Origin of the sequence: Haloflavibacter putidus (assembly GCF_006546625.1) — a bacterium.
In the GTDB taxonomy this organism is placed as follows: domain Bacteria; phylum Bacteroidota; class Bacteroidia; order Flavobacteriales; family Flavobacteriaceae; genus Mesonia; species Mesonia putida.
The window spans coordinates 57,672-115,342 of sequence record NZ_VIAR01000004.1; the positions used below are offsets into that span (position 1 = coordinate 57,672).

General features: G+C 36.2%; 48 protein-coding genes and 1 other RNA gene (2 of these 49 cut by a window edge). 31 read left to right on the forward strand and 18 right to left on the reverse strand.

Features of this window, described 5'->3' with window-relative positions:
- Positions 1–361 carry the 5' end (the start) of a fumarylacetoacetase gene (gene fahA / locus FKR84_RS05295; RefSeq protein WP_141421258.1) on the reverse strand. The gene continues 923 nt to the left of window position 1, outside the view, so the window shows 361 of its 1,284 coding nt (coding positions 1–361); its start codon is at positions 359–361; its stop codon lies beyond the left edge, outside the window.
- Between the two features lie 113 nt (positions 362–474).
- Here fahA and FKR84_RS05300 point away from each other — a divergent pair, with 113 nt between their 5' ends.
- Both FKR84_RS05300 and FKR84_RS05305 read left to right on the forward strand, forming a co-directional pair.
- Positions 475–1,749, forward strand: a complete 1,275-nt coding sequence (locus FKR84_RS05300) for a serine hydroxymethyltransferase (protein WP_141421259.1) — start codon at positions 475–477, stop codon at positions 1,747–1,749.
- A 14-nt stretch (positions 1,750–1,763) separates the two neighbouring features.
- The gene (locus FKR84_RS05305; RefSeq protein WP_233357674.1) at positions 1,764–2,171 is read left to right on the forward strand and encodes a DUF2059 domain-containing protein; all 408 of its coding nucleotides are present in this window, start codon (positions 1,764–1,766) and stop codon (positions 2,169–2,171) included.
- 63 nt (positions 2,172–2,234) lie between these two features.
- Here FKR84_RS05305 and FKR84_RS05310 read toward each other — a convergent pair whose 3' ends face one another.
- Both FKR84_RS05310 and FKR84_RS05315 read right to left on the reverse strand, forming a co-directional pair.
- The gene (locus tag FKR84_RS05310) at positions 2,235–3,773 is read right to left on the reverse strand and encodes a hypothetical protein (protein WP_141421261.1); all 1,539 of its coding nucleotides are present in this window, start codon (positions 3,771–3,773) and stop codon (positions 2,235–2,237) included.
- 4 nt (positions 3,774–3,777) lie between these two features.
- Complete coding sequence (locus FKR84_RS05315) at positions 3,778–4,842, reverse strand: glutaminyl-peptide cyclotransferase (protein ID WP_141421262.1); 1,065 nt, start codon at positions 4,840–4,842, stop codon at positions 3,778–3,780.
- Between the two features lie 86 nt (positions 4,843–4,928).
- Here FKR84_RS05315 and ffs point away from each other — a divergent pair.
- From ffs to fsa, 3 genes are all read left to right on the forward strand, one after another.
- Positions 4,929–5,027, forward strand: an RNA gene (ffs, locus tag FKR84_RS05320) — signal recognition particle sRNA small type.
- Between the two features lie 88 nt (positions 5,028–5,115).
- A complete protein-coding gene (locus FKR84_RS05325; protein WP_141421263.1) occupies positions 5,116–5,922 on the forward strand; it encodes an SDR family oxidoreductase in 807 nt (268 codons plus the stop codon).
- A gap of 34 nt (positions 5,923–5,956) precedes the next feature.
- Entirely contained in the window at positions 5,957–6,613 is a 657-nt protein-coding gene (gene fsa / locus FKR84_RS05330; protein WP_141421264.1) for a fructose-6-phosphate aldolase, read from the forward strand.
- 115 nt (positions 6,614–6,728) lie between these two features.
- Here fsa and FKR84_RS05335 read toward each other — a convergent pair whose 3' ends face one another.
- The gene (locus FKR84_RS05335; protein ID WP_141421265.1) at positions 6,729–8,144 is read right to left on the reverse strand and encodes a hypothetical protein; all 1,416 of its coding nucleotides are present in this window, start codon (positions 8,142–8,144) and stop codon (positions 6,729–6,731) included.
- Positions 8,145–8,286: 142 nt separating this feature from the next.
- Between FKR84_RS05335 and FKR84_RS05340 the strand changes: the two genes are divergently transcribed.
- Positions 8,287–9,912 carry an ABC-F family ATP-binding cassette domain-containing protein gene (locus FKR84_RS05340; protein ID WP_141421266.1) on the forward strand — a complete coding sequence of 542 codons (1,626 nt, stop codon included), beginning with the start codon at positions 8,287–8,289 and terminating at the stop codon, positions 9,910–9,912.
- A 248-nt stretch (positions 9,913–10,160) separates the two neighbouring features.
- Here FKR84_RS05340 and FKR84_RS05345 read toward each other — a convergent pair whose 3' ends face one another.
- Positions 10,161–10,850, reverse strand: coding sequence for a hypothetical protein (locus tag FKR84_RS05345; protein ID WP_141421267.1), 690 nt, complete (start codon positions 10,848–10,850; stop codon positions 10,161–10,163).
- A gap of 187 nt (positions 10,851–11,037) precedes the next feature.
- Here FKR84_RS05345 and FKR84_RS05350 point away from each other — a divergent pair, with 187 nt between their 5' ends.
- Together FKR84_RS05350 and FKR84_RS05355 are read left to right on the forward strand one after the other, a co-directional pair.
- Positions 11,038–12,357, forward strand: coding sequence for an MFS transporter (locus FKR84_RS05350; RefSeq protein WP_141421268.1), 1,320 nt, complete (start codon positions 11,038–11,040; stop codon positions 12,355–12,357).
- A 58-nt stretch (positions 12,358–12,415) separates the two neighbouring features.
- Positions 12,416–13,747 carry a DUF6252 family protein gene (locus FKR84_RS05355; protein WP_141421269.1) on the forward strand — a complete coding sequence of 444 codons (1,332 nt, stop codon included), beginning with the start codon at positions 12,416–12,418 and terminating at the stop codon, positions 13,745–13,747.
- Between the two features lie 235 nt (positions 13,748–13,982).
- On the opposite strand, the gene FKR84_RS05360 is transcribed toward FKR84_RS05355, so the two are convergent.
- The 4 genes from FKR84_RS05360 to FKR84_RS05375 are packed head-to-tail and all read right to left on the reverse strand — an operon-like array spanning position 13,983 to position 18,166.
- Positions 13,983–14,207 carry a DUF6095 family protein gene (locus tag FKR84_RS05360; RefSeq protein ID WP_141421270.1) on the reverse strand — a complete coding sequence of 75 codons (225 nt, stop codon included), beginning with the start codon at positions 14,205–14,207 and terminating at the stop codon, positions 13,983–13,985.
- Positions 14,191–15,018 carry an N-acetylmuramic acid 6-phosphate etherase gene (gene murQ, locus FKR84_RS05365; protein WP_141421428.1) on the reverse strand — a complete coding sequence of 276 codons (828 nt, stop codon included), beginning with the start codon at positions 15,016–15,018 and terminating at the stop codon, positions 14,191–14,193. Before murQ ends, FKR84_RS05360 begins: the two co-directional genes overlap by 17 nt.
- 1 nt (position 15,019) lies before the next feature.
- Positions 15,020–15,823 carry a DUF4249 family protein gene (locus FKR84_RS05370; protein ID WP_141421271.1) on the reverse strand — a complete coding sequence of 268 codons (804 nt, stop codon included), beginning with the start codon at positions 15,821–15,823 and terminating at the stop codon, positions 15,020–15,022.
- 3 nt (positions 15,824–15,826) lie between these two features.
- Positions 15,827–18,166, reverse strand: coding sequence for a TonB-dependent receptor (locus FKR84_RS05375; RefSeq protein ID WP_141421272.1), 2,340 nt, complete (start codon positions 18,164–18,166; stop codon positions 15,827–15,829).
- Positions 18,167–18,519: 353 nt separating this feature from the next.
- Here FKR84_RS05375 and FKR84_RS05380 point away from each other — a divergent pair, with 353 nt between their 5' ends.
- Positions 18,520–19,203, forward strand: coding sequence for a histidinol dehydrogenase (locus FKR84_RS05380; protein ID WP_141421273.1), 684 nt, complete (start codon positions 18,520–18,522; stop codon positions 19,201–19,203).
- Positions 19,204–19,206: 3 nt separating this feature from the next.
- Here the strand turns inward: FKR84_RS05380 and FKR84_RS05385 are convergent, their stop codons facing one another.
- The 3 genes from FKR84_RS05385 to dnaA all read right to left on the reverse strand — a co-directional run bounded on the left by FKR84_RS05385 (position 19,207) and on the right by dnaA (position 21,897).
- Positions 19,207–19,938 carry an SAM-dependent methyltransferase gene (locus FKR84_RS05385; protein ID WP_141421274.1) on the reverse strand — a complete coding sequence of 244 codons (732 nt, stop codon included), beginning with the start codon at positions 19,936–19,938 and terminating at the stop codon, positions 19,207–19,209.
- 64 nt (positions 19,939–20,002) lie between these two features.
- Positions 20,003–20,467 carry a low molecular weight protein-tyrosine-phosphatase gene (locus FKR84_RS05390; protein WP_141421275.1) on the reverse strand — a complete coding sequence of 155 codons (465 nt, stop codon included), beginning with the start codon at positions 20,465–20,467 and terminating at the stop codon, positions 20,003–20,005.
- Between the two features lie 2 nt (positions 20,468–20,469).
- Positions 20,470–21,897 carry a chromosomal replication initiator protein DnaA gene (gene dnaA / locus FKR84_RS05395; RefSeq protein WP_141421276.1) on the reverse strand — a complete coding sequence of 476 codons (1,428 nt, stop codon included), beginning with the start codon at positions 21,895–21,897 and terminating at the stop codon, positions 20,470–20,472.
- Between the two features lie 213 nt (positions 21,898–22,110).
- Between dnaA and FKR84_RS05400 the strand changes: the two genes are divergently transcribed.
- Positions 22,111–22,509 carry an acyl-CoA thioesterase gene (locus tag FKR84_RS05400; RefSeq protein ID WP_141421277.1) on the forward strand — a complete coding sequence of 133 codons (399 nt, stop codon included), beginning with the start codon at positions 22,111–22,113 and terminating at the stop codon, positions 22,507–22,509.
- Between the two features lie 96 nt (positions 22,510–22,605).
- On the opposite strand, the gene FKR84_RS05405 is transcribed toward FKR84_RS05400, so the two are convergent.
- Genes FKR84_RS05405 through ribD form a run of 4 tightly spaced genes read right to left on the reverse strand, consistent with a single transcriptional unit; the run spans position 22,606 to position 25,736 of the window.
- Entirely contained in the window at positions 22,606–23,217 is a 612-nt protein-coding gene (locus FKR84_RS05405) for an IMPACT family protein (protein ID WP_233357683.1), read from the reverse strand.
- Positions 23,217–24,086 (reverse strand): EamA family transporter, encoded by an 870-nt coding sequence (locus tag FKR84_RS05410; protein WP_141421279.1) that lies wholly within the window; start codon positions 24,084–24,086, stop codon positions 23,217–23,219. The genes FKR84_RS05405 and FKR84_RS05410 overlap by 1 nt, the downstream gene beginning before the upstream one ends.
- Positions 24,083–24,691, reverse strand: a complete 609-nt coding sequence (locus tag FKR84_RS05415) for an HAD family hydrolase (RefSeq protein ID WP_141421280.1) — start codon at positions 24,689–24,691, stop codon at positions 24,083–24,085. The genes FKR84_RS05410 and FKR84_RS05415 overlap by 4 nt, the downstream gene beginning before the upstream one ends.
- Positions 24,669–25,736 (reverse strand): bifunctional diaminohydroxyphosphoribosylaminopyrimidine deaminase/5-amino-6-(5-phosphoribosylamino)uracil reductase RibD, encoded by a 1,068-nt coding sequence (ribD, locus tag FKR84_RS05420; RefSeq protein WP_141421281.1) that lies wholly within the window; start codon positions 25,734–25,736, stop codon positions 24,669–24,671. The genes FKR84_RS05415 and ribD overlap by 23 nt, the downstream gene beginning before the upstream one ends.
- Positions 25,737–25,763: 27 nt before the next feature.
- Here ribD and FKR84_RS05425 point away from each other — a divergent pair, with 27 nt between their 5' ends.
- From FKR84_RS05425 to FKR84_RS05460, 8 genes are all read left to right on the forward strand, one after another.
- Entirely contained in the window at positions 25,764–26,255 is a 492-nt protein-coding gene (locus FKR84_RS05425) for a GNAT family N-acetyltransferase (RefSeq protein ID WP_141421282.1), read from the forward strand.
- Positions 26,256–26,257: 2 nt separating this feature from the next.
- A complete protein-coding gene (gene prmC, locus FKR84_RS05430; protein ID WP_141421283.1) occupies positions 26,258–27,100 on the forward strand; it encodes a peptide chain release factor N(5)-glutamine methyltransferase in 843 nt (280 codons plus the stop codon).
- Positions 27,101–27,111: 11 nt separating this feature from the next.
- Complete coding sequence (locus FKR84_RS05435) at positions 27,112–27,720, forward strand: LOG family protein (protein ID WP_141421284.1); 609 nt, start codon at positions 27,112–27,114, stop codon at positions 27,718–27,720.
- On the forward strand, positions 27,720–28,391 hold the full coding sequence (locus FKR84_RS05440; protein ID WP_141421285.1) for a VOC family protein: 672 nt from the start codon (positions 27,720–27,722) through the stop codon (positions 28,389–28,391). Before FKR84_RS05435 ends, FKR84_RS05440 begins: the two co-directional genes overlap by 1 nt.
- A 9-nt stretch (positions 28,392–28,400) precedes the next feature.
- Positions 28,401–30,392, forward strand: a complete 1,992-nt coding sequence (gene ligA, locus FKR84_RS05445; protein WP_141421286.1) for an NAD-dependent DNA ligase LigA — start codon at positions 28,401–28,403, stop codon at positions 30,390–30,392.
- A 227-nt stretch (positions 30,393–30,619) separates the two neighbouring features.
- Positions 30,620–30,874 (forward strand): hypothetical protein, encoded by a 255-nt coding sequence (locus tag FKR84_RS05450; RefSeq protein ID WP_141421287.1) that lies wholly within the window; start codon positions 30,620–30,622, stop codon positions 30,872–30,874.
- Positions 30,875–30,891: 17 nt separating this feature from the next.
- Positions 30,892–31,257, forward strand: coding sequence for a hypothetical protein (locus FKR84_RS05455; protein WP_141421288.1), 366 nt, complete (start codon positions 30,892–30,894; stop codon positions 31,255–31,257).
- Between the two features lie 127 nt (positions 31,258–31,384).
- Positions 31,385–33,163 carry a T9SS type A sorting domain-containing protein gene (locus FKR84_RS05460; protein WP_141421289.1) on the forward strand — a complete coding sequence of 593 codons (1,779 nt, stop codon included), beginning with the start codon at positions 31,385–31,387 and terminating at the stop codon, positions 33,161–33,163.
- Between the two features lie 176 nt (positions 33,164–33,339).
- Here FKR84_RS05460 and FKR84_RS05465 read toward each other — a convergent pair whose 3' ends face one another.
- Together FKR84_RS05465 and FKR84_RS05470 are read right to left on the reverse strand one after the other, a co-directional pair.
- Positions 33,340–34,254: a metallophosphoesterase gene (locus FKR84_RS05465; protein ID WP_141421290.1), complete on the reverse strand. Its 915-nt coding sequence runs from the start codon at positions 34,252–34,254 to the stop codon at positions 33,340–33,342.
- A 3-nt stretch (positions 34,255–34,257) separates the two neighbouring features.
- The gene (locus FKR84_RS05470) at positions 34,258–35,022 is read right to left on the reverse strand and encodes a 5'-nucleotidase C-terminal domain-containing protein (protein ID WP_141421291.1); all 765 of its coding nucleotides are present in this window, start codon (positions 35,020–35,022) and stop codon (positions 34,258–34,260) included.
- A 144-nt stretch (positions 35,023–35,166) separates the two neighbouring features.
- On the opposite strand from FKR84_RS05470, the gene FKR84_RS05475 reads away from it, so the two are divergent.
- The 13 genes from FKR84_RS05475 to FKR84_RS05535 form a co-directional block, all read left to right on the forward strand.
- On the forward strand, positions 35,167–37,029 hold the full coding sequence (locus tag FKR84_RS05475) for a M61 family metallopeptidase (protein WP_141421292.1): 1,863 nt from the start codon (positions 35,167–35,169) through the stop codon (positions 37,027–37,029).
- Positions 37,030–37,132: 103 nt separating this feature from the next.
- On the forward strand, positions 37,133–37,633 hold the full coding sequence (locus tag FKR84_RS05480; protein ID WP_141421293.1) for a DUF6913 domain-containing protein: 501 nt from the start codon (positions 37,133–37,135) through the stop codon (positions 37,631–37,633).
- 2 nt (positions 37,634–37,635) lie between these two features.
- Entirely contained in the window at positions 37,636–38,514 is an 879-nt protein-coding gene (gene dapA / locus FKR84_RS05485) for a 4-hydroxy-tetrahydrodipicolinate synthase (protein WP_141421294.1), read from the forward strand.
- A 91-nt stretch (positions 38,515–38,605) separates the two neighbouring features.
- Positions 38,606–39,427, forward strand: a complete 822-nt coding sequence (locus FKR84_RS05490) for an outer membrane protein assembly factor BamD (RefSeq protein WP_233357675.1) — start codon at positions 38,606–38,608, stop codon at positions 39,425–39,427.
- 3 nt (positions 39,428–39,430) lie between these two features.
- Positions 39,431–39,766, forward strand: a complete 336-nt coding sequence (locus FKR84_RS05495) for a DNA-directed RNA polymerase subunit omega (protein WP_141421296.1) — start codon at positions 39,431–39,433, stop codon at positions 39,764–39,766.
- A 5-nt stretch (positions 39,767–39,771) separates the two neighbouring features.
- Positions 39,772–40,971, forward strand: a complete 1,200-nt coding sequence (gene coaBC, locus FKR84_RS05500; RefSeq protein WP_141421297.1) for a bifunctional phosphopantothenoylcysteine decarboxylase/phosphopantothenate--cysteine ligase CoaBC — start codon at positions 39,772–39,774, stop codon at positions 40,969–40,971.
- Between the two features lie 12 nt (positions 40,972–40,983).
- Positions 40,984–41,877: a type IX secretion system protein PorD gene (gene porD, locus FKR84_RS05505; protein ID WP_141421298.1), complete on the forward strand. Its 894-nt coding sequence runs from the start codon at positions 40,984–40,986 to the stop codon at positions 41,875–41,877.
- Between the two features lie 56 nt (positions 41,878–41,933).
- On the forward strand, positions 41,934–43,586 hold the full coding sequence (gene recN, locus FKR84_RS05510) for a DNA repair protein RecN (protein WP_141421299.1): 1,653 nt from the start codon (positions 41,934–41,936) through the stop codon (positions 43,584–43,586).
- A gap of 47 nt (positions 43,587–43,633) precedes the next feature.
- The gene (locus tag FKR84_RS05515) at positions 43,634–44,458 is read left to right on the forward strand and encodes an enoyl-ACP reductase FabI (RefSeq protein WP_141421300.1); all 825 of its coding nucleotides are present in this window, start codon (positions 43,634–43,636) and stop codon (positions 44,456–44,458) included.
- Positions 44,459–44,593: 135 nt separating this feature from the next.
- Positions 44,594–51,706 carry a fibronectin type III domain-containing protein gene (locus FKR84_RS05520; protein ID WP_141421301.1) on the forward strand — a complete coding sequence of 2,371 codons (7,113 nt, stop codon included), beginning with the start codon at positions 44,594–44,596 and terminating at the stop codon, positions 51,704–51,706.
- Positions 51,707–51,829: 123 nt separating this feature from the next.
- Positions 51,830–54,112, forward strand: a complete 2,283-nt coding sequence (locus FKR84_RS05525; protein WP_141421302.1) for a T9SS-dependent choice-of-anchor J family protein — start codon at positions 51,830–51,832, stop codon at positions 54,110–54,112.
- 162 nt (positions 54,113–54,274) lie between these two features.
- On the forward strand, positions 54,275–56,635 hold the full coding sequence (locus tag FKR84_RS05530; RefSeq protein ID WP_141421303.1) for a fibronectin type III domain-containing protein: 2,361 nt from the start codon (positions 54,275–54,277) through the stop codon (positions 56,633–56,635).
- A 173-nt stretch (positions 56,636–56,808) separates the two neighbouring features.
- A protein-coding gene (locus FKR84_RS05535) for a glycosyltransferase (RefSeq protein ID WP_141421304.1) crosses the window boundary here: on the forward strand, positions 56,809–57,671 show its 5' portion. It continues 130 nt past the right edge of the window; the window shows 863 of its 993 coding nt (coding positions 1–863); it begins with the start codon at positions 56,809–56,811; its stop codon lies beyond the right edge, outside the window.

Genomic DNA, 57,671 nt, shown 5'->3' on the forward strand with positions numbered 1-57,671 from the left:
CGTCTAAGGTAAATAAAACCGTTTTGCGGTGATCTTCGTTATTTTTTAAACTGTTGTTATCTGCGTCAAAAATTTCGGCAATGCGGTTTCTTACTGCTCGCCAGGTTTTTCTTCCGTCGGCAATAAAATCGTTTAAAGTATCTTGTAAAAAAATATCGTCTGTAAGCGGAATTCCCTCAAAATAACCTAATTGGTGCAAGGCTCCTAAATCTATCGCATAATCGCCAATTCTGGTGCCTATTGTGATAATATCATCGCGCGTTAAAAATACGCCAAAAGGTATATTTTGTATAGGAAAGTCTGAATCTTTCGGTACATTTAGCCAGCTTTTACGCTTGGGATCGTTTGCAGTTATGGTCATAAGCAATAAAAAAAGAATAATTTATAAATTGATTGCATTCAAATATATTATTTTATCATAATTAACCGAATGCTTTTTTTATTTTTGATGAATATTTAACGAAAATTTTTATGATGACAAGAGATACAGCGATTTTTGATTTGATTGAAGCTGAAAAGCAGCGTCAAAAAAATGGTTTAGAGTTAATAGCCAGCGAAAATTTTGTAAGTGAACAAGTTTTGGAAGCAGCCGGATCTGTTTTAACCAATAAATATGCAGAAGGTTATCCCGGTAAACGGTATTATGGCGGTTGCGAAGTAGTAGATAAAGTAGAAACCTTAGCTATAGAACGCGCAAAAGAATTGTTTGGAGCAGAATATGCAAATGTGCAACCACACTCCGGTTCGCAAGCTAATACGGCCGTTTATGCCGCCTGTTTAAAACCGGGCGATAAAATTTTAGGCTTTGATTTGTCTCACGGCGGACATTTAACCCACGGTTCTCCGGTAAATTTTTCCGGAAAATTGTATAATCCTGTTTTTTACGGCGTAGATAAAGAAACCGGAAAGATAGATTATGAGCACGTGCGTAAAATGGCACATCAAGAAAAACCAAAAATGATTATTGCCGGCGCATCGGCCTATTCTCGTGAGATAGATTATAAAAAATTTAGAGAAATAGCAGACGAAGTAGATGCAATTTTACTGGCAGATATGGCGCATCCGGCAGGATTAATTGCTAAAGGATTACTAGCAGATCCAATGCCGCATTGCCATATAGTAACTACAACCACACACAAAACTTTGCGCGGCCCTCGTGGGGGAATGATTTTGATGGGGAAAGATTTTGAAAATCCGTACGGGCAAAAATTAAAAAGCGGAAAACTAAAAAAGATGTCTTCTCTTTTAAATAGCGCTGTTTTTCCGGGCAATCAGGGCGGGCCTTTAGAACATATTATTGCGGCAAAAGCGGTTTCTTTTGGCGAAGCTTTAAAAGATGAATTTTTGCATTATATGGTGCAAGTAAAGAAAAATGCTAAAGCAATGGCGCAAGCTTTTGTAGATAAAGGTTATCAGGTAATTTCCGGCGGCACAGACAACCATATGATGTTGATAGATTTACGGAATAAAGACGTTACCGGAAAAGAAGCTGAAGCTAAATTGGTAGAAGCCGAAATTACGGTTAATAAAAATATGGTACCTTTTGACGATAAATCTCCTTTTGTCACTTCGGGTATTAGAGTAGGAACGGCAGCAATTACTACTCGCGGTTTAAAGGAAGAAGATATGCAAGAAGTGGTAGAATATGTAGACCGCGTAATTAGCAACATAGATAACGATAAAATTATAGCAGAAACCAAAGAAAAGGTAAACGCTATGATGCAAGATAAACCTTTATTTACTAACTAAATTTTATGAATATTATGAAGAAAACCGTTTTTACATTTGTAATTCTTTTAATGGGGTTTGGAGCTTTTGCCCAATCAAACTCAGGTGAATTTAAAGCCGAATTGATTAATTATATTGAAATTCAATCAGAAGGAGCAATGGGTGGTGCTTTAGACCAAATGGCATCTATGATCCCGGCAGATAAAAAAGAGGCTTTTAAAAAAGAAGTTAAAGACGAAATGAAATCGCTTTACAAGCAAGTTGCAGATATTTATATTGAAACTATAGGTAAAGAAGATTTGCAAAAAATGTTAGATTTTTACGACACCCCGGCAGGAAAGCGAATTTTAGAAAAAACTCCAATGTTAACGGAGCGTTCTATGCAACTTTCGCAAACTTGGGCAATGCAATTACAACCAATTATGCAAAAGTATATGAAGTAACTTTTTCTGATTACTTATTAAATTTAAGAAAGCCATTTGATATATAAATTCAAATGGTTTTTTTTATTCCGTAAAGTTTGTGCTTTCATAAGCGCCCGCATCCGGATTGCTACTTCGTAAGTTTCCTAAAATGTCTTTTTGGGTTGCCGTAGCAGGATTTGCTAAGCCGTTGGCGGCAGACTCGTTGCTTATTTGTAATAAATTTTGGTTGGGATCTAAGAAAAATGGCGCTTCGTTAAGAAGAACATTTTCAAAAAAAGTTTCGTTAGAGAAAGGCGGGTCGTTTTCCGTAAAGTCGTTAGTATAGGTTTTGTATTTAATTAAACAGTTTTCAAATTTGTAATTAAAAGCAATGCCTTCTTCAGCTGTAGGGTTTAGACCTAGCTCTAAGTTTTCGTTTCCGTAAATAATGCAGTTCTTAAAATCTGCTTGAATTAAATCAGACACAAATTCTATTTCTGCGGTTTCCAATCTATTTTCTACAAGTACTGCGGGGAAATTTCTGTAGCTGTTGTTCCAATAATTTACAAAAGTAGAATTATTAAAACTATATTTTCCGCCTAAAGAAAGGTTTAAAGCCGCTTGTCCGGCATTATTTATAACTAGGTTTTCGCCAACAATATGGCCTGTACGAGCCAATAAGCCAAAATTGGCAGAATTATAAATTTGCGTATTTTTTAAAGTTAAAGTAGGGTTATTGGTACCATCGTTAGACTCCATTAAAATACCGACTTGTGCGTTTTTAATGGTTGTGTGATTAAAAGAATTGTTGGTGCTACCTTGCGTAAGCCATAAGCCAAACCATTGTCCGGGTCTCTCGCTAAAAGAAGGTTCTAATCTGTTACCTTCAAAAATCACTTCGTTTTCTAAAGTTTCCGGATCGTTACTAGGCAAACCGTTAACTTGTAGAGAGCCATTGTTGGCAACTATAATTCCGCTTTCGTTATGGAAGTGAATACGCGCGCCGGCATCTATTTGTAAGGTTTTATTAGAAGGTACGGCGGCCAAACCATAAATTACATAGGGTTTTTGATTGGTGAAATTAAGCTCAGAATCGTCTAGGTAAAAACCGGATAAGGTGTCTTGGGTTTCGCCATTTTCAAAAATCAATTCTTCTGTGCTACCATCTGCAAATTTTTCTGGATATAAAAAATGTGCATCTTGAATAAGGGTTACCAATTCTACGTTTTGTTGGTTTGCACCGGTATCAAACTCGATAGCATCTGTATAAAGAAATTGGGTTTGCGTGGTGGCAAAATCATCAATATTGGCAGTGGTTTCTACAAAAACAAAAATGCTGTCTTCGGCTAGAATTTCAATATTCTCAAAGGTTTTTCCGGGTAAACCGTCTACATTGAGTCTGTAATAAGAGTTTTCGCCTTCTCCCAACCGAATGGATGGAATATGAATATCATTTTTACTTTTGTTATGCACGGTAAGATTATAGGTGCTGGAGCCAATCCCACTAAAAACGGTGTCTAAATATACCGTATCTTTAGAAAAAACCAATTTTCCGGAGCTACGGTCGGTTTCAAAATCATTTCTACAAGAACTCCAAAAAACAATAGAGCAGAGTAGGAGTAAGCTATACAGATATTTCATTGGCTTATTTTTCAAAGATTTTTATTTCAAAAAGGGTGTCCCAATTTTTACCGGTTACAAAAAAATTACCGCTTTTTTCATGGTAGGCAATTCCGTTTAAAACGTGTTCAACGGTGGTAAGCTTATCGTTATTTTCTAATTTTTTCCGAAGTCCGCGTAAATCTATAATACCTTCTACCACGCCGGTTTCGGGATTTATAATTGCCACACCATCTTTTTGCCAAGTATTGGCATAAATTTTTCCTTTGGCATATTCCAATTCATTTAGTTTGGTAGAAACCGTTTTATGGGTAACCGGCTGAAAGTAGCGCAACTCTTTTAAAGTTTCGGGATCTAATATCCAGATTTTTTCTGTACCGTCACTTTTATACAATTTTTCGCCATCGTTACAAATGCCCCAACCTTCATTACTTTTGTTGTAGGAAAACGTTTCTAAATGCTCAAAAGTATTTACATCATAAATAAAACCATCTCCGGAGCGCCAGGTAAGCAAATAAATTTTATCGTTTAAAATGGTTAAGCCCTCCCCAAAATAAGCCGGATTTAAATCTACTTTTTTAAGCACTTTTCCGGTTTTATATTCTACTTTTCTTAAACTAGATTTACCGTGCTGCCCGGTACTTTCGTATAAAGTATCTTTATAAAACTCTAAACCTTGGGTAAAAGCCTCATTATCGTGCGGATAAGAATTTATAATTTCGTAACCGTAAACAATAGGTTTGGTTTTGCTGTGCAGGCTTATGTTTTTGTTAATTTCAATTTGAGTATCCTCAAAATAAACAGAGGCTTTTAAAATATTGTTACCAAATGGCTTTTCTAGGTTTACGGAAATTGGCTCATTTTTAATGCTTTTTGCCAATTTATTATTGCCATAAGAGTATACAACAGAATCTATTTGATAATCTTTCTTGCTTTTTACGGAAAGTTTTAAGGCATCTCCCTTCTGTAATGGACCTTTTTTACTATCCGTTTTTAAGATAAAATTCTCTGCTGCATTCTTTGTGTTCTTTCCGCAGGAAAGCAATAAAATGCTTAAACAGAAGAAAACCAATACCTTATATTTTTTCATAAAAATAAAATTTTTAAAAAAAGCTAATTTAGGTAATTCTATTTAAAAAATACTTGTAAAAATAGATAAACATTGTATATTTGCAGCGGCAAGTCCCACACAACCAGCTCCTGCTGAATCCCCCAGGGCGGGAACGCAGCAAGGGTAAGCGGTCGTAGCGGTGTGATGTGGGTAGCTTGCCATTTTTTATTCCCTATATTTTCCTTTTATTTTTTATTGGTTAGTCGGTATTTTACATAGAAAAAGTAGATATTTGCCACAGAAATTTACTAAATGAATCAAGAAGTAGTACTCATTACCGGAGCTTCTTCGGGAATAGGAAAAGCTATTGGCAATTTTTTATACCAAAAAGGCTATAAAGTGTACGGCACTAGTAGAAATCCCAAACAAAAAGAGCAAGACGGTATTTGTTTTGTTGCCTTAGATGTAACTAAAAAAGAAAGCATTCTTACCGCCGTAGAAGAGGTGCTTAAAGCCGAAGGAAAAATAGATTTTCTTATTAATAATGCCGGAATGGGCATTACCGGACCTTTAGAAGAAACCCCCGATGAAGAAATTCAAAAAGTTTTTGATACCAATTATTTTGGCGTTTTACGGGTAATTAAAGCGGTTTTACCGTCTATGCGGAAAAGAAAAACGGGTTTTATAATTAATATCACATCTATTGCCGGTTATATGGGCTTGCCGTATCGTGGCATTTACTCCGCCACCAAAGGCGCTTTAGAGCTTACCACCGAAGCTTACCGAATGGAGCTGAAAGAATTCAACATAAAAATGACCAATATTGCACCAGGCGATTTTGCCACTAATATTGCTGCCGGTAGGTATCACGCTCCTGTAAAAGAAGCTTCTCCCTATGCCAAAAACTACAAACGCACGTTAGAATTGATGGATGAGCACGTAGATAAGGGAAAAGATCCTATTATTATGGCTCAAAAAGTCTATGCCGTAATGCAGGAAGATAATCCAACTATTCATTATAAAGTAGGAGAGTGGTTGCAAAAATTCAGTATAGCATTAAAACACATTTTGCCAGATAAATGGTATGAGAAAATGCTAATGAAACATTATAAACTGTAACTTTGTAAACAAGAAAAAATAAAATCAACACAACATGAAATTTTTTATAGACACAGCTAATTTAGAGCAGATTAAAGAAGCACAAGATTTAGGCGTTTTAGACGGCGTTACCACAAACCCTTCTTTAATGGCAAAAGAAGGTATTACCGGAAGAGACAATATTATCAAACATTATAAAGACATTTGCGAGATTGTAGATGGCGATGTGAGCGCAGAAGTTATTGCTACCAATTATGACGATATTATAAAAGAAGGAGAAGAATTGGCCGCTTTGCACGAGCAAATTGTCGTAAAAGTCCCCATGATAAAAGACGGCATAAAAGCCATAAAATATTTTAGCGATAACGGTATAAAAACCAATTGTACTTTAGTGTTTTCTGCAGGACAAGCTTTGTTGGCAGCAAAGGCCGGCGCAACTTACGTATCGCCATTTATTGGTAGATTAGATGATATTTCTACAGATGGGTTAAATTTAATTGCAGAAATACGCGGTATTTATGACAATTATGGTTTTGAAACCGAAATTCTTGCAGCTTCTATTCGCCATACAATGCACGTAATAGATTGTGCTAAAATTGGCGCAGATGTTATGACAGGACCATTATCTTCTATAGATGGCTTACTAAAACACCCTTTAACCGATATTGGTTTAGAGAAATTTTTAGCAGATTATAAAAAAGGAAATAAATAGTTTTTTTACATTATAATTTAATTAAAAAGCCTTCTGTATAGAGGGCTTTTTAATTACGGTAATTTAAGATCAATATATCTTGATAAAAGAAAGAAAACTACTACTAAGATTCTTTTTACATGTTTAAAAACTGTAAAATATAATCTTCCAGATTAGAGTCGTCCAGTTGTAACCTACCATCTTTAATAATAGAATTGCCGTTAACAAAAAGAATGTTGTTTAGGTAATTTCTATAAAGTGGTTTTTTGTTGCCTACATCAACAATTTGATATTCAAACTCTTCGTGGTAGTCAAAATTCTCTATTGTTTTTTGCCAAAGTTCGGTTTCTCCGGCATCTATATTTATTCCTATAAAGGCTATTTCCGGATATTTGTTTCGTAACTTATTTATAATAGCGTGTTGACGCTTGTGTTGTTCTCCAGAGTAAATAGACCAGTAAAATAAAACCTTGGGTTTGTCGCTAATGTTTTTAAAAGCTACTTTCTCTAACGTGTTGTCTAATATAGTTTTATTAGAAATATCATGACCGGTTAAAAAAGAGCTTTGTATTTCGGCTAAGTCTCGTAGTTTTTGCTTGTTTTCGGCACTTAGATCAAAATCATTAATAACTTGTAATGCCGTGTCTATATCTGCAGGTTTTTCAGAATAAATTATTTCTCTTTTTGCGAAGCTTTTTACAAATCGGTGTTTTAAATCGGGTAGACTAAAGATAGAATCTGCCAGGCGTATTCTGCGTTGCAAATTGTTTATGCTATGTAACCGAAAACAATTTCTATCCATATTGTTTTCCAAACAATAATCTATCGACTTATTTTTAAGAAAATTATCCAAAAAACGTCTATAAATATAATGCCCTTGCAAATCTTTATCGTTAAAATCTACTTGATTTCTATAAGCATAAAAACCTTCAGGAAATTGATTTTGAAATGCTTCTACATACTTTTTTATCAAAAACGAGTAGCGTTCTAACAAACCATAAAACTCATAATCTATGGTTTTTTGTGCCAAGCTTTTAAAGCTATCAGAAAAAGTATGTTTTGTAGCCAATTGGTTTAAGCGTATTTCTCTTCGTTTTTTTATAGAGTCTGTTTTGGCAGCAAAATCACTAGGCGGTATTTTATAATATGAAAATAACAAGTCATTATTGGCTTCGTTAAGTAAGAACATTTCCATTAAGAAATTATTTTTGGCTGCTCCTTTGCCACTATACATCATAGATTCGTCGAACTCTAAAGTATTTAAATGCACTAAAAGGCTGTCGCCTTTTTCAATATAGAAAATTTGTGTCTCCGGTGCGTGCCTAAAAGTGTATAATCCTTCTGCATCTTCAGAAAATTGATATGAAAATTTGTTTTTGTCGTTTAGATAAATACTATCTACAATAATATCTTGTCTTTCTAGGGTAAGTAAATCAGAAGTAGGATTAACTATCTCTCCAGAAAAATAAGTTCTTATTGGTTCACTTTCATCTTCGCAAGAAAGAAAAATAAAAGAAATACTGCTAAGAAGTACTAAAAGTGAAAATCGCATAGTGGTTTTAAATAGTAGGCTCTCGCACAAATATAGGTGCTGAAAGATATTGCTAATGTTAACTCATCGTTAAAACCAAAACTTAAAAGTTAATCTTTCCGGAAGTAGTTTTATTTAGTTATTTTTGCAAAAAATTTAGAATATGTTATCAGTATCTAATTTATCGGTACAGTTTGGAAAACGTGTGCTTTTTGATGAAGTGAACACCAACTTTACAGATGGTAATTGCTATGGTATAATTGGTGCCAATGGCGCAGGCAAATCTACTTTCCTAAAAATCTTGTCCGGTAAAATCGAGCCGACATCCGGTAATGTGCATTTAGAACCCGGAAAACGCATGGCGGTTTTAGAACAAAACCACAATTTGTATGACGAGTATCCTGTTTTAGAAACCGTTTTGCGCGGTAACAAACCATTTTTTGATGTAAAGCAAGAGATGGACGCCCTCTACGCAGATTATTCCGACGAAAATGCAGACAGAATCGGAGAGTTGCAAGTGGCTTTTGAAGAGATGAACGGTTGGAACGCCGAGAGTGATGCAGCAGCTTTACTTTCTAACTTGGGCATAAAAGAAGAAGCCCATTATATGTTGATGAAAGACCTTGACGGAAAACAAAAAGTACGGGTGCTTTTGGCGCAAGTCCTTTTTGGTAATCCGGATGTGCTAATTATGGATGAGCCAACTAACGATTTGGATTATGAAACCATCTCCTGGTTAGAGAACTTTTTGGCCAATTACGACAATACCGTGATTGTTGTATCGCACGACCGTCATTTTTTAGATGCCGTTTGTACGCATATATCTGACATAGATTTTGGTAAAATAAATCATTACAGCGGTAACTACTCTTTTTGGTACGAATCTTCGCAATTGGCGGCTAGACAACGTTCCCAGCAAAATAAAAAAGCCGAAGACAAGAAAAAAGAACTTCAAGAATTTATACAACGTTTTAGCGCCAACGTAGCTAAATCTAAACAAGCTACTTCGCGTAAAAAAATGATAGAGAAATTAAATATAGACGAGATAAAGCCATCTAGCAGACGTTATCCGGCTATTATTTTTGAAAGAGAACGAGAAGCAGGCGATCAAATTTTAAATATAGAAAATCTAACCGCATCTCAAGATGGAGAAATCTTATTTCAAAATATTAACTTAAACCTTGCAAAAGGCGATAAAGTGGTAGTTTTCTCAAGAGATTCTCGCGCTACAACCGCTTTTTATGAAATTATAAACGAACAAGAAACGCCTAAATCCGGGAAATTTGAATGGGGTATAACCACCAGCCAATCTTATTTGCCATTAGATAATGCAGGTTATTTTGAGAAAGATCTTACCTTGGTAGATTGGTTACGCCAGTTTGCAAAAACCAAAGAAGAGCGCGAAGAGGTTTATATACGCGGCTTTTTGGGGAAAATGCTTTTTAGTGGCGAAGACGGACTAAAAACCGCCGATGTTCTCTCCGGTGGAGAAAAAGTGCGTTGTATGTTAAGCCGTATGATGATGATACGCGCCAATGTTTTATTGCTAGACGAGCCTACTAACCACTTAGACTTAGAGTCGATTACCGCTTTTAACAACTCGCTAAAAAACTTTAAAGGCACAGTACTTTTTACCACGCACGATCACGAGTTTGCCCAAAGTTTGGCTAACCGTGTGGTAGAGCTTACCCCAAACGGAGTGATAGACCGTTATTTAAGCTTTGACGAATATATGAACGATCCTAAAGTAAAAGAACAACGCGAAAAAATGTATGCCGTAAAAGCATAATTAGTTGGGTGCATCCCTTTTTTATTTCATAAATTAAAAAGGGTCGGGTTATCCGCTATATCTTTTTTTGCTTTTAGAAGCAAAAAAAGGATGCCGCTACTACCCCTTGCACAAAAGAAACAGTTATTTTTAAAAACCTTTTTGCTTAGAGTAAAAAGGTTTTTTTATAATACAAAAGCTGAGAGTTAATCATTAAAAAGGCCGTCGTAAACACGACAGCCTTAATTAAAAATAAGTTTATTAAAATTTTAAACCTCTACTTTTCTTATAGCAAAATAAAGAAATACCAAACTAAAAATTAAGATAATAGTTAGTAGGTAAAAGTCCAATCCATTTAAAAAGAAAATAGCGAGCAAAAAAGCTATTCCCGTAGCTATTACACGACTTTTATAGTCATAGCTTAACAACTTTTTTCGTTGCTTATAAATTAAAAGTAAAGAAACTAAACTTGCAACGCCTATAAATATTACTAAAGCATTATCGTCTTTATTTTGCTGTTGTGTGGTTCCAAAAAAAATTAAAGCCAGAGAGATTAAAGTACCCAATAATAAATTGGGAAGATTTGGCTTTGATTTTTTCATCTGCTTTACGGCCTTTTCATAAAAATCCAAATTAAATTTATCAAACGATTTTTTATCAACTAATTTGCCAGTTAAACATTTACGCTTAAATAAATCAAAATATTTAATAGGGAAACTGTCTCTAAAATCTAAATAAGATATTAAATAAATATTGTCGTTTTCTTTTGGTAATTTAATTTTAGATTTAAAATAATCCAGTTTAAGTATAACAAATTCTGTAGAACTAGAGATGTTTATAGACTTTTGTTCACAATGATTTAAATGGGTTATTAATTCATCTTTATCATCGTATATTTTTACTTTTCTGTATTGGTACCAATTATATGGAAAAACTAACTTTATGTGTAAATGTTTCATTATTCTAACTATTTATACAAAAAATTAAATATTACTTTACCTTTAAATAATTCTTTTTGACATTCCTCGATTTAAGAAAGTCTAATTTATAGAAAATTATAAAAAAACAAAAATTATATTTTAATATGGTCGGCAGTGCAATATGAAAAGGTTTTTTTATTTTTATCGGTCAAATTAATATTATAAAATGAGCAACCTTCCTAAAGGAAACAAAAAACTACTTCACGCTTGGGCCTTTTACGATTGGGCCAATTCGGTTTATAACCTGGTTATTTCTTCGGCTATTTTTCCCATATTTTATGGCGCGCTTACCATTGTAAAAAATGAAGAAGGCCAGATTATTTCCGATACGGTAAACTTTTTAGGAATTACTTGGAATAACGATACCTTAATTAGTTATACCACCGGGTTGGCGTTTTTAATGGTTTCTGTTTTATCACCGTTTTTAAGTGGTATTGCAGATTATGTGGGTAACAAGAAAGCTTTTATGAAGTTTTTTAATTATTTAGGTGCCTTGAGTTGTATTGGTCTTTTTTGGTTCGATTTAGATTTTCTTTGGCTGGGTTTATTATGTTATTTTTTAGCGCTTATCGGGTTTTGGGGAAGCTTGGTTTTTTATAATTCTTACCTGCCAGATATTGCTTTTCCGCAACAGCAAGATAAAATTAGCGCCAAAGGTTTTTCTTTAGGTTATATAGGCAGCGTTATTTTATTGCTTATCTGTCTTGCCCTAATTATGTTTTACGACAGTTTTGGTTTTGAAAGTAAAGACTTACCAACACGATTGTCCTTTATTTTAACCGGTATTTGGTGGCTTGGGTTTAGCCAGTATACCTATTTATATCTTCCGCGTGGCAATAGAAGACAAAAATTAAGCAAAAATGTATTGTTTAACGGTTTTAAAGAACTTAAAAAAATAGCTTCCAGACTTACCAAAAATCTTAGGTTGCGTCGGTATTTATATGCGTTCTTTCTTTATTCTATGGCAGTGCAAACCATTATGCTAATCGCAACTTACTTTGGAATAGAAGAATTAAATTGGGGCAAGCAAGATCCTACCGTTGGTCTTATTGTTAGTATTTTATTAATACAATTGGTGGCAATTATAGGAGCAACTTTTACGGCAAAAGCTTCTAAAAAGTGGGGCAATATTCAAACTTTAATTGCCATAAATTGCATTTGGGTAGTTATTTGCGTTTATGCTTATTTTATAACCACGCCCAATCAGTTTTATGTTGCTGCTGCTGCCGTTGGTTTGGTAATGGGCGGTATTCAATCGCTTTCCAGAAGTACTTACTCCAAATTATTGCCAGAAAATGCTATAGATACTGCTTCCTATTTTAGCTTTTACGATGTATCGGAAAAGATAGGTATTGTTATTGGCATGTTTTCTTATGGTCTGGTAGCGCAGATTACCGGTAGCATTAGGTATTCTATTTTATTGCTAACTGTCTTTTTTGTAGCAGGTATTTTTCTTTTGCTACGCGTACCAAAAACAAGATTTTAGTTTAGAATTTTTTGTTTAAGTTTGTGAAACCCAATTATTAATTTACTTAAACTTATTTATGAAAAAATACACCCTATTAAGTTTTGCGGCAGCAATTTTTGCTTTTTTTGCATTAAGTAGCTGCGATAACGAACCCTTGGAAGGAGAATTTGGTCCGGGACCCAATCCGCCCGGCGGTGGTGGTAATGCCAATTCAAGCTTCGAAGCTGTTGTAGATTCTACCAATTTTGTAGCTAGTTTTTCCAATGCTATTACAGAAAACGATATGACCATCATTTCAGGCTCTTTAGCAGATGGTACTTCCATTCAGCTGACCTATGCCGGTTTTGGAACGGGAGATTTTACGCTCTCAGATTATGTAGAAGGAGATGGTATAGCAAGCTATATGGAGATGGGGCAAAACCAACAATATATAACCAGTCCGCCAGATGCGACGGGAAGTTTAGCCGTAACTGAGTATGATGCGGAAGCTGGCGTTATTTCCGGTAACTTTTCGTTTACCGCACAAAAAGAAGTAGAGCAGGAAGATGGTAGTTTTCAAACCGTAACCGTAGAAGTTACGCAAGGTGTTTTTATCAATGTTAATTTAGAATCTGACCAAACTCCGCCAACAGGAGGAGGAGACGCTACTTTTGAAGTAAAATTAGACGGCGAGCTCTTTAGCGATAATCAAGTAAATGCAAATAATAACGAAGATGGTTTTGTAATGGAAGCCACTGTTGGCAATCAACAAATGATCGTGCAGGTTTTTAATCCGGCAGAAGGCACTTTTAATTTAGGAAACGGCGCAGATGCCGATGCTTTAATTTTATACAACGTAGATTCTACCAACGAGGAAAGCCCGGTTTATACAAGTACAGAAGGTACGTTGACTATTACTTCTTTTGATACTACCAACAAAACTGCCAGCGGTACTTTTAACGGTACTTTAGTAGATAGCTTTGGCGAAGAACCAGAAATTAGTATGACAGAAGGAGTTTTTGAAAACGTAAGCTTTGGTGTGGCAGAATCGCCAAATTCGGCTACAGCTTTAATAGACGGAGAGCCTTTTGAAGCGAGTATATTTTCTGTTTTTGAAGCTGGAGGTGATACTATCGGAATTTCGTTTGACTCAGATTTAGATGTGTCTATTCAACTTACACTGCCGCAAAATATAGAAACAGGAACTTTTGCTATAACTGCGGCGCCGGCAGCATATTCGGCCAATATCTTTTACGAAGAAGGCAATTCTACTTTAGATTATGCTTCTTTACCAGATACAGGAGAAATCACAATTACGAGTGTAAATGGCGATATGGTAAGCGGTATTTTTAATTTTACTGCAGAAACTGGAAATGGCGATACGCTAACGGTAACCGAAGGCGAATTTACAATGGATGTAAGTATGTAAACGGCATTGAAAAATTTAGAGTAGCTGTCTCAAAGCTTCGGTAATGCTATTGCGAGTAAAATTTAGAAAATAATTTTCCTTTAATAAAATAGTAATTCGGGAAAATTTTGAGACAGCTATTTTTTTGAGGGAATTTTATTTTATGCTTTTTAAAGCACTTTTACTGTTCCGTAAACAAAAAAAAACGTGTAAATTTCTTTACGGAAATAATCCGGCTTTAAAAAATAAGGTAGACTTAATCAAAAAGCGCTTTAATCAAAGTGTTTACTCCTTTAAACATTAAAAAAATGGCGCCACCACAAGCAATAAGTCCTAAAATTAAAACAGCTATATAAAAAGGATGATCTTGGTTGCTAAACGCACTATGTAAAATTACCGGGCCAATAAACGCTGTAGGAAGCGCGGCCGCTAAATACTTTAAACCTTTTGCTAAAAATTCTTTATTAGTGTGCTTTCTCATTACTTAGATTTTTTATTGTTTTTCTAACACTTCCATGTTTTTCTAAAGCTTTAGCAGCTTTTTCGTGGTTGACTTCTACTCTTTCCTGAATCATTTTTATACCGCGTTCTACCAGTTTACGATTGCTTAGCTGCATATCTACCATTTTGTTGTCTTCCACTCTTCCTAACTGAATCATCGTTGCGGTAGATAGCATATTGAGTACCATTTTTTGTGCGGTTCCGGCTTTCATTCTAGAACTTCCGGTTATAAATTCCGGTCCAACAACTACTTCAATAGGAAATTTAGCCGTTTTTCCTAACGGACTGCCGGCATTGCAGGTTATACAGCCCGTAATAATGTTTTCTTGATTACATTTTTCTAATCCTCCAATTACATAAGGCGTGGTGCCAGAAGCCGCAATACCAACTACCACATCTTTTTCTGAAATATAATGATTTTCTAAGTCTTTCCAGGCTTGGTTATAATCATCTTCGGCAAATTCTACGGCATCTCTAATGGCGGTATCTCCGCCGGCAATCAATCCAATTACGAGGTCTTTAGATACGCCAAAAGTAGGCGGACATTCACTGGCATCTAAAATACCCAATCTACCACTTGTGCCGGCGCCAATATAAAATAAACGGCCGCCATCTTGCAACTTTGCTGTAATTTGTGTTACCAAAGCTTCAATAGCAGGAATAACTTTTTCTACCGCAAAAGCAACAGATTGATCTTCTTTATTTATGGCCAAGAGTAAATCTTTAACCGATTTTTTTTCTAAATCGTGGTGATTCGATTCTTGCTCGGTGGTTTTTATAAAATCTACCATATTATTCAATTGTATAAGTGGTTTGGTAGGCTTGCGAAATTCTAAAATAGCCCAACGCAAAATTATCGGGATTATCTAAATTTTCAAAATTACCGCGCACAATTGCCGGCGCGCTGCTAAACGGATTGCCGCTATTGCTGCTTAAAGCCGAAATTGTCGAAAAATACGTGTCAAATTGCAAACTTATACCCTGTATTGTAATATAAATTATATCTCCCGAATCAAATTCTTCGGCATAAAAAGTAGAAATCTGGTTTCCGTTAAATAATTGGTCGTCAATATTATCATAAGAATTACCGTGCCGTTCTGAGTAAAATTGAAAATAGTAAGCATTTCCTAATTCTTCCGGATCTGTAAAATAAGCATTAATGCTCACTAAATCTTCGTCTATACTGGTATTTTCGTCTTGCGTTACATAATCTATCGGGACGGTTTTTACAAGTTGGGTGGTAGCTTGATAATTTTGATTGTCTACTTTAACGTTTAATCGGTAAGATAAACTATCTGCCATAGAAATCGCCAATTGGTACATCCCGGGATCTTCAGCGGGTGGCACAGAAAAAGTATTCTCTGCGATTTGAATTGTTACTTCTGCATTATTTACAAAAATTTCATCTTCCGTAAAGAAAGGAGAAGTTTTGGTTAACCTGACGCTTAAAATTCCTTGTTGATTTTCATCCTGCTGTATGCCGGTGGCTTCTATTACCAATCTGGGTTTGTCTTGCTCCAAATCTACACTTATCGGATCTTCGCAACCCGTTAAAAAAAATAGCGTTGGTAATAAAAATAAAAGGAAATTTCGCATTGCTTAAAATTTAAAATTGTAAGTAACCGAAGGTATAATACCAAAGATAGACAATCTGGTAGCCTCCGGCAATCCGCTATCTTCATTTTTCCCGAAATTTATAGAAGCGGCATTTTTTCGGTTATAGATATTATAAATTCCAAAAACCCATTCTGCTTGCCAGCCGTTGTTTTTATCTGGTTTTGGTGTATAGGTGGCAGATAGGTCTAAACGGTGGTAAGCCGGAAGCCTGTTGGCGTTTCTAAAACTATAATTGGGCACAATCAAATTATCGTAAACGTATTTGGAGTTAGGGTAAGTAGCCGCCCGCCCCGTCTGAAAAATAAAATTGCTACTCAAACGCCATTTTTTATTGATAGGATATTGCGCCGTAACCGAAATATCGTGCGTCCTATCCCAAGCGGTATTGTACCAATTACCGTTATTAATGCCAGGCTCTTCAGGTGTTCTGCCGGGTGTTTTTTGTTCGCTTTTAGAAAGCGTGTACGATAACCAGCCGGTAAGTTTTCCTACAGACTTTTTAGCCAAAAATTCTAAACCGTACGCGCGTTGTTTTCCGTTTAAAATAACTTGTTCTATGGCTTCGTTGGCAATAAGTTGTGCGCCATTTATATAATCTATTCGGTTAGCTACTTCTTTATAGAAAACTTCGGTTTCTAAGAGAATTCCCCATTTCTCTAAAAACGTAAAATAACCCAACGCAATTTGATCTGCCTGTTGTGGTTGTATATACCTGCCACTTGGCGCCCAAACATCTAAAGGCGTGGGAGCATTGGCGTTGCTAATAAGATGTAAATATTGGTGTAAACGGTGATAGCTTGCCTTTACGGAATTATTTTCGTCTATTTCATACGCAATTGCAAGGCGAGGTTCTACATTGAAAAAACTTTTTTCTATTGTCCATTTATCCGAAGAATAAGTGCTTGTAACCGGCGCTTTCTCATATATTTCTAAATTAGAATTAAAAGCTACCGGCATATCGTTGGCATAATTGTTAATTTGTGTTTGTCCTAAACGATTAAAATTATTTAAACGCAAGCCGGCATTTACTCGCAACTTTTCAGATAGCTTTACGGAAGCAGATAAAAAAGCAGCATTTTGCCAAGCATACTTTTTTACCAGCTGCTTTTTGCTTATGCCAGAATTTTCTCTAGAAGGCTCTAAATAACCGGGATTAAAAGAATAGTGCGAAGTAATTAAACCATAATCTAACTTTACGGAAGTAGACAAAGAATGCTCAAAAGAATAATCTAAATCCCATTTTCTAATGCCGCTATCCCAATTAAAACCAACAAAATCTAAGGTTAAACCAAAATAAAAATCGGTAAGCGAAAGTTGTAAATCGCTCTGTAAATTTTCAGAAAAAATATGTTCCCAATTACCGGCTAAAACTGCATTACCGTAAGTATTTTTAAAACTTTCGTTTAAATTAAAAACATCGCGCCCAAAATAACCGGAGAATTCGAGGCTGTTTTTTTCGTCCAGTAAGAAATTTAGTTTGGTGTTTACATCATAAAAATAACCGGAATTAGGGTTGTCTGCCAGTTTTAAAAATAAATGCGCATAAGAACTCCTACCCGAAACCAAATACGAACTTTTATTTTTCTCTATAGAACCTTGTGCAGTTATTCTGCTGGAAACCACGCCAATACCGCCTTCTATCTGTAGCGAATCTAAATTTCCCGTTTTTTGTTGTATAGCCAATACCGAAGATGTTCTATTACCATATTCTGCCGGAAGACCGCCTTTATATAAATCGAGTTTTTGCACTGCATCCGGATTAAAAACCGAAAAGAAGCCAAAAAGATGCGAATCGTTAAATAAGGTAACCTTGTCTAAAAGGACCAGATTTTGGTCGGCGGCACCACCCCGAACGTTAAAACCACCCGAACCTTCGCCACTGTTAGAAACGCCCGGAAGCAATAAAATAGATTTAATAATGTCTTTTTCGCCCAAAACGCTTGGCAATTCTTTTATTTTTTTTGCCGTTAAGGTATTTACGCTCATTTGCGTGCTGCTTATTTTCTTTTTATCAACATTTTGCCGAATAAGCACTTCTTCCAAATCTTGAGAAGCCGATTGCATAGAAATTTGCAGATTTTTATTGGCAACAATTTCGCCACTTTCCGTAAAGTCTTTATAACCCAAATAGGTTATGATAAGTTGGTAGTCTCCTTTTTTAAGAAAAAGTTCAAAATTGCCGTTTACATCTGTACTGGTTCCTTTGCCACTGTTTACTTCAAAAATGTTTACTTCAGATAAAGCTTGCTGACTTTCTGCCTCTGTAATTTTACCGCTTAGGCGGAAAGTAGTTTGAGCGGAAAGCAAGACCGGAAAAAACAAAAGTAGAAAACTGCAGAAGGCTTTGATACAAATAGTTTTGAAGGTTTGAAGCGCAAAAATAAAGTTTAAAAAGCAAACAAATGCCAAGTTTATGCTAAAAGCTAAAGAAACGCTAAATTATGTAAAAATTTAATTTTCGTTATTGTCTATGTCTTTTTTCTTAAGCTCAGATAGCAAGCAGTTTTACATAATTAAGCGGTTTAATTAATTGATTTATAGCTTGTTAAAATTTATTGTGTTTTCCCTAAACTTTAACATTTGGCGTTTTTTCGGAAAAAAAATTAATCTATATTTGCCCCGCAAAATTAAAGGCAGTTTTATAACGTATAAAAGTCCTTTAGAAAAATGCTGATTTGAATAAGAAAGTACTAAGAATATCAGTTTTACCAGCAATTGGAGCACTGATTTTTTTAAGCTTTTCCAAAAAAGAAAAAGCAAACAATGCGGTAGATCTGTTCGAAGAATTTAAAGTAGAACTAAATACTACTGATTTGCCGGACTATTTTACGGTTTTACCGGAAATAGAAACCACTGAAAATATTTTTAAGCCCTTGCTTAAAAAAGATTATATCGGATTTAAAGAAGCAGTAGGCTTTAAAGAATCCGGAAACGATTATGGCGTTATCAATCAATTTGGGTATTTAGGAAAATACCAATTTGGTGCCGGCACTTTGCAACTCATCGGAATTTACAATACCAAAGACTTTTTAAACCAACCGGCTTTGCAAGAAGCGGCTTTTTATGCAAATGCTGCACGCAACAAATGGATTTTGCGCCGCGAGATTAAACGATTTGCAAATAAAACAGTTGGGGGCGTTAAAGTAACCGAATCTGGTATTTTGGCAGCCGCACACTTGGCAGGTCCCGGTAGTGTAAAAAAGTTTTTACGAAGCGGTGGCGCGCAAGGTTTTGCAGATGCTTTTGGTACTAGCATTAAGTATTACTTAAAAAGATTTGCAGGTTACGATACATCTATTGTGCCATCTAACCGTAAAGCAAAAGCGGTTACTTTTCTTTCTAAATCTGAATTGTTGTAGGTTTTAAGCACCCTTTTGAAAAATAAAAATACTTGGTCTTTTGTGTAGATCGGGTTTAGATTTTTGCCATTGCGCAACGGTTTTAGTTTGGATAAACTCACTTGGTAAAGTTACTTCACAGCCAATACAAAGCTTGGTTTCCGGATGCAATTGACTTAGTAAAAAATCTAATAATTTATCGTTTCTATACGGCGTTTCTATAAAAATCTGCGCTTGTTGCCTTTCTTGCGACAATCTTTCCAGTTGTTTAACGCTATGCTTTCTTTCTTGTTTATCTATGGGTAAATAGCCGTTAAAAGCAAAATTCTGCCCGTTTAAACCACTACTCATTAGCGTAAGAAAAATAGAGGAAGGACCAACCAAAGGTATAACCCGAATATTTTTTTCGTGGGCAATTTTTACAATTTCGGCACCCGGATCTGCAATTCCGGGGCAACCGGCTTCGCTAAGCAAACCGGTATCTATGCCTTCTAAACAAGGCTCTAAAAAACTTGGCAATTCCGAAGCATCGGTAAATTTATTTAATGCATAAAAATGTAAAGAAGGTTGCGATTTGCCGGGTACAATTTTCTTGATAAACCTACGAGCGGTTTTTTCGTTTTCGGCAATATAATAATCTATTTCTTCAATTTTTTTCTTTACGGAAAGCGGCAAAATCTCTAAAGGAGGTTGGTCTCCCAATAAAGAAGGGATCAAATATAAATTGCCTTTTGAAGAATTGGTGTTTTTTTCCATAACCCGTGCTATTTATGTCACTGTCTAAAAATTAGAAACGCACAAGTTACTAAAAACTTTTGTGCTAGTTGGCTTCTTGGTTGAGTTCTTTGGCTATTACACTGGTAGCTTCGTCTAACATTTGGTAGACGTTTTCAAAACCGTGTTCGCCTCCGTGGTATGGGTCCGGTACGTCCGCGTTTTCGTTTGGAAACAATTTATTTAGAATAATTTCTACCTTTTCTTTAGCTTCCGCGGAAGCAGCCAGTTTTACAACATCTTCATAATTAGAATTATCCATCACATAAATATGATCAAACTCGTTAAAATCTTCTGCAGTAAATTGTCTGCCGCGTTGATCTGTAATATCTAAACCGTAGCGTTTTGCAACGGCTATAGAACGCGGGTCCGGAGAATCGTCTACGTGATAATTGGAAGTGCCGGCAGAGTCTACTTTTACTTTGCTACTATCTACTTTAGCTTTTAAAAGACCTTCTGCCAAAGGCGATCTGCAAATATTTCCTAAACAAACCATTACGACTTTAATCATAATCAAACAATTAATTTTTTATCTAAATCGTCTACAAAGCGTTTAAATTCTTTATCTGTGGTAGTAAGGTTTTTTACCGTTTTGCAAGCGTGCAAAACCGTAGCGTGATCTCTTTTGCCAATTTGCGTGCCAATGCTGGCCAAAGAGGCTTTGGTGAGCTTTTTTGCAAAAAACATAGCTATTTGTCTGGCTTGTACAATGTGACGCTTGCGGGTTTTAGATTGTAGCGTGTCTACATCCATCTGAAAATAATCACTTACCACTTTTTGTATATGATCTATAGAAATTTCTTTCTTAGTGCATTTTACATAGTTTTCTACAATTTTCCGCGCCAGCTCTATCGTAATATCTTTTTTATTGAAAGAAGAATGCGCGATTAACGAGATAATGGCACCTTCTAATTCTCTAATATTGGTTTTTATATTGTTGGCTAGATAATCTATAATCTCTTCCGGCATTTCTACGCCGTCTCTATAAAGTTTGTTGCAAATTATTGAAACCCGGGTTTCAAAATCAGGTTGTTGCAACTCTGCCGAAAGCCCCCATTTAAAACGCGACAAAAGTCTTTGCTCTATATCTTGCATATCTACCGGCGCTTTATCGCTGGTTAAAATTACCTGCTTGCCGTTTTGGTGCAAATGGTTAAAAATATGGAAGAAAACATCTTGCGTACCAGATTTACCAGATAGCAACTGAATATCATCTACAATTAAAACATCTATAATTTGATAAAAATGTATAAAATCGTTACGGTTGTTTTTTCTAACCGATTCTATATGTTGTTGCGTAAATTTTTCTGCAGAAATATATAAAACCGTTTTTTCGGGATATTTATCTTTTATTTCTACCCCAATAGCGTGTGCCAAGTGCGTTTTGCCTAAACCAACCCCACCAAAAATTAATAACGGATTAAAAGATGTACCGCCGGGTTTATTGGCAACGGCTTGTCCCGCAGATCTTGCCAAACGATTGCTGTCTCCTTCTAAAAAATTGTCGAAACTATAGTTCGGGTTTAGCTGCGAGTCTACTTTTACGTTTCGAATTCCCGGAATTATAAAAGGGTTTTTTAACTCGGGGCTTTTATTTTTTAAGGGTACGTTTACCTCTTGCGAAGAAACATTGCTGCGTTGCGAGCTGGGAATCTTTTCCGTAAAGGGTTGTTTATTGCCATAAGTGTTTTCCATTTTTATAACATAAACCAGTTTTGCTTTTTCGCCAAGTTCTTTGGTAAGCGAAACTTTTAGCAATTTTACGTAATGCTCTTCCAGCCATTCATAGAAAAATTTTGACGGTACCTGAATGCTTAAAGCATTATCGGTAAGTTTAACTGCTTTAATAGGTTCAAACCATGTTTTGTAGGCTTGTGGAGTGATATTGTCTTCTATAAATTGTAGACAATTTATCCAAACTGATTCAGCAGTTTTACCCATAATATTTTCCGGATATTTTATTGATTAATTAAAAAACGATACTCAAAAGTCGAGAAGTTTTTACAACCCCGCGCTTTATTTTGACAAAGCAAATATGTGAACAAAAAAGCTAATAAAAAAACCAAAATGCTATTGAATATATCGTTTTTTTTTCCCATACTTAAATTCCCCATAAACATACAAAATCTTATTCATAAAATATTAGAAAAAACCATGAAATATCATACAAGTAAAATAAGAGTGCGTTATGCCGAAACCGATCAAATGGGAGTAGTTCACCACGGGAATTACGCGCAATACCTAGAGTTAGCAAGAATTGAGTGGATGGACCAATTTGGAATATCTTATAAAAGTATGGAAAAAAGTGGTATTATGCTACCGGTTTATGAAATGAATTTTAAATTTAAGAAACCAGCACATTTTGACGATATTTTAAGCATTGAAACCGGTTTACGAGAGGAACCTTCTGTGCGTATAATTTTTGATTATAAAATTAGAAATAAAGAGGGGAAATTATTAACTACTGCAACAACAACTTTGGTTTTTATGGATGCAAAAACCAAGCAGCCAATTTCTTGCCCACAAAATATTTTAAAAGCGATTAATTTTTAGTCTAGAAAAAAATGATAAGAAATTTTAACAATTGTTATACCTAATAGACTTAATTTTTTTTCATCTCAATACTAATTACTCAATACTCAATACTATTTATTCCAACTCTTTAATCTTTACGCCATAAATTCCGTCAAAAATACTAAATATGTCTTCGGCGGTTTTTTCGCGTACGGCAAGAATTATTTTGCAGCGTATTAAAAACTCCTGTTCTATCACTTTTAGTTTTTTTTCTTTTATCACGCGCATTACTTTATTCATATCGGGATAATCAAAAGTCACCTCAAATTCGGTTTTAATGGTTTTGGTAAGGATTTTTGCAGCTTCCAATGCCATTTTTGCCGAAGTTTTATAGGCCGTTATCAAGCCGCCAACGCCCAATTTTGTTCCGCCAAAATAACGTACCACGACTACCAAAACATTGGTAACTTCAAAAGCTTGTAATTGTCCGTAAATTGGCATTCCGGCAGAGTTGGAAGGCTCGCCATCATCGTTGGCGCGATAATGTTCGTAATTTTTACCCAGTTGCCACGCATAACACCAATGTCTGGCTTTGTGGTGTTTGGTTTTTAATTCTTCCAATCGGGCATTAATGTCTTCTTCGGTTGTAACCGGAAAAGCGTAGCCGTAAAATTTGCTTCCTTTTTCTTTAAACAGCGTTTCTTTGCCGGCTTGTAAAATGGTTTTATAAACGTCTTTCTCCAAAATTATCGGGTTGTATAAGCGACTAAAATAATACTTACAACTGCCAGCGCAATACCAATCCAGTTTTTTCTAAGTAATCTTTCCTTAAAAAAAGCAATTCCCAATAAGGTAGAAAGTACCACAATAGCAACGTTGTTGATTACAAATACAACAGAATCGTTGGTGTAGCTTCGTAAAGCCAAAACAAAAAAGTGAATGGAAAAATAGTTGGGAACGCCCAGTAAAATTCCGCCAAGGAGCTCTTTATAGGTAAATTTTATTTTTTTACGTTGGTACTGAATAAATCCGGCAACAACGCCAACACCGGCTGCGCAAACAAATAAAGTCATAGAAAATAAGGCTACATCGGTCTCGGCTACGTAGTTTTGTTCTAAAAATTTAATCAACGTTTCAATTATTCCGCTTCCTAAAAATACGGCTAAAGGAAAAATAAGGTTTTTCCACTCTATTTGAATGCCTTTTTTTGTCTTTATAGAAGCAAGGTAAACGGCAACCAAAGCCAACAAAATCCCAAGTACTTTTAAAACCCCAAGCGACTCTTTATAATATATAATGACAAAAGTAACGGGAATGGCAACGCTCATTTTACTGGCTACCGAAACGACCGATAGTCCGCTGCGCTTGGTAGTTTCGGCCATTAGCCTAAAAACGCTAATAAACATGACGCCTAAAATTATTGCGCCCCAAAGCCAAGATTGCCCAATGGTGTCTTTTATAGAAAACTCACGCTCCAACAGTAAAAATCCTGCAATAAGTGCCGTGAAATAATTGACTATAATAGCGTATAGCGTGTTTATTTTTTTTTGATCTATGATTTTGAACATAACATAAATCAAGCTGGACGATAAAATGCTGAGTAAAAGATATATCAAAATAAATCTGCTTTATGCGAAAACAAATCTACAACATCTTGTTTTGCCGGGTCTATATTCCAAGTGCGAAAACCCAATTTTTTTGCGGCTTCTGTATTGTCTTCAGTGTCGTCTACAAACAAAGTTTCTTCCGGATTTAAATCGTGTCTTCTTGCTACAAATTTATAAATAGCCGGGTCTGGTTTTCTAAAATTAATTTCGTGCGAAAGATAAAAAGCGTCAAAGCAATTCTTAAATTCCGTAAAGTTTTTGATGTTCTTTTTTACCCATTTTATATGTAAATCGTTGGTGTTGCTAAGTAAAATAAGTTGGTATTTCCCCTCTTTTTTTAATTGTTGTAAAAACTCCAATCTATGCTGTGGGAAATCTAATAAAATTGCATTCCAAGCTTGCACAAGCGCAGAATCTTTTTGCTTTGGAAAGTGCTTTTGATAAAACTTTAAAAATTCTTCGGTAGAAAGTTTGCCTACTTCATAAGCTTTGTTGGTTGCCACCATTTCGTTAGAGAAATCGCCTAAGCCAAGTTTTTTTAACTCTTCTAAAGTGGCAGGTTTATCTAAGTTTAGAAAAACGTCACCAAAATCAAAAATTAAGGTTTTTATCATTTTTATAAATATGCAGTTGATTGTTTATAATTTTTTCTTCTCCTATTCTTTTCGCGCTAAAAGTGGGTGCTTTTACGCCATTTTTAAATCGGATATTACCTGTAAAAACGCGTGCTTCGTCCCATAAATTAGCATCGATAAAAGTTTGTAAGGTTTGCTTGCCACCTTCTATAATTACAGATTGTAGTTGATGCTTGTACAAAATTTCACTTATTTGAGTAGCTAAATTATCTTCAAAATTAATAGTTTCTATTTTTATGTTTTCTTTTTTAAGGTTGTCAGGAATTTTCGTTTCCACGGAAGTGAGAATGATAGTTTTTATACTATTATCCAACAAATGCGATTGCTCCGGAATACGAAGGTTTTTGTCTAAAACCAACCGAACCGGATTTTTTCCGTGCCATAAACGCGTGTTTAATTTCGGGTTGTCTTTTACCGCGGTTTGCGTTCCTACCAAAATACTTTGTTCTTGGCTTCGCCATTTATGCACCAATTGTTTGGCATACTTGTTAGAAATCCAGACCGGTTCTCGTTTATCTTGCTGTTTTGGCGCTATAAAGCCGTTTTGGGTTTGTGCCCATTTTAATATAATATAAGGACGCTTTTCTTTATGGAAAGTAAAAAAACGCTTGTTCAGCTCTTGGCATTCTTTTTCCAGGACGCCAACAACCACATCGCAACCGGCTTGCATTAATTTTTTTATGCCGCGGCCGGCAACTTTTACAAACGGGTCTGTGGTGCCAATTACCACTTTTTTTATGCCTTTTTCTATAATCAAATCGCTGCACGGTGGCGTTTTCCCGTAATGGCTGCAAGGTTCTAAACTTACATAAATAGTGGATTCTTTAAGTAATTGGGCGTTTTTTACGGCATTTATGGCGTTTACTTCTGCGTGAGCTTTTCCGGCTTCTTGGTGCCAACCTTCGCCAATTATTTTGTTTTTATGCACGATTACGCTGCCTACCAGCGGATTGGGATAGGTGTTTCCCAAACCGTTTTTGGCCAACTCGATACAGCGTTTTATATATTTTTCTTGTATTTTCACGCTTTAAAAATAGCAAGTTTTTTTACAATGCAAGACATAAATATTCGTTTAATACAGCCGGATGATAATCAGCAAATTGCTCGTGTAATTCGGGAAGTGTTGGTAGAAAGCGGCGCGCCAAAAACCGGTACGGCTTACGAAGATAAAAGTTTAGACCAACTTTTTGAAACCTATCGAAATCCCGGCGAAGCTTATTTTGTAGTAGAAAAAAATCGAGAAATTTTGGGCGGGGCAGGAATCGCGGCTTTAGAAGTAGAAAACGAAAATTATTGTGAGCTGCAAAAAATGTATTTTTTAAAAACTATTCGCGGTTGCGGAATTGGCTCTGCAATGATGCAAAAATGCTTGCAATTTGCCAAAGAAAACGCTTACACCCATTGTTATATAGAAACCTTGCCATATATGAAAGCTGCGCAAAAGTTGTATCAACGCAGCGGTTTTAACTACATAAACCAACGTTTGGGAAATACCGGCCACCACAATTGCGATGTTTGGATGCTAAAAAATTTAAGGGAATAAAAATGACCATAAACCAATTTAAAATAGAATTTTTACAAGCTTTAAAAACCCATTATCCGGCTACCGAAATCGAGTCGTTTTTGTATTGGCTTACCGAAGCTTTTTTAGGTAAAAAACGTTTGGATGTTGCTATAAATCCCGAGTACGAACTTTCTACGGAAGAAGAGCAACAGCTAAAACAGGCTTTAAACCGACTAAAAGATTACGAGCCTATACAATATATCGTGGGCGAAACCGAGTTTTATGGCTTGCCGTTTAAAGTAAATCCTTCGGTTTTAATTCCCAGACCGGAAACCGAAGAATTGGTTGCTTGGATTTTACAAGATTATTCGCAAAGCAATCTTCAGATTTTAGATGTTGGTACCGGCAGCGGTTGCATTCCTGTTAGTTTGGCAAAAAATTTATCCGAAGCCAAAATTACTTCTATAGATATTTCCGCGAAAGCGATAGAAACTGCTAAGCAAAATGCAGCTTTAAACAACGTAAAAATTAAATTTTTAAAGCAAGATATTTTACAAACCGAAAGTTTGGGGCAAGAATACGATGTTATTGTTTCCAATCCGCCATACGTGCGCGAGCTCGAAAAAGCCAAAATGCAACAAAACGTTTTAAAGTTTGAACCGGCCAAAGCTTTGTATGTAAAAGACGAGAATCCTTTGATTTTTTACGAAAAAATCGCAAAATTAGCAATTGTTAATTTACGGAAAAACGGGAGTTTGTATTTTGAAATTAACGAGTTTCTAGCCAAAGATTTAGAAGTTTTAGTAGAGACTATTGGTTTCACTTCCGTGGAAACGAAAAAAGATATTTACGGCAACGACAGAATGCTAAAAGCAAAAATTTAATAGCGAAAGAAATGGAAGAAAAAGCAGAAAAAAACTATATAAAAAGTATTGCTGTTTTTTGCGGAAGCAGCGAAGGCAATAAAAAAGCAATTATAAACCACGCTTTTAAACTGGGCGAAACTTTGGCGAAACAAAATATCGATTTGGTTTTTGGCGGAAGTAAACTTGGTTTGATGGGGCAAGTTGCCGATGGCGCTTTAGAAAACGACGGACTCGTATTTGGGGTTATTCCGGAGTTTTTAAAACGAAAAGAAGTCGTGCACCGCAATTTAACCGAGCTAATCACTACGCAAGATATGCAGCAGCGCAAGCTTAAAATGCACGAAATGAGCGATGGTTTTATTATGATGCCGGGCGGTTTTGGAACCTTGGAAGAGTTTTTTGAAATCTTAACTTGGTCGCAATTAGGCTTACACCAAAAACCAATTGGTTTGCTAAACTGCGAAGGTTATTTTAACGATTTGATTAGCATGATGAACACGATGGTTACGCGTGGTTTCTTAAAAACCGAAAATTTAGAGCTGGTAGTAATTTCGGATGATGTTGACGATTTACTCGAAAAAATGCATTATTTTAAACCCAAACCGCGTCCAAAATGGATAACTAAAGAACAAACCTAATGCGTATAAATCACATACATATTTATAGTCCGAATTTAACGGCGCAATTAGAATTTTATGAAGATGTGATGGAGTTGCCGGTAGTGCATCTTTCGGAAACCAAAATTAAAATAACAATAGGATTTTCTGAATTGCTTATAGAAGAAAACCGCGATGCTACGCCTTATCATATTGCTTTTCATATTCCGCCAAAGCAAGAAGAAAAAGCTTTAAGCTGGTTAAAAAAACGTGTAGAAATTCAGGGTTTTAAAGGCGATGAAATTATAGATTTTAGCAGTTGGAATGCAAAATCCATTTATTTTTACGATCAGGATAAAAACATTTTAGAATTTATTGGTCGGGAAGATTATTTTCAAAAAAGCGAACTTGAATTTTCTTCCAAAAGCATTTTGGGTATTGCTGAAGTTGGCTTGGCAACCAATAATGTAGCGGAAAAGCATGAGAATTTGACCAAAGATTTTCCGTTAAGAAAATACAGCGGCAACTTAGAAGAATTTTGCCCAATTGGCGATGACGAAGGCTTGCTAATTGTGATAGATGTAGATAAAAAAGATTGGTTTCCTACCAACGATAAAGCCTATGCTTCGCCTTTTGAAATTAGCTTTACGGAAGAAAAAAAGCAATATAAATTCAGCTTTAGCAACAATAAAATAACAAAACTTTCTCTCTAATTTTTGTATATGGATATCGAAAAAAAAATTAACCAATTACGTTTAGAATTACAGCAGCACAATTATAATTATTACGTATTGGACAAACCCGAAGTAAGCGATTATAAGTTTGATATGCTGTTGGAAGAGTTGCAGGAATTAGAAGAAAAACATCCGGAGTTTAAAGATCCTAATTCGCCTACACAACGGGTTGGGGGAGAGGTAACCAAAAATTTTAAAACCGTACAACACGATTACAGAATGTACTCGCTTTCTAACTCTTATTCTAAAGAAGAGATGGAAGAATGGGAAGTGCGTGTAAAAAAACTGGCAGATGGCGAGGTAGAATATACATGTGAGCTTAAATACGATGGTGCGTCTATAAGCCTAACTTACGAAAATGGCGAATTATTACGCGCTGTAACCCGCGGAGATGGTATACAAGGCGATGAGGTAACGGCCAATATAAAAACCATAAAATCTGTTCCTTTAAAATTAAAAGGAGACTATCCACAACGATTTGATATTCGGGGCGAAATTGTTTTGCCGTACGAGGGTTTTGCAAAAATGAATGCAGAGCGCGTAGAACAAGGCGAAGAACCTTATGCGAATCCGCGTAATACGGCTTCCGGCAGTTTAAAATTGCAAGACAGCGCAGAAGTAGCCAAACGCCCTTTAGAGTGTTTGTTGTATAGCATTGTTGGCGAAAATTTATCTTTTAAAACCCAATACGAAGGTTTGCAAAAAGCGCGCGAATGGGGTTTTAAAGTTCCTAAAGAAGCAGAATTGGCAAAAAGCACCGATGAGGTAATGAATTTTATTAATTATTGGGACGAGAATAGGCATGATTTACCGTACGAAACCGATGGCGTGGTAATAAAAGTCAATAATCTGCGCCAACAAGAAGAATTAGGTTTTACGGCAAAATCGCCACGTTGGGCAATGGCCTATAAATTTAAAGCAGAACAAGCCGAAACGCTTTTAGAAAGCATAACCTACCAAGTAGGAAGAACGGGCGCCATTACTCCGGTTGCTAATTTGAAAGCAGTACAATTGGCGGGCACTACTGTAAAACGTGCTTCTTTGCACAATGCAGATCAAATTGAGAAATTAGATATTCGGGAAGGCGATAAGGTTTTTGTAGAAAAAGGGGGAGAGATTATTCCTAAAATTGTTGGCGTAAATTTTAAAGAACGCGATCCCGATTCAAAACCAACCCAGTATATACAAAACTGTCCGGAATGCGGTACAGAATTGGTTAGGGAAGATGGCGAGGCTTTACATTATTGTTTAAATGCAGCCGGTTGTCCGCCGCAAGTGGTTGGCCGTATTCAACATTTTATTTCGCGTAAAGCGATGGATATTGAAGGCCTTGGCGGCGAAACCGTAGCGCTTTTGGTACGCGAGAACTTAATAGAAAACTATGCTGATTTATACGAATTAAAAAAGGAGCAAATTTTACCCTTAGAGCGAATGGCAGAAAAATCTGCCGAAAATTTAATTGCTGGTATAGAAGCTTCTAAAACAGTTCCGTATGAGCGAGTTTTATTTGCTTTGGGCATTCGGTTTGTGGGCGAAACGGTTGCCAAAACTTTGGCCAAGCGTTTTACCAGTATTACAGCTTTAGAAAATGCAAGCCAAGAAGAATTGGAAAACGTAAACGAAATTGGTGTGCGCATTGCCGAAAGCGTAGTAGATTTTTTTGGAATAGAAAAGAACAGAAATCTAATTGAGCGTTTGAAAAATTACGGTTTGCAATTAGAACTTTCGGAAGAAGATTTAGAAGGGAAATCAGATAAATTGCAAGGCAAAACCTTTGTGATTTCGGGTGTTTTTGAAAAAGTCTCTAGAAAAGAGCTTAAAAAATTAATAGAGGACAACGGCGGAAAAGTAACCGGCTCTATTTCTGGCAATACAGATTATTTGGTAGCCGGCGAAAATATGGGACCAAGCAAATTGACCAAAGCAGAAAAACTGGGTACTAAAATTATTTCGGAAAATGAATTTTTGGATATGGTTTAGGTTCTGACTTGTAAAAATCGAGGAGTTGGTATTTTAGGAAATAACTTATTTATACGAAAGTTAACAAAGAAATAAAAAAGTTAAATTATTGTAAATTTTTTTAATAAATATTTAGGTTTAGTAGGTTTAATTGGTTTAAAACTTCTTATTATGATGTTAAAGAGATCTTTTTTAGTTTTATTATGATTTTTGTTAGCTTGAATTTCGCTTGTGAAAGTAATGAATTATTGGAGGATGCTGAGAAAGTACAAGAACAAAATGCGAAAGAAGAATTTTCTAAAGTTTTTAAAGTTTGGAATCAGTATATATTTAACCAAAATATTAATTCGGTAAAAGAAAGTGATTCAAATAAAAAAAGCTTCTTAATAACAAGAGATTATTCCATAAGGTTTTTATCAAAGAAAGGCTTTAGTGTAAATGAATTAAATCAATTTAGTAATGAACAGTTATTTTTGAAAGCTATTGATGAACACTCTAAATAAATCAACAAATAAAAATTATGAAAAAATATCTTCTTTATTTAGGTCTATTATCTTGTACTCAATTGTTTGCTCAGAAAAGTTTGAAAGTAGTTAATAATACAGGTGAGAACATTAATATTTTTCTTTTTGCCAGTGGCAATCAACCTGCTTTTGGTTGTATTGGTTGTGACAATGATTTGGAATCGGATGTTTTTACGATAGAGCCCGGCACAACTGATTATCAAGCTTTTTCAGATGTGCCAAGCGGAGTTCAGTATATTGGTGTTAGTCCATGTACTCACAACTCGCCTTGCAATGGTGTGCAAAGTGATGTTATTTGCGGTAATCCTCAATGGCAAATGATTGGTTTTTCTTACCCTGTGGTAGTAGTGGATGTTGCTTAAGTCGAATAGGTAGCGACGAATGTGGTTACTCTACAAGTTTTTCCCAAGGTAGTTTTACAGCTACTTGGACAACCGTTTCTTCTTCAGATATCTTAGTTGTTTTCGACTTATAAATTTCTATTTTGTCATGAACTTAAAAATAAAAATTTTCTTATTATTATTGTTGTTTAGTCAATTTTTATTGGCGCAAACGGCAGACGATTATGTAAGGGAGTGGGGAACTTATTTTCCCGATCCAAGAGATTCTGCTTTAGACGAAAATAATAATTTATGGGTTGTTGGGGGCATACACTCTAATAATTACACTGTTTTTTCCAGTTTAATTAGTGCTAATGCGCATCAAGAAAATTATAACGGTGAGAAAGAAATTTATCTTGCTAAAATTTCTAGTGATGGTTCATTAATGTATGCTACTTATTTTGGAGGAGTTAAAAATGATATACCTTATGGTATTGAAGTGAAAAACAACTATGTATATATAGTTGGAAGCACAAAAAGTACCAGTAATATTGCTACTGCAAATGGTTATGATACAGTCTTAGATCAAAATTATGCCCCCGATGGTACAGAGTGGCAAAAAACAGCTGGTTTCTTGGCCAAATTTGACACCCAAGGAGCGTTGGTTTGGAGTACATATATTCAAGGAGATATTTTTACAGAGGCTATTTATAGCGTTGCGATAAATGATAATGATGATATTCACCTTTGGGGGAGCACCAAAAGTACTAATTTGGCAACCGAGAATTCATTTAGGCAAACTATTCCGGGACCTTATTTGGAAGAAACAACTAACACCTATAAATCTGATAGTTTTCCTTTTATGATGAAAATGAATTCTTCCGGTCAAATAGAATGGAGTACGTATTATGGTCCGGATGATGCAACTGTTTTTCCAGAAGGTGGTATTGTCGTAGATAACTTAGATAATGTGTACGTGTGTGGAAGAACGGATGATACTGTAAGCTATTATGGCACAACAGGTATACACCAAACCCAAAGTGGAGGAGGTACAGATACATTTTTCAGTAAATTTTCGGCTACGGGTAATAGGATTTGGAGTACTTACTACGGTGGAAACGGTTCTGAAGTTGCACCGTTCATACATATTGGCAGAAACGGATCTTTTTATATTACCGGTTTGACAACAAGTGCAAATAATATTGCTACTAATGGTGTATTTCAGGAAAATTTAATAAATCCTTTAGCAAATTATTTAGCCATGTTTAATAACAATGGTCAGCGTCTTTGGGGGTCGTATTTTAATATAGGCTCAAATGGTGGTGGTTTTGCCACTCCTTGTTTTGTAGATACTGAAGGCGAAATTTTATTAAGTGGTCGGACTTCTTCTACAACTAACACAGCGACCGAAGGAAGCTGGCAGGAGAATTTTGGAGGCGGTAGTACCGATGCTTATGTGGTAAAGTTTAATTACGATGGCAGTGATGTGCTATGGGGAACTTATTTTGGCGGAACCGGCTTAGAATTTCCTTTTCACGGTGGTATGCAACTTACTACAAATGACCAATTTTATATATGTGGTATGACTACTAGTTATAATGCAGAGGCAATTGCAACCGAAAATGCTATAGAAACTAACGGATCTATTGGTGCGGGTTTATATTCAGGATATTTAGCAAAATTCGTGCAATCTAGTGATCTCTCGTTTCTTGACCTAAACTCAGCCCAAATAAAAATATGGCCTAATCCAGTTTCTTCTGTTCTAATTGTTGAAGGCTTGGAAGGTTATAATTCGTTCTATATAGAAATTTATGATTTTCAAGGTAAGTTAATTTTAGAAAAAATCAATAGTAATATAGTAAATGTAGAAAGTCTTGCAACGGGTGAATATTTTTTAAGAATTAACTCAAAAACTATGCAGAAAAACCTGCCATTTATAGTCAGATAATTTGTTTAAGAAATATTTCTCTCAAGATCTGATATTTACCGGAGCAAAGATAGGTTAAAGCATTTGAAGAAGATAATTTAAGCACTGCTACCAATAACCACGACGGTATTACGAGTAAATTTGCAGAAGTAAAATAAACTCCTTTTTCCTAAAACCTATTACCCAATAAAACCCAATTACACCAGAATAGTAGCGCCTTTACCGCTAACGTTATTTTTATCGTCTAAATAGAAATCTATACGACCTAAATTAATACCTGCCCAACCTACTTGGTTTACCAGTACATTTTTGTCTTCGGCATTTTTTGTAATGGTGGGTTTTTCTAAAAAAGTATGCGTATGTCCGCCAATAATCAAATCTATATTTTTGGTTTGTTTGGCAAGCTTTAAATCGTCTATTTTATCGTGTTCGTAATGGTAGCCAAGGTGCGAAAGACAAATTACCAAATCGCAATTTTCTTCTTCTTTTAAACGCTTTACAATGTCTTGACTTACCCCAACCGGATCTTGATAAACGGTTTCTTTATACATTTTTTTGTTAACCAAACCTTTCAATTGAATGCCAAGTCCAAAAACCCCAATTTTTACGCCTGCTTTTTCAAACACCTGGTAAGGCTTTATTTGTCCGTCGAGAACCGTATCCGAGAAATCATAATTACTGCTAAGCATACTAAATTTAGCATTGGGCAATTGCGCGTTTAAACCATCTATGCCATTGTCAAAATCGTGGTTGCCAATGGTGGCGGCATCGTAACCAAGTTTGCTCATTAATTTAAACTCCAATTCGCCTCCGTAGAAATTAAAAAACGGTGTTCCCTGAAAAATATCGCCGGCATCTAAAAGTAAAGTATCAGGGTTTTCTTTACGGATTTTTTCTATAAGCGTATAACGTTTTGCCACGCCACCAACGCCCGGATAATCTGCGTTAGATTTAGAAAAAGGCTCGATATGGCTGTGCACATCGTTGGTGTGCAAAATAGTAATGTGTTTTTTACTATTGGCTATAAAACTACTGTTTAAAAGCGCAGTACCGCCCAAACCGGTTAACAAACCCGCAGCAGCTGTTTTCTGTATAAAATCTCTTCTTTTCATAGCTTATTCTTGAATAAAACGTTGGTCGCGCACCGGATTTATGGTATCGTGTTTTTTAAAATAGTCAATAAAAATATTGCGTAATTTATAGTCTAAATAAGTCTGACTTTCACGTTTGCCAAAGAAATACATTCGGTCGCCGCCTTCCATCAAATAATCGTTGGTAGCAATGTAGTAGGTTGTGTCGGGTTCAATTTTTTTTCCTTGAATACTGGCAGATTTTATAGCACCGTTTTTATCTAAAGTAAGCTGCATCCCGGCAATTGGGTGCGCAATTTGATTTTTGGCCAGATAAACAAACATTTTTTGAACTTGCGTGCCTTTTAAACCAATTATAACTGCTTCGTTTTCAAACGGCATAATATTAAAACCGGTTTTGGTGGTAATATCTCCTTTGCTAATTATAGAACGAATCCCGCCGTGATTCAGTAAAACGCCATCTATCGTATTGCCTGTACGTTTTTTAAAAATTGGGTTAGCCATTTCTAAAACGGCATCTGCCATCATATTACCAATTGCGGTATTATATTTTCCGTCTTCTTTAGAAAGCGTTGTTGGCGTGTAAGACAAAACCGTGTTCATTTCTTCTTCAATACGGTTTTTATAAGGCTCGATAAAGTTTTTTATAGAGTCGTTTTCTTTAATAGAAGCTTCTATGCGCAGTTGCTTTCCTTCTATTTTAGATACTTCCAGTTCTTCTTTTTCTTCTTTGCACGAATTGATGAGTAAAAGCGTTACACTGAAAATAACAAAAAGTGTGCGTTTCATATTTTTATAAAAAATTATGCTGCAAAGATAATTAGAATTACCTATTTATAGCTTCGTTTTAAAAACTCCGTTAAAAATTGTTGCATCCAATGTAACAATTTCGGTTTTTTGCAGTCTTACAAGTAACACGTAAAAAATCTTTGTATGAGAAAAATATTTTATGGCCTTGTTTTGGCAATAACTATGATTGGCTGTAAGGCTACACAACAAACTGCTGAAGATAGCACGGTAATGACCAATATAGATTTGGTAAATGTGCAAGACGATAAAGTAATAGTAAGTTTAGACCCCGGAAAATTTACCACAACTACCACCACTTTTTATATCCCGAAAACCGTACCCGGAACTTATTCTACAGATAATTACGGAAAATTTATGGAAAACCTGCAAGCCTACGATTATGACGGCAACCAAATGAATGTTACCCGACTAAACCACAATAGCTGGCAGATAGACCAAGCAGGAAATTTAGATAAAGTTACTTATTGGGTAAACGATTCCTTTGATGTAGAAGGCGAGGAAGGAGTTTTTTCCCCGGCAGGGACAAACATAGAAAAAGACGAAAATTTTATGTTGAATTTACACGGGTTTGTGGGTTATTTTGAAGGACTTTCAGAAAATGCGTACCAACTTAGCATAAAACATCCAACTAATTTAACTGCTGGAACTTCGTTACAAAAATTTTCTACGCCCGAAAGTCAGAGCAACACAGGTTTAGATGTATTCCGCGCAAAGCGTTATTTTGAGATTACAGACAATCCTATTATGTATGCAGATAGCGATATGGTGACTTTTAATTTGGATGGGATGGAAGTTGAGCTGCAAGTATATTCTCCTAATAACGCCTATACTGCAGAAGATCTAAAGCCTAATATGCAAAAGGTTTTACAAGCTCAAAAAGACTTTTTAGGCGATGTAAATAGTACAGATAAATATGTTATTTTGCTGTATTTGGCAGATATGCAAGAATTAGATGCGCGTGGTTTTGGTGCCTTAGAACACCATACCTCTACCAGCGTTGTCTTACCGGAAACTATGCCGTTAGAAACTTTAAACGAAACGATGACAGATGTAGTTTCGCACGAATTTTTTCATATTATCACACCGTTGAGCGTTCACTCTAAAGAAGTACATTATTTTGATTATAACAATCCAAAAATGTCGCAACATCTTTGGATGTACGAAGGTGTAACCGAATATTTTGCGAATCTTTTTCAGGTAAAACAAGACTTGATAGATAACCAAGCTTTTTACGAGCGTATGTCTGAAAAAATAGCGACTGCGCAAAGTTTTGACGATACAATGCCCTTTACGGAATTGAGCAAAAACGTTTTAAAAGACAAGTATAAAGACAGCTATTATAACGTATATATGAAAGGTGCTTTAATAGGGATGACCTTAGATATACGCTTGCGCGAATTGAGTAATGGTGAGATGGGAATTTTAGATTTAATGAAGAAATTGAGCAACAAATACGGGCAAAACAAACCATTTGAAGATAATGAGTTAATTCCGACAATTGTAGAGATGACTTATCCTGAAATTCAGACTTATTTTGACAAATATGTTATCGGTAGTACGCCAATTCCGTACGATGAGTTTTTTGCTAAAGTTGGTGTAGAAAAAGCAGAAACTACTATAAATACCAGTTATTTCTTAAAAGGACAAGTACCTTATATAGATGGCAAACCAGAAACAAACGAATTGTATTTTAGAGAAGGCATTGCGTATAATTCTTTTTTAAATGATTTAGGCGTAGAACCAAACGATATTATTAAAACCATTAACGGCAAAAAGTACGGCATAGATAACGTTTACGGCTTAATTGTAAGTTCGCAAGGCTGGACAAAAGACGATACGATTACAATGGTGGTAGAACGCGATGGCGAAGAAATAGAACTTTCGGCGAAAGCCAAAAAGCCAACAGCTATAAAAACCAGCTTAAAAGAAATGGATTTGCCCGCAACAGACAAACGGGTGCAACTTAGAAAAGCCTGGTTAAATTAATGGCTTAATTTATTAATAAACAAGATGGTATAAAGCAGTTGCAGCAAAGCCTGTTGTAATTGCTTTATACTACTTATCTTTCTGCAAAAAAATAACACACCTCTTGCGATTATATAATTATCAAACACGTTTAAATACTGCTATAAAAAAACACCAAGCGGGTTCTATTAGCTCGTTAAAAAAAGTTGGTATTTTAATAGATACGCAAGCAATGCCAGATTGTAAAGCTTATACAATATTGCAAAAAGAATTGGCAGAAAATAATACACAATTTGAAGTCTTGTTTTACGTTTCTAAAGAAAGCGATGTTACGGCAGATACAGAAAAATGGTTTTCTAAAAAAGCTTTAAACCTTTACGGAAAATTTAAAAAAGAGGGAACGGCAAAGAGCTTTGAGCAACAAAATTTTGACTTATTGATAAATTATTTTGTAAAGCCGCCAGAAGCCTTATTATTGCTTAGCGCTTTGGTAAACGCAAAATTAAAAGTTGGTTTTGAATTAGAATGTACAGGCTTAAACGATTTAAGCATAGCCACAGACCCTAAAAACACAAAGCTTTTTGCGCAAGAAGTAAAAAAATATTTATCGATTATAAATCAGTAATTATGAAAAAATTTACCGGTACCGGTGTAGCATTAATCACGCCTTTCAAAGAAGATAAAAGCGTAGATTTTGAAGCTTTAAAAAGAGTAGTGCAATTTCAGTTAGAAAACGGTGTAGATTATTTGGTAGTTTTAGGTACCACAGGAGAATATGCAGTTTTAACCAACGAAGAACGAGAAAAAGTAAAACAATTTATTGTTACCCAAGTAAACGGGAAGTTGCCTTTGGTACTTGGTATTGGCGGCAACAATACCCAGGCTGTGATAGAACGCTTAAAAACCGAAAGTGTAAAAGGTTTTGACGCTATTTTATCGGTTTCTCCTTATTATAACAAACCTTCGCAAGAAGGTATTTTTAGACACTTTACGGAAGTTTCAAATGCTGCACCTTTACCAATAATTTTATATAATGTTCCCGGCAGAACAGCTTCTAACATGCTACCCGAAACCGTAGCACGTTTGGCCGAACATAAAAATATTATTGGTATAAAAGAAGCCGCCGGCAGTATGGATCAAGCTATGAAAATGATAGCCCAAACCCCAAAAGATTTCTTGGTAATTTCTGGCGAAGATATGCTTGCTTTACCAATGGTTTTGGCCGGTGGGGCAGGAGTAATATCTGTTGTGGCGCAAGGTTTTCCAAAAGAATTTTCTAAAATGTTACGTTTAGGCTTAGAAAGAAAAGTAGACGAAGCTTTTGCAATTCATTACCAATTAGCCCCGGTAATAGATATGGTTTTTGCAGAAGGAAACCCGGCTGGTATAAAAGCGGTTTTTAAAGACTTAGGTTTGGCAGAAAATTGTGTACGATTACCTTTGGTAGAAGCCAGCCATGCGTTAAGCAAAGTAATTTCTACTTTTTGCAAAGAGCAACAAGTTTAAATAAACCTAAGCAAGTCAAGAAAAAACCAAAATTTCTTTTTCGTTTTTTAAATACGATTTAATACCCTACTTTTGCAAGATATTTGTGTATATGATTAAAAAGATAATTTTTTTAGCCTTAACCGGTGTGCTTTTAACAAGTTGTAGTCAATACCAAAAGGTGTTGAAAAACGACGATATTAAAGCAAAATACGAGATGGCTGCTAAGCTTTACGAAGAAGGCAAAGCAGAAGATAAGAACAGTAAATACAAAAAATCCTTACGGTTGGTAGAGCAAATTTTGCCACAGTATAGTGGTAAGCCACAAGGGGAAAAAATAAGGTTTATTTACGCAGATTTATTTTATCGCTTAGAATCTTATTTTGATTCCGGTTACCAATTTGAACGTTTTACAAAAGCTCACGCCCAAAGCGAAAAAGCAGAAGAAGCTTTGTTTAAATCTGCTAAGAGTTATTATTACATTTCACCGCGTTATAGTTTAGACCAAAAAGAAACGCATACCGGTATATCAAAATTACAAACTTATATATCGCAATATCCAGATGGTGAATATATAGGCGAAGCTAATGAGTTGGTACGCGAATTGCAGGAGAAACTAGAGAAAAAAGCTTTTTTAATTGCAAGGCAGTATTACCATTTAGAAGATTATAAAGCCAGTATGGCTGCGATGGAGAATTTTATAGAAAATTATCCCGGCTCTAAATATATAGAAAAAGCCTATTATTATAAGATGGATGCGGCCTATCTTTTGGCAATAAACAGTTACCAGTATTTGGTGCAAGAACGTTTAAATACCGCAAAAGATTATTACCAAGATTATATAAAATTTTATCCTGAAGGCGAATTTAATGAAGAGGTAAGGTCTACTTCAGAAGATATTGAAACCCGTTTAGAAAACTTTCAAAAAAGTTAAATTATGAGTACAGATTTAAAGAACACAACTGCTCCGGTTACCACTACCACTATAGATAAAAATAGAGTAGATGCCCCAACCGATAATATTTATGAAGCTATTTCGATTATTGCAAAAAGAGCAACGCAAATCAATACCGAAATTAAAAAAGAGCTTTTAGAAAAGTTAGACGAATTTGCTACCTATAACGATAGCTTAGACGAAATTTTCGAAAATAAAGAGCAAATAGAAGTTTCTAAATTTTACGAGCGTTTGCCAAAACCACAAGCTTTAGCCGTAGAAGAATGGTTAGAAGGTAAAATTTATTACAGAAATACCAACACAACTACAGAAGAGTAATTTTTATGGAAGTCTTAAGCGGTAAAAATATACTTTTGGGCATTACCGCCGGTATTGCCGCTTATAAAACTTCTTTTTTGGTACGACTTTTTATAAAAGCCGGTGCCAACGTAAAAGTGGTTATGACACCGCAGGCCAAAGAGTTCGTTACTCCTTTAACGCTTTCTACACTTTCTAAAAACCCGGTTATAAGCAGCTTTACGGAAGAAGAAGGCGAAGTTTGGAACAATCATGTAGATTTAGGTCTTTGGGCAGATATTATGCTTATTGCGCCCGCTACGGCCAATACGTTATCTAAAATGGCCAACGGCCAGTGCGATAACTTTTTGCTGGCTACTTATTTGTCTGCTAAATGTCCGGTGTATTTTGCGCCGGCGATGGATTTGGATATGTACCAACACCCCAGCACCAAAGAAAGTCTTAAGAAATTACAAGAATTTGGCAACCATATAATTCCCGCAGAAAGCGGCGAACTTGCCAGCGGTTTATCCGGAAAAGGAAGAATGGCAGAGCCTGAAACCATTGTAAAAGCAATAAGCAATTCCGTAAAGAAAAATTTACCGCTTTACAATAAAAAATTCTTGATTACCGCCGGACCAACATACGAAGCTATAGATCCGGTGCGATTTATAGGCAACCATTCTAGCGGCAAAATGGGGTTTGCTTTGGCTGAAGAAGCTGCAAAATTGGGCGCTACGGTTTTTTTAATTTCCGGCCCTACGGCATTAACCGCAAAATCTTCTTCCGTAAAGCAAATAAATGTAACTTCTACCGCAGAAATGTTGCAAGCAACAGAAAGCTATTTTGATGAGGTAGATGTTGCTATTGCTGCAGCGGCGGTTTCGGATTATAGACCGGTAAAAGCGGCAGATCAAAAAATAAAAAAGTCAGAGAAGACGCTTTCGCTGGAATTGGAAAAAACAGAAGATATTTTGCTGGCGATGGGTAAACGCAAAAAAAAGCAGTTATTGGTAGGCTTTGCCCTAGAAACCGAAAACGAAGTAGAAAACGCTACTGCCAAATTGGACAAGAAAAATTTAGATTTTATTGTTTTAAACAGTTTGCGCGATAAAGGAGCTGGTTTTAAAGAAGATACCAACAAAATAAAAATTATTAGTAAAACAAACAGCCTTGATTTTGCGTTAAAACCAAAACAAGAAGTTGCAAAAGACATTATTCTGCAGGTTATAGAACGCCTGTCTTAATTCCGTGAAGAAATGCGTAGATATATTTTTGTTCTCCTGTTAAGTTTTGTTGTTGGTTTTAGTAGCCAAGCACAAGAGGTAAATTGTAGCGTAAAAGTAAATGCAGAACAAACCGGGCGTACAAAACTGTCTATTTTTAACACGCTAGAATCTGCCTTGCAAGAGTTTGTGTCAGAAAACACGTGGACAAAGTTAAATCTACAAGAGCACGAAAAGATAAACTGCAATATTTTTATTAACATCACCTCTTACGATTCTAATAACTTTAAGGCTACATTGCAAATACAGTCTTCGCGACCAATTTTTGGTTCTGTTGCTACTACGCCGGTGTTTAATTTTAAAGACAACGATTTTGATTTTGAGTACACCGAATATCAAAATTTAGATTATAGTCCTAATACCTTCAATTCTAATTTGGTTTCTGGCATTAGCTTTTATATTTACACCATTTTAGGCTTAGATGCAGATACTTTTGAGTTACAAGGCGGCCAAGCTTATTATGAAGAAGCACGACAAATAGTAAATACCGCCCAGCAAAGCAATTATGAAGGTTGGCGTGCCGGCGGAAACAACAAAAGCAGGTTTCGTTTAAATAGCGATTTACTTTCCAACAATTTTACCGGTTACAGAGATGCTTTGTATACCTATCATAGATTAGGTTTAGACAAAATGCACGAAGATGTAGAAGAAGGTAAACAAAAAATAGCAGAGGCTATCTTGGCTTTAAAACAAGTAAATAATACACGACCAAATTCTTTACTTATTCGTACGTTTTTTGATGCTAAAGCAGACGAGATAGAAAAGATTTTTAGCGGCGGACCTTCCGTTCCTATAACAGAAGTTGTAGAAACTTTAAACAGAATTGCGCCTTTATATAGCAAAAACTGGTCTTCTATAAAGTATTAATTATTTTGGTGGCAGCAATAAATTTCGTTTTATCTTTACGGAAAAATTAAACCGATTTGCTCACTTCACTTTCCATAAAGAATTTTGCATTAATAGAAGATGTACAGCTTTCTCTGCAAGATAAATTTACAACAATCACGGGCGAGACCGGCGCCGGAAAATCTATTCTGTTAGGAGCTCTCTCTTTGTTATTAGGTAAACGTGCAGATTTAAACGCCATTCGAAATTCTGAAAAAAAATGCATTATAGAAGGCATTTTTACCATAGCCGATTATAAATTAGAAGGTTTTTTTGCAAAACAAGATTTAGATTACGACAAGCAAAGTATAATTAGGCGCGAAATTTTACCTTCGGGCAAATCGCGTGCTTTTATAAACGATACTCCCGTAAAGTTGCAAGTTTTAACCAGATTAGGGCAAAACTTGGTAGATATTCACAGTCAGCATGAAACTTTGTTTGTAGGCGATGCTAATTACCAATATCGCATTATAGACAGTCTGGCCAATAATCAATCACTTTTAGCTACTTATAAAGAAGCTTTACAGAATTATGAGAATCTACAACACCGTTTAAAAAAACATCAATTAGAGCAACAACAAGCTGCCGCTACATACGATTATAATTTGTATTTAATGCGTGAGTTGCAAGAAGCAGAGTTAGCAGAAGGTATGCAAGAAGAATTGGAGCAACAACAAAACGAGTTGAGTAATGTAGAAGCTCTAAAAGAAAATTTAATGGCTGCCGCACATTTGTTAGAGCAGGATGATGTGGGCGTTACGGAAGTTTTAAAAGAAGTTAACCAGCGTTTGGGCAGTATTGAAAATTTTGGAGATACGTATAAAAATTTTAAAGAGCGTTTGCAAAGCGTGTTGCTAGAATTAGAAGATCTAACGATGGAAATTGCCAACCAGCAAGAAAACGTAGAAGCAGATCCGGCAAGTTTGGAGCAAGTAAATGAAAAATTGCGAAAACTTTATGCACTACAAAAGAAACACGGAATTACTTCCGAAAAGGAGTTGTTGGATTTGCAAAAGGAGCTGGAAGAAAAAATAGATGCAAGTGAAAACTCAGATGCGGTTGTAGAAGAATTGCAAAAAGAAATTGTCCGAGCCAAACAAGAAGCTTTGGGCTTGGCAAAAGAACTTCACCAAAAAAGACAGCAGCAAACCAAAACTTTTATTCAGCAAGTAGAAAACATTTTAGCACAAGTAGGTATGCCCGATGCACGCTTAAAAATTATAATAGAATTTACAGAAAAACTTGGTAAAAATGGCGCCGATACTATGCAATGGCAACTTGCGGCTAATAAAGGCGGTAAGTATGCAGAACTAAAAAAAGCAGCTTCTGGCGGAGAGTTGTCTAGAATAACTTTAGCAATAAAGAGTATTTTGGCCAAGTACAGCAGCTTGCCAACCTTAATTTTTGACGAGATAGACACGGGGGTTTCTGGAGATATTGCGCAGAAAATGGGTGATATTATGCGCACTATGGGAGAGAATTTACAGGTTGTGGCAATTACACATTTGCCGCAAATTGCTGCCAAAGGTCAACAACAATTAAAAGTTTTTAAAGAAACAAAGCAAAATACTACGGTAACCAATATTGTAAATTTAAACCAAGAAAGCCGTATTAATGAATTGGCAGAAATGTTAGGCGGAAAAGAAAAACCTGCTTCGGCAGTAGCTCACGCAAAAGCTTTGTTAAACTAAACAAGTATTTACTATATTTACACCTTAAATTAATAAAAGATTTTACTATGGCTTATAACCTACTAAAAGGAAAAAAAGGAATTATTTTTGGAGCTTTAGACGAGAACTCCATCGCTTGGAAAGTTGCTGAAAAAGTACACGAAGAAGGCGGTAGCTTTGTTCTAACCAATGCCCCCATAGCTTTACGAATGGGAAAGATAAAAGAATTGGCAGAGAAAACAGGAGCAGAATTAATACCGGCAGATGCTACCAAAATAGAAGACTTAGAAAATTTGGTAGAAAAAGCCACAGAAGTTTTAGGCGGTAAATTAGATTTCGTATTGCATTCTATTGGCATGTCTGTAAACGTTAGAAAAGGAAACCATTATACAGACATGAATTACGATTTTACCACCAAAGGCTGGGATATTTCGGCAGTATCTTTCCATAAAACGATGCAAACGCTCTATAAAAAAGATGCAATGAACGAGTGGGGAAGCATAGTAGCACTTACTTATATGGCAGCGCAACGCGTATTTCCAGATTATAACGATATGGCAGATAATAAAGCTTATTTAGAGTCTATAGCCAGAAGTTTCGGGTATTTCTTTGGTAGTGAAAAGAAAGTACGTGTAAACACCATTTCTCAATCGCCAACTCCTACAACTGCTGGGCAGGGTGTAAAAGGTTTTGATGGCTTTATCGCTTACGCAGATAAAATGTCTCCTTTGGGGAATGCTACCGCAGATGAATGTGCTGACTATACCTTAACCTTATTTTCAGATTTAACCAAAAAAGTTACGTTGCAAAATTTATATAATGATGGCGGATTTTCCAATATGGGAGTAAGTCAACAAGTTATGGATACTTTTATGAAAGAAGAAGATTCATAGTAGGTATATTTTATAAATTATTTAATAGAAACCGCCTTAGGGCGGTTTTTTGGTTATAATAGTTCTTATTTTTAACGCTTATTTGGTTTATATTTCTTATTTTTAGCATTCGTTTAACTAAAATTTTAACTATTTATGAAAAGAATTACTATGCTTCTAATGGCGTTTATGTTCTGGACCTTTGGTCACGCACAGGATGCTATTATAACAGGCTATGTAGATTCCCCCTGTTCGGGTGCCGATGGTAGAACCGTCGAAATCTATGTCAACGGTACCGTTGATTTTACAGGTTGGAATCTAGTACGACAATCAAATGGTGGCGGATTTACCACCAATTTAGATCTTTCTTCCTTAGGAAGTTTAACAGATGAGTTTGCTTACCTCACTAACGATGAAGCAACATTGGATGCAGAATTTTCAATCAACTCTACCAATGATAACGTCATAGAAAATGGCGGAATCTCTAGTAATGGTGACGATGCTTTCCAACTTGTAGATGCTTCAGACGTTGTGATAGACCGTTTTGGAGAAGACGGTGTAGATGGTTCCGGTACAGACTGGGAACACACAGACACTTATTATTATCGTAACGATGGTGCAACTGCTAATGCGGGTGTTTTTGATGCGATTAATTGGACAATCGGTGCATTGGATGCTTTAGACGGTCAAGGTACTTGTAATGGCGAAGCAGCTTTAAGCACAATTGTTCCTCTTGGCAGTTATACGCCAAATCTATCTTCGTCGGGAGAAACTTGTGCAAACCCTATTGCTATTACTGGTTTGCCTTATACCACTTCAGACGATACAGCCAATTATGGTAACAATTATGATAATGGCGACAGTCCCTGTACGGCTTATTATTTAAATGGAGATGATGTAATCTATGCATATACCCCTGCAGCAGACATAATAGTTAATTTCTCTTTAACAAATCTTGGCTCTAGTTGGTCTGCAATACATGTATTAGATGCTTGTTTAGATAGCTCTCCCAATTGTGTAGCTTTTGAAGGGAATTCGAATTCGAACGATCGTTTTTTAGAAGGGGTGATGCTAACTGGAGGAACCACCTATTTTATTGTGATTTCAACTTGGGCTGCGCCGCAATCGACAACATACGATTTAAATATCGAAGAGGTAACTTGTCCTAAAATTACAGATGTTGTGGTAAATAATGTAACCTCATCTTCTGCCGATATTTCTTGGACGGAAAATGGTTCTGCCACAGAGTGGGAAATTCTTTACGGAGAAGAAGGATTTGATCCGACTACCGAGGGTACGAGCGTTACGGATAATGATGGTACTTTAGGGGAAACTTTAAGCGGGTTAAATGTTGATACAACTTATGATGTTTATGTGCGTGCAAATTGTGGTTCGGGAGATTTAAGTGACTGGACTGGTCCAGTAGAGTTCCAAACAGATTGTGCTGTATATGTACCAGATTATTCAGAAGATTTTGCTAACTTTTTACCAGATTGCTGGAGAGAAGCAGGTAGTGGTTTACCGGCAGACGGGCCGTCAGATTTGGGAACCGGGGCCTGGTTCTCTGATGAGTTTCTAAATACTGGCTCAAACAATGCTGCTACAATAAACTTATACACAACAGGCAGAGAAGAGTGGTTAATCTCTCCATCCTTTGATTTATCTGCTGATTCGTATGAATTAGTGTACAAAACTGCCGTTACGAATTACTCAAGTTCAGCTCCTTCCGATATGGGATCAGACGATGAAGTACAATTGCTTATATCAGAAGATAATGGGGTAACTTGGTCTAATTTAATGACTTATGATGCTTCTAATACTCCTTCGGCTACTGGCCAAGAAGAAATAGTAGATTTAAGTGCATATTCTGGTACTGTAAAACTTGCATTTTGGGCAACAGATGGTACAGTTGACGATACAGAAGACTACGATTTTTTTGTAGATGATTTTAAAGTAAGGGTTCCGCCATCTTGTTTAGCACCATCAGATATTGTAATAGATAATATAACCGCAGATTCTGCTAATATTTCTTGGACAGCTAACGGTTCCGAAACCGAATGGGAAATCCTTTACGGGGAAACTGGCTTTGATCCGGTAACAGAAGGTACTAGTGTAACAGATGACGATGGCACTTTAGGAGAGACTTTAAGCGGATTGATGGAGGCTACAGAATACGATGTTTATGTACGTGCAGTATGCGCACCTGGAAACGAAAGTGAATGGGTAGGTCCGATAACTTTTGAGACAGAGTGTGCTATTTTTACCGCACCTTTCACAGAAGATTTTGAAACCTCTATGGATGCAACACCAGATTGCTGGAGTAATACGAGTTCTACCTCTAAAATTTGGGAGTTTGATACAGAACCCACTTTTGGTAACGATTATGCAGATCATACAACCGGGAGCGGTTATTTAGCTTTCGTAGATGCATCAACCACTACTACCACGCCAGACGCTACTTTGGCAACGCCTTTTATAGACGTTTCTGCTTTAACAACACCATATCTAGAATTTTATGTTTATCATTTTGCAAATGATGGCGATTCTAATAAAATAACCTTAGAAGTTTGGGATGGCGCAGCTTGGAATGAAGTGTATATGGATGATAATGGCGATGTAGATGCTTGGGAAAAAGTTGGTATATCACTAGAAGGCTTAACCATCACAGGGCCTATTCAAGTTAGGTTTATTGTAGATACCGTAATTGGTGATAATTATGAAAATGATATCGCTATAGATGATGTAAGCGTTAAGGAGGCACCTTCTTGTTTTAGTCCATCAAGTTTGGCCGTAAGTAATATAACAGATACTTCAGCAGACCTTATGTGGACAGAAAATGGTTCTGCAACAGAATGGGAAATCCTTTATGGAGAAGCTGGTTTTGATCCTGCCACAGAAGGAACCAGCGTTATGGATGATGACGGCACTTTAGGTATAACTTTAAATGGGTTGTCAAGCGCTACAGAATACGACGTATACGTTCGTGCAATTTGTGCGCCTGGTGATGAAAGTGAGGGGACAGGTCCAATTGCTTTTGAAACCGAATGTGCAGTATACGTGCCAGATTACTTAGAAGATTTCACTACATTCTTACCAGATTGTTGGGAAGAAGCAGGTAGTGGTATACCAACAGATGGCCCATCAGATTTTGGAACCGGGGCATGGTTTTCTGAAGAGTTTTTAAATACTGGCTCAAACGATGCTGCTGCAATTAATTTGTATACAACAGGAAGAGAAGAATGGTTAATTTCACCATCTTTCGATTTATCTGGAGGTACATATGAATTGGCTTATACAACCGCTGTTACTAATTATTCAAGTTCAGCCCCTTCCGATATGGGATCAGACGATGAGGTTCAACTGCTTATATCAGAAGACGATGGAGCAACTTGGTCTAACTTATTGACTTATGATGCTTCTAACACTCCTTCCGCTACCGGTCAAGAAGAAATAGTAGATTTAAGTGCCTATTCTGGTACTGTAAAATTTGCTTTCTGGGCTACCGATGGAACAGTTAACGATTCAGAAGATTATGATTTCTTTGTAGATGATTTTAAAGTAAGGGTTCCGCCAACTTGTGCAGCACCATCAGAAATTGTATTTGATGCTATTACTGCAACTACTGTAGATATAAGTTGGACAGAAAATGGTTCTGCAACAGAATGGGAAATTCTTTATGGAGAAGCTGGTTTTGATCCTGCCACAGAAGGAACCAACGTTATGGATGATGACGGCACTTTAGGTATAACTTTGAATGGGTTGTCAAGCGCTACAGAATACGACGTATACGTTCGTGCAATTTGTGCGCCTGGTGATGAAAGTGAGTGGACAGGTCCAATCGCTTTTGAAACCGAATGTGCAGTATACGTGCCAGATTACTTAGAAGATTTCACTACATTCTTACCAGATTGTTGGGAAGAAGCAGGTAGTGGTATTCCAACAGATGGTCCATCAGATTTTGGAACCGGAGCTTGGTTCTCTGATGAATTTTTGAATACAGGTTCTAATGATGCAGCAACAATTAATTTGTTTACTACAGGAAGAGAAGAATGGTTAATTTCACCATCTTTCGATTTATCTGGAGGTACATATGAATTGGCTTATACAACCGCTGTTACTAATTATTCAAGTTCAGCCCCTTCCGATATGGGATCAGACGATGAGGTTCAATTGCTTATATCAGAAGATGATGGAGCAACTTGGTCTAACTTATTGACTTATGATGCTTCTAACACTCCTTCGGCCACCGGTCAAGAAGAAATAGTAGATTTAAGTGCCTATTCTGGTACTGTAAAATTTGCTTTCTGGGCTACCGATGGAACAGTTAACGATTCAGAAGATTATGATTTCTTCGTAGATGACTTTAAAGTAAGGGTTCCGCCAACTTGTGCAGCACCATCAGATATTGTATTTGATGCTATTACTACAACTACTGTAGATATAAGTTGGACAGAAAATGGTTCTGCAACAGAATGGGAAATTCTTTATGGAGAAGCTGGTTTTGATCCTATCACAGAAGGAACCAGTGTGTCTGACGATGATGGTACTTTAGGAGAAACTTTAACAGGTTTAAGTCCTAGCACACTTTACGATATATATATACGTTCTGTTTGTGCTCCAGGCGATGAGAGCGAATGGATAGGACCGGAAAGTTTTGCAACAGAGTGTGAGGTTATAAACACCGCTTATACGCAAGATTTTGAGAGTTCTACCAATTTACCAACTTGTTGGTCAATAATCAATCTAGGAGATACTAATGGATGGGAAAATTCTTCCGATATAACCGGAGACGCTCATAGTGGAACTAATGCAGCTTCTATTTCTTTTGGCTCTGTGGCACACGATGACTATTTAATTACACCACAGATAGAAATAGTTTCTGGAGTTAACGATTTATTCTCTTTTTGGATTAAATCTAGAAGTTCTTCTTATTTAGAACCTTATGAAGTTTTATTATCAACTACAGATACTCAAGCCGCTTCCTTTGACGTGGTTTTACAAGCAGAAGAAGAAGCTGCGGACGTTTGGACTAAGAAAGAGTTTGATCTTTCTAGCTATGCTGGTCAAACAATTTATATCGCTATCCGCGCAACAGGAACAAATGAATTTGAGTTATATGCAGACGACTTTGTTTTTGAAGCTTTTGTTGAACCTTGCGCTGCTCCAACAGATATTGTAGTAAGTACTATTACAGATACTTCTGCAGATATTTCTTGGACAGAAAACGGTTCTGCAACAGAATGGGAGATTCTTTACGGAGAAGCAGGATTTGATCCGCTTACCGAAGGAATTTCGATTTCAGATACTGATGCGTTAGGAGAAAGCCTTACAGGTTTGACACCAGATACCAATTATGACGTTTATGTACGTGCAATTTGTGCAGCAGACGACGAAAGTGATTGGGCTGGACCAGAAACCTTTACAACTACTGTAGCCAGTGGTGGAACTACCGAGGATTGTGGTCAAACACAAGTAAGCAATGGTTTTGAAGATGGGTCGTTTATGGAAGAAGCCGGTACCCAAATGGTAGCTAACGACTTTATTGTTAGCGCTAATACCACTATATTTAGCGTAGATAATATAACTGTTAATATATTATCGCAAGGTGGTATAGATACGATGGATATTATTTTCTATGAAGATAATGATGGAGTTCCAGGAACTGAAATTCAAACCATTGAAGATGTTGTGCCAAATTCTCAAGCAATAATAGGAACTGCTTTTGGCTATGATGTACACGAAGTAGTACTAGATTTCTCAACTCCTATTGATTTTGCTGGAGACGGTAATGCTAGCGGTACTACTTATTGGGTAGAACTTAGTGGTGTTCCTACTAGTGCAGGTACACAATTGGCATGGGAAACTACAACCGTAGACGCTATTGGTAATAATATGGTTTTTAATAATGAAAATACCACAAGCTGGGTAGAAAGCGCGGATGCTGATGGTGTGTTTAGTATTACTGGAGAATGTACTTTGGCAGATGTAGATTGTTTTGCGCCAGAAAACTTAGCTGTAACAAATCTTACAGAAAATAGTGCAGATGTAGAATGGACAACTATTGGGGATGAAACCCAATGGACAGTTGAGTACGGTCCTGTAGGATTTTCACTAGGTTCTGGGACTACAGAAGTAGCAACTGGAACACCTGGAATAACCATAACAGGATTGGATAGTTTGACAGAGTATGATTTCTATGTAACGGCAAATTGTTCCAGCGCAGATAGTGCTACCGCTGGGCCGGTAAGTGCTACTACAGCAGATATATATTGTGAAGTAGAATTCCCTAATGTAGAACCAATTACTTACGTAGAATTATCAGATATCTCTAATACTTCATCGGAAGCTACAGATAGCCCTGCTCACGAATACTTTTTAGATATGGTAGGAAATGTAGAACAAGGAGAAACCTATACTGTTACAATAGAAGCTTACACCGGTGGTGATTATGTTAACACCATTACCTTGTTTGCAGATTGGAACCAAAATGGAAGTATGGACGATGATGGAGAACGCTACGACCTAGGTACTATTGAAAACTCTAGTGGTGTAGATGGTGTCCAATTAGTTGCAGATATTACTGTTCCTGCTGGAGCTACTTTAGGTAATACAAGAATGCGCGTAATTAAACGTTATTCATTTGATGGCAGTTTCCCAAATGATAGTTGTGATGCCGGTTCCACTTTTGGTCAGGCAGAAGACTATACATTAAATGTACTACAATCTACCGTAACTTGTCCAGCACCAACAGATGTTGCAATAAGTAATATCGGTGATTTTACTGCTGATATAACTTGGACAGAGAATGGTACCGCCGTAGAGTGGGAAATTCTTTACGGAGAAGCAGGATTTGATCCGCTTACAGAGGGAACTTCTGTTATAGACGCAGATGGAGATCCAGCCTATTCACTTAGCGGTCTTACAGCAAATACAGATTACGAAGTTTATGTTCGTGCTATTTGTGATGTAAATGACGAAAGTGATTGGGCCGGACCAGAACCATTTACTACCACTAATTTAAGTGTAGATTCAGTAAACTTTGAAGGATTCTCTTATTACCCTAATCCGGTAAAGAACCAATTGTTTATTGAAGCTACCAACACAATTACACAAGTAGAAGTTTATAACCTACTTGGCCAGGTAGTTATGAGTAAGAAAGTTAACCAATTAGATACACAATTTGATGTTGCTAATTTAGCGTCAGGTACCTATTTAATGCAGGTTAGAATAAATAATTCGGTAAAAACTTTTAAATTAATTAAAGAATAATAGCCGTATTATTTTTATAAATAATTGGGGGAGCTGTTAAAGCTTCCCCTTTTTTTATGAAATATTTAGTATGTTTAGTGTTAATAATTATTAACTTTAGCAATTAATCGAAAACTTTTAATTATGAAAAAAATTACTTTTTTAAGCGTTTTTTGCTTACTGTTTACGGTAAGTTTAAGTGCGCAAGTTATTTTTCAGGAAGACTTTACAAATGGTCTTACTGGATGGACAACCTTAGATCTGGACGGGAACACGCCCGCAGATGGTGTTAGTTTCATTACAGATGGATGGAATGTTTTAGATAAAGAAGGACCAGATGGTAACTTTGGCGGTCCCGCTGGAGATATGGCTGCAATGAGTACTTCTTGGTATACACCTCCGGGAACTTCGAATGATTGGCTTATCTCACCACAAATTACTTTAACTACAAATAACCAAGTAGTTTATGAAGTTAAAGCGCAAGATCCAGATTATCCAGATGGTTATGAATTAAGAATTTCTACTACGGGTACAGATCCAGCAGATTTTACCGATGTATTATTTTCAATTGCCGAAGAATATTCACCTCCTGCAGATGAAACTGATGTTTACAAAACTAGAAGGTTTAATCTATCAGATTATGATGGGGAAGATGTTTACCTGGCTTGGGTAAATAATTCTACAGATATGTTTATGTTAATAGTAGATAATGTGGTTGTTGAAGAAGCGCCAGATTGTCAAGCACCACTTGATTTAGAAGTGACTAATATTACAGACAATTCTGCAGATATTTCTTGGGAAGAAGAAGCATCGGCAACCAGCGGTTACGAAGTAGCAGTTTACAATGCGGGAGACGATCCAACAGCAGATACGCCAGTATTTGAAGATACTGCAGTACCAGCGGGTACAACAACAGTTGCTGCAACCGGATTAGTGGCAATTACAGATTATGATGTTTATGTTTATTCTCTTTGTGCTAGCGGTATATCAGACCCTGAAATGGCTCAGTTTACTACCTTGGCAACTCCTCCAGATAATGATGAGTGTGTAGATGCAACAGCATTAACAGTAGGTATGGTATTTGACGATAATGCAATAACGGCCTCAAACTTAGAAGGTACCGGCTCAACCACTATGCCAGCGCCAGAGTGCGGAGCTTTTGATAGCAATAGTAGTTCTGATGTTTGGTTTACAGTAGAAGTTCCTGCTAGTGGAAATGTAATAATTGAAACACAACAAGATACTAATACAAGTTCAGATATTGCAGATACTGCTATAGAAGCTTACACAGGTACAGATTGTACAGATTTAACTGCAATTGAATGTAATGACGATAATGCAAATACCGGTGAAGCATTCTCTTATCTTTATTTAACCAATCAAACAGTTGGCGAGACAATTTATGTAAGAGCTTGGGGGTATTTAGACGGTCAAGGAGAATTCTTGATTTCTGCTTATGAGCCAGCTTGTCCTGCTCCAACAGATATTACTTTTGATAATTATACCGCAAATTCTGTAGATATTTCTTGGACAGAAAACGGTTCGGCTACAGAGTGGGAGATTATTTACGGAGAAGCAGGATTTGATCCGGAAGCAGAAGGAACTACTATTGTAGATACAGATGCGTTAGGAGAAACAATTAGCGGATTGGTAGAAGGAGTTGGATATGAAGCTTATGTTAGAGCAACATGCTCGACTACAGACAGTAGTACCTGGACGGGACCAGTTGCATTTGGTGTTCCACCGGCTAATGATGCTTTATGTGATGCTATCATGCTAACTATAGACCAAACTTGTAGTGGTGATGCGTATACTAATATTAACGCTACTATAGAAGCAAATGAACCATCAGGTTCTTGCTGGTTCTCTAGTGATTTAGCCAGTAATTCTGTATGGTTTTCTTTTGAAGCACCAAGTAGTGGAGAGGTAACCTTAACTACAGATATAGAGCCAAACGATTTAAGCGATACACAATTGGCGGTTTATACAGTTGGAGATTGTACAGATATGACAAGTCTTACAGAAATTGCTTGTGATGAAGATGGTGGCGAGACAATTAGTTTAAGCTCTGTTATACAACTGGAAAACTTAACGCCTGGAGAAATTTATTATGTACAGGCAGATGGTTATGGTACAGGTCAAGGAACCTTCTGTATTGAAGCAAGAGAAGGTGTGTTAGCAACAGATAACTTTACACAAGTTACTTTTGATTATTATCCTAACCCTACAAGAGGAATGTTGAATATAGAATCTTCTAAACAAGTAGAAAGCATTCAAGTATTTAACTTATTAGGGCAGCAAGTAATGCAAACTGCACCAAAAACAACAAGTCCTGCAGTAGATATGAACAGCTTAGAAGCTGGAGTTTATTTAGTAAAAGCAATTATTGGTAACGAAACAAAAACTTTTAAAGTAGTTAAACAATAGATTTAAATAGCTTTTTCAAAATTAAAGACCCGGACATAGCGTTCGGGTCTTTTTTTATGGCAAAACGTTATAATATTCTTAGCATTTATTTGGAATTTATTAAGTTCATGCAGCCCTTGCTTTCCGTAACTTCGTTGTAATCTAACCAAATTCACTAACGTTATGTATAAAACTACAATTCTCTCTCTTCTATTTTTTTGTGTTACTTCTATAGGACTGGCACAAATAGATCTAAATGAAAACTTTAACGAAAATAACGCGATACCAGCAGATTGGTCTACTAATGGTGAATTTGCAAGCACGCCGGTAGCTACTTGCGAAGGAAATTCTTTACGTGATAATCTATGGACTAATAGTACTTTAGGATACTTGTATACACCAAATCTTCAAAATCAATCTACTGGCACAATAGTAGAGATTAATTTTGATTATAAAATTGTAGACTATATTTCTTCCGGACTTCCAAATCAACCAACACAGCCAGGATGGGGTAATATGAAAATTGCCTACACGATAGATGGAGGAAATAACTGGATAAACATTCATACCATAAATGACTCTAATCACACCACTTCCAACACTTGCGCTAATGTAAATTTAACCATTCCTGAAGGTGATGTTCCCTCAGGAAGTGATTTTCAATTGCGCTTTGAAACCAATTGGAACAGTGGCGATTTTTATATTTATATTGATAATGTATCCATTATTCAAGACGTTACTACTCCACCCAATTGCGATCTAACCTTGATAAACCCTACAGAGGGCGTGACTAATGCTTCCACAGATGGTAATATAAGCTGGACTCCTGCAAGTGGTGGGGTTATTGGTTACGAATTAAACGTAGGGACAACTTCTGGAGGAACCAATGTTGTAGAAAATGTAATTTTAAATAGCGGCGAGACTTCTTATAGTTTAGGGCAATTGGTTGAAACTACTACGTATTACGTTCAAATAACGCCTTATAATAATATTGGACAAGCTAGTGGCTGCTCAGAATTTAGTTTTACCACAACAAATTTACCGGCAAACGATGCTTGTTCTAATGCTATTCAGGTTTATGGTCCTAATTATACCAATACCCAAGATGCATCTAATGCAACCAATAATGATGGTTTCATTAATTCTAGCTGTGGAGATATGAACGATGGGGTTTGGTATACTTTTATCGGAGACGGTGGCCAAGTTACCATAACACTGGAAGAAAATACTAATTGGAATGCTGCACTTGGTATTTATACCGGAGAATGTTCTGTTTTATTATGTGAGACGGTAGAAGAAACCACAGGCGGAAACTTAAGTGTTTCTTTTGAAAGCGTTTTAGGCACAACTTATTATTTAAACGTAGGAAACCAAAGTGGAACAACAGATAATCCTGAAGGAGAGTTTACTATCACCTACGAAAGTATTGTTAACCCTTGTCCAGAACCAAGCAATTTAATGATTAATAACGTAACCCACGAATCTGCTGATGTATCTTGGATAGAAAATGGCGATGCCGTGGAGTGGAATGTAGAATATGGCGAACAAGGCTTTACGCCAGGAAGCGGTACCGTAATTTATGATGACGATGCAACTCCAGATACAACACTTATAAATTTAGAAGAAAACACTACTTATGATGTTTATGTAAGTTCATTTTGTCCGCCAGATGCAGAAAGTGATCCTATTGGTCCGGTAAGTTTCACCACCTTAGTAAATCCGCAACCTTGTGCACAACCCTCTAATATAATTGTAGCTATAGAAGATCCGCAAACGGCAGAAGTTACTTGGACAGAAAATGGCAACTCAACAGAATGGGAAATCCTTTACGGAACAATAGGGTTTGATCCGGATACAGAAGGAGATTTAATAGTTAACGATAGTGGCACACCATCGCAAACATTAAACAGTCTAACACCATCAAGTTCTTATGATGTTTACGTTCGTGCAGTTTGTGAGAATGAAACCACAGATTGGACAGGTCCGGAAACTTTTACTATGCCATCCAGTATTTGTGCAGATCCTTCAGATATTGTAGTGCAAGAGCTTACCAACTCGAGTGTTCAAGTTACGTGGACAGAAAATGGTTCTGCAAACGAGTGGAAAGTAGAATATGGCCTTAGCGGATTTGATCCGGAGACAGAAGGAACCACTTTAATAGACGACAATGGAGAACTAGGAGTAAGCATAACTGGCTTACAGGAAGATCAAGCCTATGACGTTTACGTTACTGCCATTTGCGGCGATGCAGAAAGCGAGAGAATTGGTCCAAAAACTTTTACCATAGAATTGATTGGGGTAGAAAATACCAATTTTGCAAACTTTACAATGTATCCTAACCCGGCAAAGCAATTTGTAAACTTTAAAGCAGAAGAAAAAATAGAAACTATTACACTATTTGACCTTAAAGGTAGAGTAATAAAAACTAAAAACATGCGTGCTAAAGAAGCTAGGTTAAACGTACAAGATTTGGCAGCCGGTATTTATTTAGTGAAAATTAGAATAAAAGATAAAACAAAAACCCTTAAATTTATAAAAGAGTAACTTATATCTTTTAACAATAAAGCTGTCTCAAAAAATAGATTAATCATAAAGTATTCAATAATCTTTGGTTTTTTTACTGAATGCTTAGCTGTAATAATTAAGTTTATTGTGGCAAAACAGATTCTAACTTTTTGAGGCAGCTTCTTTTTTGAATGCCTATCTTTGCGCGTTAGATGGAGTACTCTTTTATCATACCAGTTTACAACAGGCCAAATGAAATTGAAGAATTGTTGGAGAGTTTTGTGGCGCAAAACACAAAATTAAACTACGAAGTGGTAATTATAGAAGATGGCTCTACAATAACTTCAAAAGAAATAATAGAAAAATTTCAGGAACAACTACAGATTAGCTATTATTTCAAACAAAATTCTGGTCCGGGAGATTCTAGAAATTACGGTATGCAAAGAGCTCAGGCCAAATATTTTATAATTTTAGATAGCGATGTGGTTTTACCGCCAAATTATTTAAGCAATGCAGATAGTTATTTAAAACAAAACTTTTTACACTGTTTTGGAGGTCCAGATGCAGCTGCAAAGCAATTCTCACCGGTTCAAAAAGCTATTAATTTTGCTATGACAAGCTTTATTACCACCGGTGGCATAAGAGGAAAAAAAAATGCTGTAAAAAAATTTGAGCCTAGAAGCTTTAATATGGGACTGTCTAAAAAAGCATTTCTGGCAAGTGATGGTTTTGGGAAAATTCATCCGGGAGAAGACCCAGAATTGGTTATGCGTTTAAGAAAACAAAACTTCTCTGTTGGTTTTATTCCTGAGGCTTTTGTTTACCACAAACGTAGAATAGACTGGCCCAAATTTTATCAACAGGTTTACAAATTTGGTTTAGTTAGACCTATTCTAACTAGTTGGCACCCACAAACCGCAAATATTAGTTTTTGGTTTCCGGCGGTGTTTACAATTGGGTTTTTTGTAGCTTTGGTGAGCATACTTTTTAATTGGTACTTGCCTTTTTTACTCTATTTGTTTTATTTTATATTAGTAATGCTGTTGGCAAGTATTCAAAGTAAAAATTTTTATAT

Excerpts from the sequence above, each read along its gene's own strand:
- FKR84_RS05300 (WP_141421259.1), top strand. The coding sequence starts at position 475 with ATGACAAGAGATACAGCGATTTTTGATTTGATTGAAGCTGAAAAGCAG.
- FKR84_RS05305 (WP_233357674.1), top strand. The coding sequence starts at position 1,764 with ATGAAGAAAACCGTTTTTACATTTGTAATTCTTTTAATGGGGTTTGGA.
- FKR84_RS05310 (WP_141421261.1), bottom strand. The coding sequence starts at position 3,773 with ATGAAATATCTGTATAGCTTACTCCTACTCTGCTCTATTGTTTTTTGG.
- FKR84_RS05315 (WP_141421262.1), bottom strand. The coding sequence starts at position 4,842 with ATGAAAAAATATAAGGTATTGGTTTTCTTCTGTTTAAGCATTTTATTG.
- FKR84_RS05325 (WP_141421263.1), top strand. The coding sequence starts at position 5,116 with ATGAATCAAGAAGTAGTACTCATTACCGGAGCTTCTTCGGGAATAGGA.
- fsa (WP_141421264.1), top strand. The coding sequence starts at position 5,957 with ATGAAATTTTTTATAGACACAGCTAATTTAGAGCAGATTAAAGAAGCA.
- FKR84_RS05335 (WP_141421265.1), bottom strand. The coding sequence starts at position 8,144 with ATGCGATTTTCACTTTTAGTACTTCTTAGCAGTATTTCTTTTATTTTT.
- FKR84_RS05340 (WP_141421266.1), top strand. The coding sequence starts at position 8,287 with ATGTTATCAGTATCTAATTTATCGGTACAGTTTGGAAAACGTGTGCTT.
- FKR84_RS05345 (WP_141421267.1), bottom strand. The coding sequence starts at position 10,850 with ATGAAACATTTACACATAAAGTTAGTTTTTCCATATAATTGGTACCAA.
- FKR84_RS05350 (WP_141421268.1), top strand. The coding sequence starts at position 11,038 with ATGAGCAACCTTCCTAAAGGAAACAAAAAACTACTTCACGCTTGGGCC.
- FKR84_RS05355 (WP_141421269.1), top strand. The coding sequence starts at position 12,416 with ATGAAAAAATACACCCTATTAAGTTTTGCGGCAGCAATTTTTGCTTTT.
- FKR84_RS05360 (WP_141421270.1), bottom strand. The coding sequence starts at position 14,207 with ATGAGAAAGCACACTAATAAAGAATTTTTAGCAAAAGGTTTAAAGTAT.
- murQ (WP_141421428.1), bottom strand. The coding sequence starts at position 15,018 with ATGGTAGATTTTATAAAAACCACCGAGCAAGAATCGAATCACCACGAT.
- FKR84_RS05370 (WP_141421271.1), bottom strand. The coding sequence starts at position 15,823 with ATGCGAAATTTCCTTTTATTTTTATTACCAACGCTATTTTTTTTAACG.
- FKR84_RS05385 (WP_141421274.1), bottom strand. The coding sequence starts at position 19,938 with ATGGAAAAAAACACCAATTCTTCAAAAGGCAATTTATATTTGATCCCT.
- FKR84_RS05390 (WP_141421275.1), bottom strand. The coding sequence starts at position 20,467 with ATGATTAAAGTCGTAATGGTTTGTTTAGGAAATATTTGCAGATCGCCT.
- dnaA (WP_141421276.1), bottom strand. The coding sequence starts at position 21,897 with ATGGGTAAAACTGCTGAATCAGTTTGGATAAATTGTCTACAATTTATA.
- FKR84_RS05400 (WP_141421277.1), top strand. The coding sequence starts at position 22,111 with ATGAAATATCATACAAGTAAAATAAGAGTGCGTTATGCCGAAACCGAT.
- FKR84_RS05415 (WP_141421280.1), bottom strand. The coding sequence starts at position 24,691 with ATGATAAAAACCTTAATTTTTGATTTTGGTGACGTTTTTCTAAACTTA.
- FKR84_RS05425 (WP_141421282.1), top strand. The coding sequence starts at position 25,764 with ATGCAAGACATAAATATTCGTTTAATACAGCCGGATGATAATCAGCAA.
- prmC (WP_141421283.1), top strand. The coding sequence starts at position 26,258 with ATGACCATAAACCAATTTAAAATAGAATTTTTACAAGCTTTAAAAACC.
- FKR84_RS05435 (WP_141421284.1), top strand. The coding sequence starts at position 27,112 with ATGGAAGAAAAAGCAGAAAAAAACTATATAAAAAGTATTGCTGTTTTT.
- FKR84_RS05440 (WP_141421285.1), top strand. The coding sequence starts at position 27,720 with ATGCGTATAAATCACATACATATTTATAGTCCGAATTTAACGGCGCAA.
- ligA (WP_141421286.1), top strand. The coding sequence starts at position 28,401 with ATGGATATCGAAAAAAAAATTAACCAATTACGTTTAGAATTACAGCAG.
- FKR84_RS05455 (WP_141421288.1), top strand. The coding sequence starts at position 30,892 with ATGAAAAAATATCTTCTTTATTTAGGTCTATTATCTTGTACTCAATTG.
- FKR84_RS05460 (WP_141421289.1), top strand. The coding sequence starts at position 31,385 with ATGAACTTAAAAATAAAAATTTTCTTATTATTATTGTTGTTTAGTCAA.
- FKR84_RS05465 (WP_141421290.1), bottom strand. The coding sequence starts at position 34,254 with ATGAAAAGAAGAGATTTTATACAGAAAACAGCTGCTGCGGGTTTGTTA.
- FKR84_RS05470 (WP_141421291.1), bottom strand. The coding sequence starts at position 35,022 with ATGAAACGCACACTTTTTGTTATTTTCAGTGTAACGCTTTTACTCATC.
- FKR84_RS05475 (WP_141421292.1), top strand. The coding sequence starts at position 35,167 with ATGAGAAAAATATTTTATGGCCTTGTTTTGGCAATAACTATGATTGGC.
- dapA (WP_141421294.1), top strand. The coding sequence starts at position 37,636 with ATGAAAAAATTTACCGGTACCGGTGTAGCATTAATCACGCCTTTCAAA.
- FKR84_RS05490 (WP_233357675.1), top strand. The coding sequence starts at position 38,606 with ATGATTAAAAAGATAATTTTTTTAGCCTTAACCGGTGTGCTTTTAACA.
- FKR84_RS05495 (WP_141421296.1), top strand. The coding sequence starts at position 39,431 with ATGAGTACAGATTTAAAGAACACAACTGCTCCGGTTACCACTACCACT.
- coaBC (WP_141421297.1), top strand. The coding sequence starts at position 39,772 with ATGGAAGTCTTAAGCGGTAAAAATATACTTTTGGGCATTACCGCCGGT.
- porD (WP_141421298.1), top strand. The coding sequence starts at position 40,984 with ATGCGTAGATATATTTTTGTTCTCCTGTTAAGTTTTGTTGTTGGTTTT.
- FKR84_RS05515 (WP_141421300.1), top strand. The coding sequence starts at position 43,634 with ATGGCTTATAACCTACTAAAAGGAAAAAAAGGAATTATTTTTGGAGCT.
- FKR84_RS05520 (WP_141421301.1), top strand. The coding sequence starts at position 44,594 with ATGAAAAGAATTACTATGCTTCTAATGGCGTTTATGTTCTGGACCTTT.
- FKR84_RS05525 (WP_141421302.1), top strand. The coding sequence starts at position 51,830 with ATGAAAAAAATTACTTTTTTAAGCGTTTTTTGCTTACTGTTTACGGTA.
- FKR84_RS05530 (WP_141421303.1), top strand. The coding sequence starts at position 54,275 with ATGTATAAAACTACAATTCTCTCTCTTCTATTTTTTTGTGTTACTTCT.